A 57,671-nucleotide genomic window follows, 5' to 3' on the forward strand; every position below is an offset into this window, starting at 1 on the left:
TCCGCGATACGGTCGGGATCTCGGCGTCGGTGGGATTCGGCAGTGGCAAACAGATCGCCAAGATCGCTTCCGGACTCGCCAAACCCGATGGGGTGATGGCCATTCCACCCACGCGCGAGCTCGCGTTCCTGCATGCGCTGCCGGTTCGCAAGCTCTGGGGGATCGGGCCGGTGTCGGGTGATCGGCTGCACCGCCTGGGGATCGAGACCATCGGCGACTTCGCGGCGATGTCGGACATCGAGGTCGTCTCCGTGCTGGGTGCCACTCTGGGGCCGGCGCTGCATCGGCTGGCAATGGGCATCGACGATCGGCCGGTCGCCGAGCGTGCCTCCGCCAAGCAGATCAGCGCGGAGTCCACCTTCGCGCGCGATCTGGTCGAACTCGACGAGTTGCGGCCGGCGATCGAGGCCGCGGCCGACGGCGCCCATCGTCGCCTGCTGGCCGACGGTCGCGGCGCGCGGACGGTGGTGCTCAAACTCAAACGTTCGGACATGTCGGTGCTCACGCGATCGATGACGCTGCCCGCCGCGACCACCGAACTCGGCGTCCTGACGTCGGCGGCGCAACGGCTGGCACTCGATCCCCGGAGTATCGGACCCATCCGGCTCGTTGGCGTGGGATTCTCGGGTCTGACTGCGGTGCAACAGTTCTCGCTGTTCGCCGAGCTCGACGAGGAGTGGGCGGACCTGGCGGTGACCGAGGACGGGGAGGACGCCGAGGCCGCGTTCGTCGCGGCCGGGCCGTCTTCCGACGCGGTCGTCGCGGCGGTCGGGCCCGAGGGCGAGACCGGCGTCGCGGCCGGTCACATCGGCGACGCCGGCGACGCCGTGCAGACCTGGGAGACCGGGACCGACGTCACCCATCCCGATCACGGGCACGGATGGGTACAGGGGAGCGGGCACGGTGTGGTGACCGTCCGTTTCGAGACCAGGGCCACCGGGCCCGGGCGGGCCGTGACGTTCGGCGTCGGCGAGCCGACCCTGCGGCGGGCCGATCCACTCGACAGCCTGGCGTGGCCGGACCTGCGCACGACCGAGGCGCCAGATCCCGGCTGAGATCGACAGCTGAGACCTGCCGGTGCCGTCCGGTTCAGTCCGGCCCGACGGTGCGGAAGAACTCCCGGACCTCGTCGGCGGTCGCACCCGTCGACAGCAGCGCGAGCAGGGCCATCCGAGCCTGAGGTGCCCGCAGCCAGCGCGACACGATGGCACCCGCCCGTTCCAGATCCACCGCCCCGCCACCACCGCCGTAGGTGGGATCCACCGCGCCGTAGGGGACGCGGGACGTCACCACCACCACGATGCCTGCGCGGACGGCGGCGTTGACCTCGGCGGTGATGTCCGGATGGGTGTTTCCCGAACCGGTCGCGGCCAGGACGATGCCCGACGCCTGCTGGGACACCGCGGCCGCGATGATCCCCGGCGACACGCCCGGATAGAGCGCGAACGTGTCGACCCGGGCCGATCGCACACGCGACAGCGGGTGATCGACACGTCGCCGCGGGAGATCGTCGTGCACATTGTCGAACGCCGCCGCGTGCGTCGTCGATCCCTTGAAGATGCCTCGAGCCGAACGGATCTCGCCGCCGAGTGCCACCAGCACCCCGCGTCCACGATTGGCGGGGTCGGTGGCAGCCACGAACGCCGCCTCGACGTTGGCCGGGCCGTCCGACGCCGGGGTGTCCGCCGGGAACTGGGCCCCGGTGAACACCACCGGGCGGTCGTCGGTGACGAAGAGATCGGCCAGGTACGCACTCTCCTCGAGCGTGTCGGTGCCGTGGGTGATCACCACGCCGTCGACGCCGGGGTCGGCCTGCGCCTCGACGATCGCTGCGACGATCGCGAACTGGTCGGCCACGGTCATCGCGGAGCTGTCCACCGACATCAGGTCGACCGTGTCGACCTCGGCCCGGGTCGAGGCGGGCCGGAGATCGTCGGCGGACAGCCGGGGCACGGCACCGTCGGCGGTGGTCTGCGCCGCGATGGTCCCTCCGGTGGTGATCAGGACGATGCGGATGCCCGACGGCGCGGTCGAGGTCGAACCCGGAGTCATGCGGTCCAGGGTTTCGGGAACCAGGGCCGCGCGTCAACCGTTCGGTCTGGGACGTGCGACGTTTCCCTGCGGATGTTGGGGCAGTCGTCGTCGATTTGGCATAGTGGTGTGAGTTTTGGCGGCCCCGAGGGGGAGAAGCCGGCCAGAATCTGCCAGGACCTGCGGCGGGCGAGACGCCACCGCGGGCAGGACGAACAACAGTGAGGGAGATCGGTGAAGTTTCCGAAGATCGTGACCGCCGCCTTGATCGCGGCATCGGTTGCATCGGTTGCGGCCTGTGGCAGCGATGACAGCGACGTGCCGTCGGTGCCGACCGTGTCGTCGGCCGCCGCCTCGGCGGACAGCTCGGGCGAAGCCGGGGGCGTGACCGACCCGAACCAGCGGCCGTCGGTGGCGACGCTGAACCAGATGCTCAACCAGGCGCTCGATCCGTCGGTGCCGAACTCGGAGAAGACCGAGCTGGTCGAGGGCTCCTCGGCCGACCCGAAGATCTTCGACGAGCTCGTCAAGGCGAAGCAGGACAACCCCGACGTCACCTACGAGATCTTCCCGCCGGTGATCCCGGCCGGGCCCAACAAGGCCACGGTGAAGGTCCAGGTCAAGCTGCCCGACAACCCGCCGACCAAGCTGGATGCGAGCATCGTCTACGTCGATGGCCGCTGGAAGCTGTCGCGGGACACGGTGTGCCCGTTGATCACCGCCAACAACGTCACCACGCCGATGTGCTCGGACTCGGCGGCGTCGACCTCGAAGGCGCCCAACTGATCTGACATCGGTCGACCGGCGGGCCGGTGATGCGGGCAGCAGCTCGCATCACCGGCCCGTCTGTCGTCGTGTGTGAGTCCGTGAGGCCGCAGCTTCTTCCGCTGATCGAGTAGGTCCGAGCTTGCGGGGGTCGCTGTTTGTTTGCTGATCGAGTAGGTCCGAGCTTGCGAGGGCCGTATCGAGATCACCGCCCCTCGCCGACCGGCCGACTCAGCGCCAGGTGACCGAGAACCCGGTCCGCTGGACGAGCGGCCGCGCCGGATCGCTCCCGACGAGTTCCCGTGCGCCACCGACCCGGATGGTTCCGGCGACCGGCAGCCCACGCGTGAGGTCGAGGGTGAGCTGACCGGTACCGGTGTTGCTGAATCGGGCGATGTGCAGGGTCTGGCCGGACCCCGGGATCGCGAACACCGAGTTGACCGGGGTCTCGTCCACCGCGACGTCGACGACCAACCGATTCCCGTCCCGGGATCGCAGGGTCGCGTCGATCTGCTGGGTCACCGTGGCCGCGCTGTTGATGGTGCGTTCGACCCGCCAGCGTGCGCCGACTCCGATCGGTTCGGTCGGCACCGGTACCGAGAGTTGCAACGCCTGCACCAGTGACTGTTCGACAGCAGAACGCGCCTCGGGCCCGGCGCCCTCGGCGGGCAGCAGGCGCAGTGAGATCGGCATCGAGCCCGGTCCGATGGCCAGTCCGGCCTGTGATCCGGCGACCGCCTTGAGTTGGTCGTCGAGCACCATCTCCGGCGAGGTGACGGTGCCCAGCGTCATCTCCAGATCGGTGGAGTCGGTGCAATGGAAGCGGGCATCCATCGGCATCTCGACGGTCTGGGCCTGCTCGTCACCCGCGGAGGCCACCGACGAGGTGGTCACGAGCGTCAGCGACTGTGGTGTGCCGCGCTCCGGGCCGGCCGCGGCGATGCGCTTGTCCCCGGTGCCGGCATCGACGACGGTGACCTTGGCCGGTGCGACCGGCAACAGGTTCACGCCGTCGCGACCGGATGTGGTCTCGTTCGCGCAGCCCGCCTGTGGGGCAGAGGTCGAGGAGGCGTCGGGGCTCTGATCGTCGGAACCGCAACCGGCGAGCCCGATCAGCAGCGCCGTCGCGACGGTGAGTCGGGCGCTGCGGCGAAGAGTGGGGTACACGGCGCCCAGCGTATTGGAGCGCTGATGGATGATGATGGGGTGGATGATGGAGTCATGAGCCAACCGACACCGGGGCCGGTCGACGGGGGTGAACCGACGGACGCCGAGCAAAGGCGACCCTCGGGCACCGACGACACGCACCGGAGGCCGGCCGCGACGGACACGGGGCGCAGGTACAGCGTGGTGTGGACGCTGCTGGCCATCGCGGCGGGCGTCATCGCGCTCGACGTGCTCACCAAGTCGATCGCGGTGGCCAACCTCGACCCGATGCGGCCCGTGCACATCATCGGCGACGTCGTGACCCTGCGGCTGGTCCGCAACAGCGGGGCGGCCTTCTCGGTGGCGTCCGGCTACACGTGGGTGTTGACCATCGTCGCGCTGGTGGTGGTGATCGGCATCGTGCGTTACAGCAGCCGGTTGCGGTCGGCGTGGTGGATTCTCGGTCTGGGCCTGGTGCTCGGCGGTGCGATGGGCAACCTGGCCGACCGGATCTTCCGTTCGCCCGGTCCGCTGCGCGGTCACGTCGTCGACTTCGTGTCGGTCGGGTGGTGGCCGGTCTTCAACGTCGCCGACTCCGCAGTGGTGTGTGGCGCCGTGTTGTTGGTGATCTTGTCCCTGTTGGGATTCGAATACGACGGCTCGCGGACCGGCTGGGCCGCCCGGCACGACCACGACGACCAGCCGGCGTCGGCGGGGGACGCCGATGCGTGAGTCGCGATCCATGCCGGTTCCCGACGGACTCGACGGTATGCGGCTCGACGCCGGGGTGTCGCGCATCCTCGGGCTGTCCCGGACGGTCGTCGCGACGCTTGCAGAGGACGGCGACGTCACCGTGGACGGTGTGGCGGTGGGCAAGTCCCACAAACTGGCCGCGGGCAGCTGGCTGGACGTGACCCTGCCCGAACCGGCGCAACCGCTGCGGGTGGAGCCGACACCGGTCGAGGACCTCGAGGTCATCTACCACGACTCCGACATCATCGTCGTCGACAAGCCGGTCGGCGTGGCCGCGCATCCGTCGCAGGGGTGGACGGGGCCGACCGTCGTGGGAGCCCTGGAGGCGGCGGGCTACCGCATCTCCACGTCGGGGGCCTCGGAGCGGCAGGGCATCGTGTCCCGCCTCGACGTCGGCACGTCCGGCGTCATGGTCCTCGCGGTGTCCGAACGCGCCTACTCGCTGCTGAAGCGGGCCTTCCGGGACCGCGACGTCGACAAGGGCTACCACGCCCTGGTGCAGGGCCACCTCGATCCGCCGTCGGGCACCATCGATGCGCCGATCGGCCGTCACCGAGGCAGCGACTGGAAGTTCGCGGTCACCGCGAACGGCAAGCCCAGCGTCACGCACTACGACACGCTGGAGATGTTCGCCTCCGCGTCATTGCTCGACATCCACCTGGAGACCGGGCGCACCCACCAGATCCGCGTGCATTTCTCCGCGCTGCACCACCCCTGTTGCGGTGATCTGACCTACGGCGCCGATCCGGTGCTGGCCGAACGGCTCGGTCTGGTGCGTCAGTGGCTGCACGCGCGTTCGCTCGCCTTCGCCCATCCGGCAGACGGCCGCCGGGTGGAGTTCACCAGCCCGTATCCGGCCGATCTGCAGCACGCGCTGGACCTGTTGCGCGAGTCCTGACACGCACGGTCCGCGGCCGATCCGACGCGATCGCCGACACGCGTCGCCGACACGCCGACAACTCCCGAAAGCGTCGGTGCGAACCCATAAAGTGATCACGACCGCCGCGACCCGAAAGTGACGCCACTTGCCGATGTCCAACTCGTTCGTTCACCTGCACAACCACACCGAGTACTCCATGCTGGACGGTGCGGCCAAGGTGGCGCCGCTGTTCGCCGAGGCCAAGCGTCTCGAGATGACCGCGATCGGCATGACCGACCACGGCAACATGTTCGGCGCGAGCGAGTTCTACAACACCGCCATCAAGAACGACATCAAGCCGATCATCGGCATCGAGGCCTATATCGCTCCCGGATCGCGGTTCGACACCAAGCGCGTCACGTGGGGTACCCGTGACCAGAAGAGCGACGACGTGTCGGGCAGCGGCGCCTACACGCACATGACGATGGTCGCCGAGAACGCGGCCGGCCTGCGCAACCTGTTCAAGCTGTCGTCGCTCGCCTCCATCGAGGGCCAGCTCGGCAAATGGTCCCGGATGGATGCCGACCTCATCGCGCAGTACGCCGACGGGATCATCGCCACCACGGGCTGCCCGTCGGGTGAGGTGCAGACCCGCCTGCGTCTGGGGCACGAGCGCGAGGCCCTCGAGGCCGCGGCGAAGTGGCAGGAGATCTTCGGCAAGGACAACTTCTACCTCGAGCTGATGGAGCACGGCCTCGAGATCGAGCGGCGGGTGCGCGACGGTCTGCTCGACATCGGCCGCAAGCTCGGCATCAAGCCGATCGTCACCAACGACTGCCACTACGTGACCAAGGACCACGCAGCCAGTCACGAGGCCCTGCTGTGTGTGCAGACGGGCAAGACCCTCTCGGATCCGACGCGCTTCAAGTTCGACGGCGACGGCTACTACCTGAAGTCCGCCGCGGAGATGCGCGAGCAATGGGATTCGATCGTTCCCGGTGCGTGCGACAACACCCTCGAGATCGGCGAACGGGTGCAGAGTTACGCCGACGTCTTCACCCACCACGACCGGATGCCCATCTTCCCGGTGCCCGAGGGGGAGACGCAGCAGACCTGGCTGCGTAAAGAGGTCGCGGGCGGCCTGCAGCGTCGCTTCCCGGACGCACCCGTCCCGGAGGACTATCTGAATCGGGCGAACTACGAGCTCGACGTCATCATCCAGATGGGGTTCCCGGCCTACTTCCTCGTCGTCGGCGACCTGATCCGGCACGCACTGGAGGTCGGCATCCGCGTCGGACCGGGCCGAGGTTCGGCGGCCGGATCGCTGGTGGCGTGGGCCCTCGGTATCACCAATATCGACCCGATCCCGCACGGCCTGCTGTTCGAGCGATTCCTCAACCCCGAGCGTGTGTCGATGCCCGACATCGACATCGACTTCGACGACCGCCGGCGGGGCGACATGGTCCGCTACGCCACCGAACGTTGGGGCAGCGACAAGGTCGCCCAGGTCATCACCTTCGGCACCATCAAGACCAAGGCCGCCATCAAGGACTCGGCCCGCGTGCAGTTCGGCCAACCCGGCTTCGCCATCGCCGACCGGATCACCAAGGCGCTGCCGCCGCCCATCATGGCCAAGGACATCTCGGTGTCCGGTATCACCGATCCGCAGCACGAGCGCTACAACGAGGCCTCCGAGGTCCGTGCACTGATCGAGACCGACCCCGACGTCAAGCGGATCTACGACACCGCCCTCGGTCTCGAGGGCCTGATCCGCAATGCAGGCGTGCACGCCTGTGCGGTGATCATGTCGTCGGAGCCGCTCACCGACGCCATCCCGGTGTGGAAGCGCGCCCAGGACGGCGCCATCATCACCGGTTGGGACTACCCGTCGTGTGAGGCCATCGGCCTGCTGAAGATGGACTTCCTCGGGCTGCGCAACCTGACGGTCATCGGTGACGCGCTGGAGAACATCCAGAGCAACCGCGGCATCGACCTCGACCTCGACACGCTGCCGCTCGAGGACCCGAAGACCTACGAACTCCTCGCGCGCGGCGACACACTCGGTGTGTTCCAGCTCGACGGCGGCGCGATGCGCGAACTGCTGAAGATGATGCAGCCCACCGGCTTCGAGGACATCGTCGCGGTGCTGGCGCTCTACCGGCCGGGTCCGATGGGCGTGAACGCGCACACCGACTACGCCAAACGCAAGAACGGGCTGCAGCAGATCCGACCGATCCATCCCGAGCTCGAGGAGCCGCTCAAGGAGATCCTCTCCGAGACCTACGGCCTGATCGTGTATCAGGAGCAGATCATGCAGATCGCGCAGAAGGTCGCCGGGTACTCGCTCGGTCAGGCCGACCTGCTGCGTCGCGCCATGGGCAAGAAGAAGAAGGAGATCCTCGACGAGGCCTACGACGGGTTCGCCGAGGGGATGCGCACCAACGGGTTCTCACAAGCGGCGATCACAGCGCTGTGGGACACCGTGCTCCCGTTCGCGGGATACGCGTTCAACAAGTCGCACGCCGCCGGCTACGGACTCGTCTCGTTCTGGACCGCCTACCTCAAGGCGAACTATCCCGCCGAGTACATGGCCGGGCTGCTCACGTCCGTGGGCGACGACAAAGACAAGGCCGCGATCTACCTCGCGGACTGCCGCAAGCTGGGGATCACCGTCCTGCCGCCCGACGTCAACGAGTCGCAGCGCAACTTCGCCGCGGTCGGCAAGGACATCCGGTTCGGCCTCGCCGCCATCCGCAACGTGGGCACGGGCGTGGTGTCCTCGATCCTGGCCGCGCGCGAGGAGAAGGGGAAGTTCACCAATTTCTCCGACTACCTCGGCAAGATCGACGTCACCGCCTGCAGCAAGAAGGTCACCGAATCGCTCATCAAGGCCGGTGCCTTCGATTCGTTGAGCCACCCGCGCAAGGGCCTGTTCCTGGTCCACACCGACGCCGTCGAATCCGTCATCGGCACCAAGAAAGCCGAGGCCATCGGCCAGTTCGACCTCTTCGGCGGGGCCGGCGCGGACGATGCGGCCGTGGACAACAGCCTCGCCGATGTGTTCGCGGTCAAGGTGCCGGACGAGGAGTGGGACTCCAAGCACAAGCTGGCGCTCGAGCGCGAGATGCTCGGCCTCTACGTCTCCGATCACCCCCTGGCCGGCGTGGCGCATGCCATCGCGGCCCAGACCGACACGTCGATCACCGCTCTGCTCGAGGGCACGGTGCCCGACGGTGCGCAGATCACCATCGGCGGCATCATCTCGTCGGTGAACCGGCGCGTGAACAAGAAGGGTGAGCCCTACGCGGTCGTCACCCTCGAGGACATGGTCGGTGGCGTCGAGGTCTACTTCTTCCCCCGGTCGTTCCAGGTCTACGGTCTCGACATCGTGGCCGACAACATCGTGCTCATCAAGGCGCGCGTGAACGTCCGGGACGACAGCACGATGATCAGCGCCAACGATCTGGCCGTTCCCGATCTGGCCGTGGTCGGCACCGCGAAACCGGTTGCGCTGACACTGAGCGCGCGATCGTGCACACCCGACCGCGTACAGGCCCTCAAACAGGTCCTCACCCGGCACCCGGGCACCGCGGACGTGCACGTGACCCTCGTCAGCGAGCAGAACTCGACGGTCCTGCGGCTCACCGAGGCGCTGCGCGTCACGCCGAGTTCGGCCCTGATGGGCGACCTGAAAGCGCTGCTCGGGCCCAGCTGTATGTCCGGCTGACCGGCCGCGGGCCGGTGGCGGACGGCAGGTCGACGTGAAAATCGACACAACCGAATCAGAGTGTTCGGTGAGCCGAACAATTTAGTTCAGCGTCGGTTACACTCGACTGCAGTGGGCACGAACCACGCCGTCGACACCGAGGAGCGACCATGACCGCAGCGAACGTATCCGCGCTGGTCGAGGCGCGTCCTGCCGGTGGACGCAGCACCGCTCCGGTCGTGCAGGTCGCCGGCGCCGCGTGGCCGCTCTACAAGGTGCACGCCGTCATCGCCGCGTTGATCGTCGCCGTGGTCGCGCTGGGCCTGACCGGCTCAGGTCAGGCCGTGGCCTGGGCGTCGGCCGCGGCGCTCGTCACCGTCTGGTGGACCGAGCGGCTCTGGCAGACCGCACACCGGCCGTCCTGACCGACCGCAGACTCCCCACCCCACCCCACCCCGACCGCGACCGCCACCGACGTCCCGTCGGCAGCGAGATTCACGGGTGAGCGGCCGTCGCACCCCGATCGAATCCGCCCGGGATCTCGTAGATCCGTCCGTCGAATCCGGCCCGATACAGATGACCCGACGAGAAGCCGCGATCGCCCCGCCCGTAGGACAGCACGCTGGAGAGGCCGAGCCCCGAGGCCAGCACGCAATACCGTCCCGGCGACGTGATCCGGACGATCTGTCCGGCGGCATTGAACGGAACCACCGGACGATCACGCGCATCGAGCGTCAATCCGTCCGGTGTGGCGGTGATGTCCCCGCCCAGATTCAGCAGGCTCTGCACCACGCGCGGGTTGGACGTCGAGATGCGACTCACCCCGGGGTTGGTGAAGGTGCGTGACACGTACAGCCACCGGTCGTCACGACCGAGCACCGCGCCGTTGGCGCTCGGCAGGAATCCCCAGTTCGCCTGCACCGCACCGTTGGGGTACACGCGCCCGATGAGGTTGCCGAAGTCGTTGGTGGCGTAAACGATTCCGTTCGCCGACACGTCCATGCCATTGGCCGCCGACAATCCGCGCACCCAGGGTCGCAGCGCCAGGGTGCCGACGTTGAGCCGCGCGATGCCGGCGTGCCGCAGCGAATCCCCGACGACGACCCGGGCGTCGGCGCCGTACCCGACGAGCAGCGCGCCGTCGCGGGCCCAGGCCAGAGCGCCGGCCCCGCCGTCGGGGACGCGGGCGATCGGCACCGCCCGGGCACCGGGTGCGCCCAGCCGGAACACGCGTCCGGTGAGCAGATCGGTGGTGTAGAGCCGGCCCGCCGCGTCGACGGTCAGCCCTTCGAGCGCCGCTCCCGGGACGGCGCCGACCAGGCGGGGCGCCTGACCCGCGCCGGCGCAGGTGGGCGCGGCGCCGGCGGTCGCAGGTCCGATCGCCGCCAGCAATCCCGCGGTGAGCGCGACGACCGCCGCGCTCACCCCGAGTCGGCGACCGGGTCGGCGGCGCGGTGGTCGAGGGGCGGCTCGCCCGCGGTCGGGGTCGGCCGATGCCGACGAGTGCACGATGGTGTGATCGGGGCTGGTACGTCCGAACATGTCGGCCTCCCGTAGTCGGGGCGCCGTCCGCCGGTGGTCACGCGCACCGATTCCGGATGGACGACTGGTTCGTTGACCTGAACGGAAGTCTAGGCGTGCGACCCGCCGCCCGTCGGCAACTTCGCGACCCCGGCGCCGACGTCCCGCTGCGCCGCGGAGCGGGACGGGTGAGACCATGGACGACGTGAGTACCCAGCAGGCACCGGTTCATCAGCACGGACACACGTTGAGCGGCGACACGATCGCCGCGTCCGTCGCACGAATCGCCGATGCCGTCGCGCGGACCCCGATCGAAGAAGCGCCGCGCCTCTCGGCGGCGGTGGGCGCGCAGGTCTTCCTCAAACGTGAGGACCTGCAAACCGTGCGGTCATACAAGATCCGTGGCGCGTACAACGTGATGGCCCAACTCTCCGAGGAGGAGCTCTCGCGCGGAGTGGTCGCGGCCAGCGCCGGCAACCACGCCCAGGGGGTCGCGTACGCCTGCCGCGCCATGCAGGTGCCCGGCCGGATCTACGTCCCGACCACCACCCCGAAACAGAAGCGCGACCGAATCCGTTGGCATGGGGGCGATTTCGTCGAGCTGATTTCCGTCGGCGAGACCTACGACGCGGCTGCGGCGGCGGCGCAGTCCGATGTCATGCGCACCGGTGCCTCCTGGATCCATGCGTTCGACGACCCGCGCACCGCCGCGGGGCAGGGGACCATCGCCTACGAGATCGTCGAGCAGCTCGGCCGTGTGCCGGACGTGATCGTCGCACCTGTCGGTGGTGGCGGCTGCCTCGCCGGAGTGGCGACGTACCTGCGGTCCCGTTCCGACGATGTCGCGATTGTCGGGGTCGAACCGACCGGCGCCGTGTCGTTGACGGCGGCACTGGCGGCCGGTGGACCGATCACCCTCGAGACGATCGACCCGTTCGTCGACGGCGCGGCCGTGAAACGGATCGGCACCATCGGGTACAGCGTGATGGCCGACTTCGGCGCGACCATCACCGATCATCCCGTGCTGCCCGTCGTCGCACCCGAGCCCGCGGTCGAGGTGTTCCCCGACGGCGTTCGTCACGTGCCGCGCCCGGGCAGCACACACATCACCCACGTCGACGAGGGCGCCATCTGCTCGACGATGCTGGGGCTGTACCAGAACGAGGGCATCATCGCCGAGCCCGCCGGGGCGCTCGCGGTCACCGCGTTGGATTCCCTCGACCTGCCGCCCGACGCGATCGTCGTCTGCCTGATCTCCGGCGGCAACAACGACGTGTCGCGCTATGGGGAGATCATCGAGCGGTCCCTGGTGCATCAGGGACTCAAGCACTACTTCCTGGTGGACTTCCCCCAGGAGCCCGGTGCGCTGCGGCGCTTCCTCGACGAGGTGCTCGGCCCCGACGATGACATCACCCTGTTCGAATACGTCAAGCGCAACAACCGGGAGATCGGTGCGGCACTTGTCGGAGTCGAGCTCGGTGAGCCGGAAGGCCTTGCGGGACTGATGGATCGGATGTCGCACTCCCGGCTGCACTGCGAGCGCCTCGAGCCGGGCACCCCGGCATACGACTACCTGACCTGACCGATCACCACGTCGTGCCCCGGTACGTGTAGCCGACCGTCGTCGGCGGTGGGCTCCGACCACCACAGCACGGGCGACAGGTCGACCGGCACCACCGTGTCCGCCGCGGTGAGGGTGCAGACCACCGCCCAGTTGCCGCGGTACATGGTGAACCAGCCGGCGTCCTCGTCGAACGCCGTACCGACCGAGGCGAAATCGTTGTGGCGGAACTCGTCCTCGGTGCGGCGCAATGCGATCAGGTCCCGGTAGAACGCCAGCATCCGGCGGTGCGTGGGTTCGTCGAGCTCGGTCCAGTCCAGCCGCGAGCTCGTGAAGGTGGCGGGGTCCTGGGGGTCGGGCACCTCGGCCGCGTCCCAGCCGTGCTCGGCGAACTCGCCGCGACGACCGGTGCGCACGGCCTCGCCCAGCTCCGGTTCGGGGTGCGAGGTGAAGAATGCGAACGGGGTGTCGGCGGCCCACTCCTCACCCATGAACAGCATCGGCGTGAACGGCGACAGCAGCACGAGTGCCGCCTTGATGGCGAGTTGACCGCCGGTGAGATTCGCCGACGGTCGGTCGCCGACGGCGCGGTTGCCGATCTGGTCGTGATTGCAGGTGTAGGCGAGCAGGGTATCGGCCGGGACGAGGTCGGTGGGTACCGGGCGACCGTGATGCCTGCGCCGGAACGACGAGTACGTCCCGTCGTGGAAGAAGCCGCCGCGCAACACCTTCGCCAGGGCCCCGAGGCTGCCGAAGTCCGCGTAGTAGCCCTGCCGTTCGCCGGAGACCGCGGTGTGGATCGCGTGATGGATGTCGTCGTCCCACTGGGCGGTCAGGCCGAGGCCACCGCGGTTCCGCGGCAGGATCAGCCGGGGATCGTTGAGGTCGCTCTCTGCGATCAGCGACAGCGGCCGCCCGAGCTCGGCGGCCAGCTCGTCGGTGGCCACCGCCAGCTCCTCGAGCAGATGCACGGCGCGGTGATCGACCAGCGCGTGGACCGCATCCAGGCGCAACCCGTCGACGTGGAAGTCGCGGAACCAGCGCAGCGCATTGCCGATGATGAAGGCACGCACCTCGTCGGAGTCGGGGCCGGAGAGATTGACCGACGATCCCCAGCTGGTGATGCCCTCCGAGAGATACGGCCCGAACCGCGGCAGGTAGTTGCCCGACGGCCCGAGATGGTTGTAGACCACATCGAGCACGACACCGAGCCCGCGGTGATGGCATGCGTCGACAAAACGTGCGAATCCGTCCGGCCCGCCGTACGGCTCGTGCACGGCGTACCACGCGACCCCGTCGTAACCCCACCCGTACGTGCCGTTGAACGCGTTGATCGGCATGACCTCGACGACGTCGACCCCGAGCTCGACCAGGTGGTCGAGCCGCTCGATGGCCGAGTCGAACGTGCCGTCGGGTGTGAACGTCCCGATGTGCAGTTCGTAGAGGACCGCGCCGCGCACGTCGACCCCCGGCCAGTCGCCGTCGGTCCACCGGGATTCGTCGACGCGGTGCAGCGCCGACGCACCGTGCACCCCGTCGGGTAGCCACACCGATCGTGGATCGGGGGTCGGGTCACCGCCGTCGACGATGAATCGGTAGCGCACCTCCGCGGCCGCGGCCGCGGCCGCGTCGGGATGCGGGTCGGCGCCAGGGTGATCGTCCGCCGGAATCCACCACTCGTGGTCCGCGGGGTCACGTCGCATGGGTGTCCGGGCCTCGTCACCGCCGGCCGTCGCGGCGAGGAGCGAGACCGTCTCGGCCGTCGGCGCCCACACGCGGATGTCGTCCAGGGTGGCGGGTGGGTGGAAGGGACGCGCGGAGATCGCAAAGGTGGGGATTTCCCCACCCTGGTCGCTCGTCCCAGTTAAGGTGTCCGCAGCCACCAACTCATCGGTCACAGGCTCATCGGTCACAGAACACAAGGTATGTCGCGCCCGACCTCTCCGCAGATGTCGGTAATGTGACCCCAGACACAGACGGATTGGAGATATCAGATATATTTACCGCCGGGGGTCGGCACACCAGGGGGCCCGCGCGAGCGGGATGGTGGCCGGGTCGGCCGCTTGATCGACAACATTCATTGAGCCCGGGGGTCCGGGCAGCCGACGCGAGGTAGGGGATTGAGTACTGACGCGGTGTCCTCCGAGAGGGAGGGAACACGTGCGGGCTCGGGGGCGATACGCCGTTGGTTCCGTGGTCACGTCATGGCCTCGTTCGACACCTTCGGTCGACAGATGGGCATGTTCGTCGAGGTCTTCAAGGTCCTCGTCGTCGACATCGTCAAACGACGTTTCCCGTTCGGGGAATTCATCCGGCAATGCGCCTTCATGGCCAGCACCTCGGTGTTCCCGACGTTTCTCGTGGCCATCCCGATCGGCGTCATCGTGTCGATCCAGGTGTCCAACATCGCCGGCCAGATCGGCGCGACGTCGTTCTCGGGTGCGGCGACCGGCCTCGGCGTCATCCGCCAGGGCGCACCGCTGGTGACCTCGTTGCTGTTGGCCGGCGCCGTCGGGTCGGCGATCGCGGCCGACCTCGGGTCACGCACGATCCGTGACGAGATCGACGCCATGCGTGTCATGGGCGTGAACCCGGTCCAGCGGCTGATCTCGCCCCGACTGCTCGCCACCATGGTGGTCAGCTTCCTGCTCTGTGGATTCGTGTGCTTCGTCGGCTTCATCACCGGCTATGTGTTCAACGTCTACTTCCAGGGCGGGACGCCCGGCAGTTACACGGGTACCTTTGCGTCCTTTGCCGGGACATCCGATCTGGCCTTCGCCATCATCAAGGCGGTCATCTTCGGTGCCATCGTGGCGGTGGTCGCGTGCGACCGCGGATTGAGTACCAAGGGCGGACCGGCGGGTGTCGCCAACTCGGTGAACGCCGCCGTGGTCAACTCCGTCCTGTTGTTGTTCACGGTGAACGTCGTGCTGACGCAGCTGTTCTCCATACTCGTACCGGCGAAGGTGGTGTGAGATGACCGCATCACGGTATGTGCCTCCCGCCCTCCGGCCGGTCGAGGCGGCCAAGGGGATCTACCGCGGCCCGCGCAATGGGCTGGCCGCGATGGGACACCTCATCACGTTCCTGCTCAAGTCCATCGGTTCGGTGCCGATCACCTTCCGGCACTACAGCAAAGAAGTGTGGCGCCTGCTCTCCGACGTCGCGTGGGGCAACGGCGCGCTCGTGGTCGGGGGCGGCACCGTCGGCGTCATGGTGATCCTGGGCGTGATGGGCGGGGCCACCGTCGGCATCGAGGGTTACACTGCGCTCAACCTGCTCGGCATGGGCCCGGTGACGGGCGGCCTGTCCGCCTTCGCCACCACCCGCGAGATCGCACCGCTGCTGGCGGCCACCGCATTCACCGCGCAGTCCGGCTGCCGGTTCACCGCGCAGCTCGGATCGATGCGGATCGCCGAGGAGATCGACGCACTCGAATCCATCGCCATTCGGCCGCTGCCGTACTTGGTGACCACCCGGATGCTGGCCGCCGTGCTCTCGATCGTGCCGCTGTACGCGGTCTCGCTGGCCGCCAATTACCTGGCGTGCCAACTCATGTATCAGTTGCAGAGCGGCCAGGGTGCCGGCACGTACCTGTACTACTTCAACCAGTTCCTGGTGTCCTCGGACATGGTGTTCTCGTTCATCAAGGTGATCGTGTTCGTCCTGCTCACCACGTTCATCCAGTGCTACTACGGATACTTCGCCTCCGGCGGTCCGGAGGGAGTCGGTGTGGCCGCGGGCCACGCGATTCGCATGGCGATCATCGTGCTCGTCTTCGCGAATCTGGTCATGACGCTGGTGTTCTGGGGCACATCGCCCGGCATCAAGATATCGGGTTAGGGGGAAGCCACATGAACATCGCCACAGACGGCCGCAATCCCTCACTCCTGCAATATGTCCTGCGGGGACTCGCGTTCCTCGTCGCGCTGATGATCCTGTTCGTCCTGCTCTTCTTGCGCTACCAGGGTGCCTTCAGCTCGACGGTGCCGGTGACCGCGAAGCTCACCGACGTGGGCGACGGACTGGTCACCAGCGCCGACGTCCGCTACAACGGGCTGATCGTCGGGTCGGTGAAGTCGATCGAGCTCAGTGACGGCGTGGGGCCGGGCAACCTGCAGTACAAGGACGTCGGTATCGACATCGTCCCGGATCAGGCCGCGGGCATCCCGGCCAACGTCACCGCGCGTACCGTGCCGTCGAACCTGTTCGGCGTCAACTCGGTCGAACTCGTCCGGCCGGCACAGCCGAGCAGTGACGACCTGTCGTCGGGCGCGACGATCCCCGCTGACGAGACACTGCCGACGATCCGATTGCAGGACGCGCAGAACGAACTCCGCACGCTGTTGCAGGCCGTGCCGCCCGAAGAGCTCGCCTCGGTTCTCGGGACCATCTCCGATGCCCTGAAGGGCGGCGGCTCGGTCTTCGCCGCCTTCGTCCCGTTGCTCAACAACTATTGGAAGACCATCAACGCGCAGTTCCCGCCTGGCGCACCGTCCGGGTTCGACAACTTCAACAACGCGGTGCGCGGTCTCTCGCAATCCACGCCGCAGCTGCTGGACACTCTGGGCCGCAGCGTCATCCCGGCGATGACCATCGCCGAGAAGCAGCAGGACCTGACGGCGCTGCTGTCCGCCGGCCAGGGTGTGCTCGACGAGACCCAGGGACTGTTCGCGGCCAACGGCGACCGCGGCAAGCGGGTGGTCGGTGACCTGAACACGATGATCGGCGCGGCCGTGCTCGAACCCGAGGCACTGCCGCAGGCCCTCGCCGCGTTGAACAACCTCGCCGCCAAGGTGCTGACGGTCTTCACCGGGGTCAACGGCCACGCCCAGCTCAACATCGGCGTGAGTCTGGGCGCGTTCGAGCGCTACACGCGGCAGAACTGCCCGGTCTACAACGGCGGGCCGTACGGTCAGGCGCGCGGCCCCGGGTGTGTGGGGCCGGGCACCGGCACGGGACCGACCAGTTCCGGACCGCTGATGATCTACCCGTCCGACGGGATGCGGCGCGACGCCGCACGATTCGGTGCGGTCACCACGTCGTCGGACAACAAGACCCTGGGAGCAGCGCTGAAACGCAAGCCGACCGCTGCGGACACGATCATGCTCGGACCGCTGGTGCAGTCGTCGACGATCGCCCCCGGTGCCCCCGGTGGCCGGCAGGGAGGTGGGCGATGAGTCGCGGGCAGGCCAGTCTCCGGAAACCGCTGATCGGGTTCTCGCTCTTCGCCGTCGTCGCCATCGTGCTGACGTACGTCATCTGGTCGACGCTCGAGCGATCGCTACCGGGCGACACCCATTCCTACAGCACCTATTTCAACGACGCCTCCGGGCTCGCGTCGGGCGACGACGTCCGGATGGCGGGCGTGCGGGTCGGCCGGGTCAGCGACATCTCGCTCGACGACGGTCGCGCGCGGGTCACCTTCGACGTGCAGACCGATCAGCAGGTGTTCACCAACACCCAGGCCGCGATCCGGTATCAGAACCTCATCGGGCAGCGGTACCTGTCGCTGACCCTGGTCAAGGACGCCCAGAGTGCGCCGCTGGCGGCCGGGTCGTCGCTGAAGCAGCCGTCCGAGGACTCGTTCGACGTCACCCGTCTGCTCGCCGGTTTCCAGCCGGTCTTCGAGACCCTCAAGCCCGAGCAGGTCAATGCGCTGTCGGAGGGATTGATCCAGACGTTCCAGGGCAACAAGGTCTCCCTGAGTTACACGGTGGCCGAGGTCGGCACACTGGCCTCCGACATGGCCGATCGCGACGTCGTGATCGGTGCGATCATCAACAACCTGAGCGGCGTGATGCGCGACCTCGCCAAGCAGGGCAACCAGGTCGGCACGGTGATCGACAGCATCGGCAACCTGATCCACAACCTGAACGCCAACTCGGCCGCATTCGGCAAGTCGGTCGCGCAGATCGGGGAGACCGCAAGCGGTTTCGCCGACGTCCTGGCGCAGAGCAGGTCATCACTCGCGGGTGCGGCGACCGATGCGCGGGCGGCGACCAACACACTGATCGCCAACGGCGCCAAGCTCGACCGGCTGGCCGGTCAGCTGCCGGTCTTCCTCGGTCACTTCCCGCTCGTCCTCGGGCAGGGGAACTACCTCAACATCTACGCGTGTGACCTCGACATCGCGATCGGTGACGTGTTGTTCCCGCCCGGACTGATCAACAAGATCGGCGGCACCAAGCACTCGGAGGTGTGTCGATGAGGCGCTGGCGCAACCATTTCGACGGCAATCGACGCTTCTGGTACGGCGTCGCGGGGGCCGTGGTGATCGTTCTCCTGGTGCTCGCGGTGACGGGTCTGGCCCAGGCCCATCTGGGCAAGAAGACCTATGTCGGCAATTTCGCGCAGGCCGGCGGTATCCGTCCCGGCGACAAGGTGCGGGTGGCCGGTATCGATGTCGGCGAGGTCAGCTCCACCGAACTCGACGGCAACCATGTCACCGTCACGATGAAGGTCGACCAGGACGTGGAGGTGACCTCCAACGGGTCCGCCGAGATCAAGATGTCGACACTGCTGGGGCAGCGTTATGTCGATGTGTCGCTCGGGGATTCACCGTCACCGGCGGCCGACGGGGTCATCGCACAGACCGCCGTCCCCTACGACCTGCAGAAGACGATCGAGCAGGGCACCCCGATCATCTCCGGGATCGATGACGAGCAGTTCGCCGACAGCATCCGCACCCTGAATCGGCAGCTCGCCGGTGCGCCGGCCGTGACCAAGCCGACCCTGGACTCATTGACCGCGATGTCGCGGGTCATCACGAATCGTCGCGACCAGATCAACCAGTTGGTCAACGACACCAAGACGGTGACCGCGATCGTCAGTGACAGCCAGAGCCAACTGTCGGTGATCGTCGGGCAGGGACAGCAGCTCGCCGCGAAGATCGCCGCGCGGGAGGCGTTGGTCACCCGCATGCTCGACGGCATCGCACAGCTCACCGAGGAGGCCCGCGCGGTCGCCCGCGAGAACGGCAACCAGTTCGCGCCGATCATGACCAACCTCAACACGATGACCCAGGGTCTGGAGAAGAACCGTGCGAACCTGCGCAAGCTGCTCGAGATCCTCCCGGTCACCGCGCGATTGACCAACAACATCCTGGGCGACGGTCCCTACGCGAACGGCTACCTGCCGTGGGGCATCTTCCCGGACAACTGGTTGTGCACAGCACGGGTGGTGGACGGATGCTGAGCCGCAGCACGCTCCGGCGCTCCCTGACCCTGGCCACCGTGTCCGTCCTCGTGGTCCTGGGGCTCTCCGGGTGTTCGCTCATCCCGGCGAAGTGGACCGCCGCGTTCGGCTCGGCGATCGAGGCGACCGCCTATTTCGACGACGTGTCCGGTCTCTACAAGGGCAACGACGTCGCGGTGCTGGGCATGCCGGTCGGCCAGGTGACCTCGGTCGAGCAGCAGGGCAACCGCGTCAAGGTGACCTTCACCGTGTCCAAGGACGTGCCGGTACCGGCGAATGCGACCGCGGCGATCATCAACACCTCGATCGTGACGACTCGGCACATCGAGCTCTCACCGACGTACTCCGAGGGTGCGAAGCTGACCGACGGTGGCGTGATCGGCGAGACCAAGAGCCCGGTCTCGGTCGGTGAGCTGTTCGACTCCATCGACGGACTGGTGAAGTCGCTGTCCGGTGACGCGCCGGGCGAGGGGCCCATCGCCGACATGATCGACATCACGTCGGGCATCACCTCCGGCAATGGCGAACGCATGCGCATCGCGCTCGACGAACTCGGCAAGGCCGCGTCGGTGGCATCGGGCAACGGCGACGCGCTGGTGGACATCATCCGGACCCTGCAGGGGCTGACCTCGACACTGGTCGCCAACTATCCGAAGATGACCGCGTTCTCCAACTCCATCAACGACGTCGCCCAGATGTTGGGCACACAGTCCCCGGGACTGGAGGCGACGCTGGCCGACCTCAACACCACCCTGCAGAACACGACGGCCTTCCTGCAGAACAACTCCGGCACCATCAGCTCGTCGACCGGTCGGTTGGCCGCGCTGGCCGCCAATCTCAGCGACTACTCCCGCCAGGTGGTCGAGACGATCGACCTCGGACCGTTGCTCTTCCAGAACCTGAGCAACTCGGTCTCGGCGGAACAGGGCGCGTGGCGGGCGCAGGTGCTCCTGGACAAGTCGCTGCTCGACACCGAATTGCTGTCGACCTTCTGTCAGGCGATCAACCTGCAGAAGAACGGATGCCGGACCGGACAGTTGAAGGACTTCGGTCCCGACCTCGGCGTGTTCTCGGCGCTGTTGGAGTTGACGAAATGACACGTGAACCGATCGGCCCGTTCCGGGTCCAGCGCGACGCCGGTCCCGGCAGGCGGAGGCATCGCCGTGGCCTGGTGGCGTTGGCCGTCGGAGCCGTGTTGACGATGTCGGGCTGCGGCGTGGTGCCCGGCCTGACGGTCGAGCAGATACCGTTGCCGGCGCCCGGCGGGATCGGCGATTCCATCCAGCTGACCGCGAAATTCGACAACGCACTCAACCTGCCGACCCGAGCCAAGGTGAAGCTCAACGGCAACGACGTCGGCCAGGTCTCCGACATCGTGGCGGAGAACTACACGGCGATCGTCACGATGGACGTCGGCACGTCGTCGAAACTTCCGGTGGGCACCGGCGCCGAACTGCGGCAGGCGACACCACTCGGCGACGTCTTCGTCGCGCTGTTGCCACCGCCGGGACAGCCGACCGGATACCTCGCGGACGGGGACACCCTGACCGGGCCGACGACGGCGGCCGCCACCGTCGAAGATCTCCTGGTGAGCACGTCCGGTCTGGTCGACAGCGGATCGCTGAGTTCGTTGCAGGTGATCCTCACCGAACTGAGCAATGCCGTCTCGCCGAGCCCCGATGACCTGTCCGGCTCGATCGAGGGCCTCACCACGGCGATCACCAAGTTCAACCAGAACGCCGCCGAGGTCGACGAGTCGATGCGCAACACCCAGGTGCTCACCGGGCAACTCGCCGCCGGCCGCGCCCAGATCATGGCGTCCATCAACAAGTTGGCGCCGGCGGTCAACGCGGTCAACGGTCAGATCGGACAGATCCTGACGACGTTGGACAAGACCAATCAGGTGACCGCGGCGACCAACGACTTCCTGCGCTCCGACGGGGACGACCTCGTCAGCCTCCTCGGCCATCTGGAGACCGCGCTCAACGGTCTCCGCGAGGCGGCGGGCACCCTCGGTCCGCTGTCGGACAACGTCAACGTGCTCACGCCGAAGTGGGTCAAGTCCACCCCGGGCAGCGCCGCCGCCCTGTCGGCCAAGGTCTACTACCTCAACCCGGGTGCGGGCTTCGACTCGGCCAGCCGACTGCCCGAGCTCGGCGACGTCGACGAGGGCTCGAAGGCATTGCAGCAGACGCTCACCCGGCTGTTGGCCCGGCTCACCGGAACCAAGGGGTGCTGCGGATGAGAGCGATATCCGGCCCGTTCTCCTGGGTGCGATCGCATTCGGTCCTCGTGGGCAACATCGGTCTCGTGCTGGTGATGCTGGTGGGCCTGGCCTATCTTTCCTTCGGCGCGTTGCGCTGGGATCCGTTCAAGGGGACCTACCACCTGACCGTGCACTTCCCGATCTCCGGTGGACTCCAGGAGACCTCCGGCGTCACCCTGCGGGGCGCCCGGATCGGTGACGTCGAGAAGATCCGGGTCCAACCCGAGTCCGTCGACGTCACCGTGAGGATCGAGGAAGACGTGAAGATCAACCGCAACGCGGTGGTCGCCGCGCTGGGGTTGTCGGCGGCGGGCGAGCAGTACGTCGATTTCGAACCGCCGTCCGCGGACGGACCGTACTTCGCCGACGGCGACGTCATCGAGGTGAACCAGACGCGCGTCACCGCGCCGTTCCCCGACATGCTGGAGTCGGCCCTCAACGTCGTCGAGCAGATCGACCCGGTGAAACTCCGTTCCGCCGTGGACAACCTGGAGGTGGCGCTCGGTTCGGACGGCTCCGACAAGAACACGCTCCGCGTGTTGTTCGTCTCCGGCGGCACCATCTTCACCGACCTGGCCCGTGTCCTCCCGCAGACCAAGACATTGATCTCCGACACCGGCACCATCCTGAAGACGACGTCGGACATCCAGCCCGATCTCGGCACCACGGTCGGTTCGTTGAGCACGATCGTGAACGCGGCGGTCGCGTCCGACAAGGAGATCCGGACATTGCTGGGCCGTGGCCCGGCGCAACTGACGAGTCTGACCGGGTCCCTCAACCAGATCCGAGACCCGATCACCGATGTGCTGCAGCAGTTCGTGGACGTGGCTCGGCAGGGCGCGCTGCGGGCACCCGCCCTGGCGAATCTGCTGCCATCCATCCGTGACGCTTCGGTCAAGAGCCTCACCATGTTCCACGGTGGCGCGTGGTGGGCGTTCGGGTCGATCTTCCCGCGCCCGCACTGCAACTACGCGGTCACCCCGGTGCGGCCCACCAAGATCCTGGAACTGACCGTGCCGACCAATCTGTACTGTGTCACTGAAGATCCGACGCAGCAGATCCGTGGGTCGGCGAACGCACCCCGGCCACCCGGAGACGACACCGCGGGCCCGCCGCCCGGGTACGACCCGAATGCGCGGACCGTGCCACTCGACAAGTGACGTGAAGACCCGGCGGGCGAACTGCCGGGGATTGTGAGCAGGAATGACCAAGCAGGACAAGACGACCGACACCTCCGACAACGACCGCGAAAGGAACGATCCGGACATCGTGGACGACCGCGCGGGCCAGACAGACCCGGCCGACAGCGACTTGACCGACGGCGACCTGACCGACGGCGATCCGACCGACACCGCGGACGATGCTGCGGACGCACCAGCGGGCGACGTGGATGCCGAGGAGGCGCCGCGACCTCGGACCAAGGCGGCGCGGGTCCGATCCGATCGGCGTGCGTCCACGTCGGCAGACGCGGACAAAGCGGTGGGGGAGAAGGCCGGGGCGGTCGACACCCCGTCGTCGGCCGCGGGCCGGGGACGACAGATCTCGCTCACCGTCACCACCGGTGGTCTGCTGAAGACGCTGGGCGTTCTGGTGGTCGTCGCCGCGTTGGTCGGTGTGGCGTTGCTGGGCTGGGGATATCACCGGCAGAGCGAGGAACTGGCCGCGTTCGACGCGAGCAAGTCCGCATCCGAGCAGTTCGTCACCAAACTGGTCGGCGCGATGACCAAGGATGGTGTGGCGGACATGAAGAACGAGCTCGGCCCGTTGTCGACCGGCGACTTCCGCAAACACCTGGAGCAGCAGCAATCCGACACCGCCCAGGCGGTCACCCAGCTCAATCTGCAGGATGCGGAGTCGGCGGTGAAGTCGGTGTCGGTCGAGCGATTCGACGCCGACAGCGCGCGAACATCGGTGCTGGTGGAGGTGAGCGGCAAGAGTGCTCTCGCACCGGAGGGCGGCAAGAGTCTCATGCTCCTCTGGCTGGATCTGAGCAACCAGGACGGTCAATGGTTGGTGTCGCAGGTCAGTGGTGCGCAGGCGGGTATCGGTCCCGAACAGGGCGGCCAGACCGGCGGACAACCCACCGCCCCCGCCCCGGCAGCTCCCGCCCCGGCCCCGGCCGGCTGACGGGTCCGGCGGCGAACTGGTCGCCTCAGTCCTCCCGGACGAGGATCGACACCGCGGCGTCGTCCGTCAGTGCGGCGAGATCGATTCTGCCGTCATGGATCACATCGGTCAGGGTGCATCGCCATCGGCCCGGGGGCAGTGTCACCGACGTCGCGGACCGGTGGTGCGTGGTCAGGCTGTGGGTGAATCGTGCGGTCAGCACCACCACCCGCGGATCGGGGCCGACACCGCGGGTGAACGCGATCGCATGATCGGAACCCGGCCCGTCGGCATACAGCGGTGTGTAGGTACCGCCCGGCCGGAATGCGGCGGGATGCGCGGCACGCGCGCGCAACGCCGCTCGGATCAACGCGGTCTTCGGGTGATCGGTCGACTGCCCGTAGTCGACCGGCCGCCGGTTGTCCGGGTCGACGAGTGAGTCATCCCACCACTCGGTGCCCTGGTAGATGTCCCCGATCCCCGGCCCGAGCAGCGCGATCGCCTTGCGGGCCAGTGCTTCCGATCGCCAGCTCGGCGCGATCTCGGCGACCAGTCCGGCGATGTCGTCGGCGAGTGGCCCGGAGGTGAGCTGATCGATCCACGAGGACAGCGCGGACTCGAAGTCCTCGTCGACCTCGGTCCAGGTGGTACGAAGACCCGACTCCCGGGACGCCTTCTGGGCGTAGGCCTTGATGCGGTCGCGCAGCGCATCGTCGGCCGGCCGGTCGATCGGCCAGATACCCAGGATGTTCTGCAGCAGGAAGTATCCGGTCAGGTCGTCGGGAGGCGGTGCGGCCGCCCAGATCCGGCCGACGAGCATCGTCCAGCGTTCGGGTACCTGGGTGAGCAGGGAGATCCGGGCCCGGACATCCTCGCCTCGTTTGGTGTCGTGCGTCGATGTCGCGGTCATCGCCCACGGCCAATCATGGGCGCGTCGCCCATTCTGGAAGTGGAAGTCCCGCAACGACATCGCGGGATTGGCCGGGTCGCCGCCCACCTCCTGGGCCGACACCAACCGGGCGGTGCGGTAGAAGAGGCTGTCCTCGACACTCTTCGCGGTGACCGCCCCGCATGTCTGCGCCAGACGCGACGCGGCGGCGCCGGGACTGGCCGTGGACTGCACGATGAGGTCGAGTGCGGGAGCGAGCCGTGGTGCGCGGCGGGCGATCTGGTCCGCGACGTCGAGCAGCCGCGTGCGGAGCGACGGGTAGTCGGCACGATAGACGCCCAGGTCGGCGATCAACTCGGCGGTGGCCTCCGCGATGGCGTCCAGGTCGGCCGAGGGGTCGGAATGGGTGATCGCGCGGACCAGACGGCGGTGTTCGGTGGGGAACTGGTCGCGCAGGGTCGCGAGCTTGCGTTCGCGTTCGGTGCGGTGCAGCCATGCGGCATCGCCGGCGGATCCCGTGACCCGTTCGTGGACCTCGTCGAGTTCGATCACCCCGGTGGGTGCGGTGAACACCGCGTCGATCACCCGTAGCTGCTCGTAGCCGGTCGTTCCCTGGACCGGCAAGGTCGGTTCCAGGCTCTCGTCGGGTGCCAGGATCTTCTCCACGTAGATCAACCGGTCGTCGCCGACATCGGCCCGGAGGGAGCGCAGGTACGCCTGCGGATCCCAGAGTCCGTCCGGATGATCCACGCGCACACCGTCGATCAGGTCCTCGGCGACGAGGTCCTGCAACCACCGATGGGTGGCGGCGTACACCGTGGGGTCCTCCTGGCGGAGTCCGGCGAGTTCGTTGACCGTGAAGAAGCGTCGATAACCGATCAGGCCACTGTCCCACGGCACCAGCCGATAGTGTTGCCGATCGTGCACGTCGATCGGGGTCCCCGACGACGCGCTCCCGGGTGCGGTGGGGAACACGTGATCGTAGTAGCGCAGGTGTCCGTCGTCGACGGCGAGCGGGCTCAGGTCACCGTCCGCGGCGAGCACCGGGAGTGCGATCTTCCCGTCCGCGCCGTTGTCCGTGGAGAAATCCACGTCGAAATAGCCTGCGTAGCGAGATCCGGCCCCGTACCGGAGCAGATCGCCGAACCAGGGGTTCTGCCGGGGATCGGCGACGCCGGTGTGGTTGGGCACGATGTCGATGATCAGGCCCAGGCCGTGTGCGCCTGCGGCTCGACGCAGATCGCGCAGGCCGGAGAGTCCACCCAACGCGGTCGCGACCGCCGGCGGCGGCACCCAGTCGTAGCCATGTGTGGACCCGGCCATCGCCCGCCCGATCGGCGAGAGATAGAGATGACTCACCCCGAGATAGGCGATCTGTGGCAGCACGTCGATCACATCCGCGAACCCGAAGTCCGGAGTCAGTTGAATCCGGTAGGTGGCCAACGGTTCCCGCTGCCCACCCGGGTCGGCGCGGTCGGTCACCACGGACACCGGTTCGGTCACGCCGTCTTGCGCAGCACCAGGACCGACCGGGCGCCGACCGTCAGAGACGTCTCGGCCCCGATGGTCAGGTCGGTCGCGCCGGTGGGATCGGTGGTGTCGAGCTCACCCGCCCATTCGAGTCCCCACGAGGCGGGCGGCAGGTAGAAGTCGATGTCACCGTAGTGCGCGTTGAAGCAGATGATGAAGCTGTCGTCGGTGACCTTCTCGCCACGCTCGTTCTTCTCGCCGATGCCGTCGCCGTTGAGGAACACGGCGAGACTCTTGCCGAAGCCGCTGTCCCAATCCTCCGCGGTCATGGCCTGTCCCGCAGGTGTGAGCCACACGATGTCGAGATCCTGGCCGCCCCACCGAAGTGGTTTGCCGGCAAAGAATCTCCGGCGCCGGAACACCGGATGCCGGGTGCGCAGCGCGATCGCCTTACGCGTGAACTCCAACAGCTCCGAGTGCTTCTCCGCCAGCGACCAGTCCATCCACGCGAGTTGCGAGTCCTGGCAGTAGACGTTGTTGTTGCCCTGCTGGGTGCGGCCGATCTCGTCGCCGTGCGCGAGCATCGGTGTGCCCTGCGACAGGAACAGTGTCGCCAGGATGTTGCGTTGCTGGCGCGCCCGTAACTCGAGGATCTCCGGGTCGTCGGTGGGGCCCTCGACGCCACAGTTCCAGGATCGGTTGTGGCTCTCGCCGTCCCGGTTGTCCTCACCGTTGGCCAGATTGTGCTTCTCGTTGTAGGACACGAGGTCACGGAGCGTGAAGCCGTCGTGGGCGATCACGAAGTTGATGCTGGCGAGCGGACGTCGCCCGGTGGCCTCGTAGAGATCGGACGATCCGGTGAGACGAGATGCGAACTCGCCGAGGGTCGCCGGCTCGCCGCGCCAGTAGTCGCGCATGGTGTCGCGGTACTTGCCGTTCCACTCGGTCCACAGCGGCGGGAAGTTGCCGACCTGATAGCCGCCCTCGCCGACGTCCCATGGCTCGGCGATCAGCTTGACCTGGCTGACCACCGGATCCTGTTGCACCAGATCGAAGAACGCGGACAACCTGTCCACGTCGTGGAGCTCACGGGCCAGGGTCGAGGCGAGGTCGAAGCGGAAGCCGTCCACGTGCATCTCCAGCACCCAGTACCGCAGCGAATCCATGATCAGCTGCAGGGTGTGCGGATGGCGGCCGTTGAGACTGTTGCCCGTCCCGGTGTAGTCCATGTACATGTCCGGGCTGTCGTCGACCAGTCGGTAATACGCCGCATTGTCGATGCCGCGGAACGAGATCGTCGGACCGAGGTGATTGCCCTCGGCGGTGTGGTTGTAGACGACGTCGAGGATGACCTCGATGTCCGCCTGATGGAACGCCCGTACCATTGCCTTGAATTCGGTGACGGCACTGGCGGGTTGGTCGGGTTTGGATGCGTACTCGAGGTGGGGGGCGAGGAATCCGAAGGTGTTGTACCCCCAGTAGTTCCGCAGACCCTGATCGCGCAGGACGAAGTCCTGCATGAACTGGTGGACCGGCATCAACTCGATCGCCGTGACGCCCAAGGCCTTCAGATGGTCGATGATGACCGGATGGCAGAGCCCGGCGTAGGTTCCGCGCAGGTGCTCCGGCACGTCGGGGTGGGTTGCCGTCATGCCCTTGACGTGCGCCTCGTAGATGACCGTCTCGTGATAGGGACGGCGCGGCGACCGGTCGTTCTGCCAGTCGAAGTACGGATTGATGACGACGGAGACCATCGTGTGGCCCAGCGAGTCGAGTTGTGGCATGTCCGCGGGTTGCGTCGATGCCATCGGGACGCTCGGGGTGGCGGTGCCCGTCTCCGCCGGATTCCCGCTCACCCCCGCGCCGTCGTCACCCTCGTCGTCGTCGCCGGCATCGTCGCCCTCCGTGTCACCGCCGGCGTCCGCCGCGACCTCGGATGCAGGGGCGATCTCGTCGACGTCGGCCGCATCGATCTCGTCGGTCTCGTCCGTCGCGTCCGGGTCTCTGTCGTCGGTCTCACCGGTGGCCAGCGCGTACGAGAACAGCGACGGATCGCCGTCGAAATCGCCGTAGAAGGCCTTCCCGTAGGGATCGAGCAGCAGCTTGCTGGGGTCGCAGCGCAGCCCCTGGGACGGCTCGTACGGGCCGTGCACCCGATAGCCGTAGAACTGTCCGGGGCCGACGTTGGGCAGGTAACAGTGCCAGCAGTACCCGTCGACCTCTTCGAGTCGGATGCGCCGCTCGGTGCCGGAGCTGTCGATGAGGCAGAGGTCGACGGCTGTGGCCACCTCCGAGAAGAGCGAGAAGTTCGTTCCCACACCGTCGTACGTGGCGCCGAGTGGGTACTGCTGGCCGGGCCACACGATGAACGGCGGTTCGTCGCCGGCCTGCTCGGTGTGGTCGATCTGGCTGGGGATCTCGAAGACCTCCGCGGGCTGGGCGGGGGTCGAACCTCCGGCGTCGGGGGCCGGTGACTTCGTCACCTCGGCGTTCGGCGATTCCATGAGACGACACTAGCCGCCAACCGTCGTCGGTTCATCTCGGAGAGATCCGGATCGACTGTGCGGTCGACGACGCGGGGTACATCAGGGACCGGGTGGTCCGGTCCAGGGTGCCGCGACGGCCATCTGACGGCCGAGTTCGTCCGCCAGACTGCGCACGTAGGTTGCGCTCAGGTGGTGCCAATCCTTGTAGACGATGATGTTGCCCACGATCGCCGGACACAGTTGTGCATCGCACACCCCGTCGGAGAGGTCGAGTGCGTGGAAGGTGGGACGGGTCGCCTCCAGCGCCAGCGCGGGGTCCTCGGGCGCCAGGGCGACGTCGCGGCGCGTCGCGCAACTCGTCGCCGTGCCGCCGTTGGCCAGACACGTCGGAGTGTCGATCAGCCCCTCCGCGTTCTTCGGCCACGGTGTGTCCCGGATGCCGAAGACCTCGATCCCGGCGGCGATGAAGTCGTCGAAGATCGGTGTGTACGTGGGTGGAACCCAGTCGCCCGGATCGTAATCACGCGGGCGGGTCGAGTTCGTGAACACCGCATCGGGTTTGTCGGCGATCACCTTCTTGGTCACCCGTTGCACCCAGTCGTGACACTGCGGATAGGGCACGCCGTTCTGTTTCGGTACGAGTTCGGTGGACATCGGGCAACCCATCTTCAGGTAGGTGGTCACCTTGAAGTGATTGCGTTGTCCGATCAGGTTGAGTGCACTGATCCACATCTCGGCGTGCGATCCGCCGATCAGCGCGACGGTCTTGGTGGCGTTGGGATCGCCGTACACCCCGACATGGATGTCCGGGTCCTCGAAGTTGCTCATGAAACCGTCGGTGGAGGTCTCGGGGAAGTCCTGGGTGACCATCAACGGTGACGGCTGCGGATCGAGCGCCGGCACCGGCGCGGCGTTCAGCAGGGCCCGTCCACCCGGGTAGAGGCGGGGATCGAGGTTCTTGGTGTCGACCACCATGGTGCTCACGTGCCGGTCCCACAGCTTGATGCCCACACCGGTGACCACGGTGGCGACCACGAGGATCGACGTGACCACCGACGTGTAGGTGAGCCACGGGGCGTGGCCGTCGCGACGTCCACGCGCCGGAGCCGCGCGGCCACCGCCGCGCAGCGGATCCTCGATGTAGCGCTTGGTGAGCCAGGCGAGACCGATCGACACCGTGAGCAGGACGACGCCCTCGAGCACGGAGGCGTGGTCCTTGCCACGCCAGGTGAGGTAGAAGATCAGCAGGGGCCAGTGCCAGAGGTAGAGCGAGTACGCGATGGTGCCCAGCCACACCGGCCACCGGCTGGCCAGCATCCGGTTGACCGGCGGCAACGCCTGGGGTTCGTCGACCCCGGGTCGCGGACGTTCCAGGGCGGTGGCACCGGCCCAGATGATCAGCAGCGTCGAGCCGACCGGTACGAGCGCCCAGGGACCCGGATACGAGTCGACGCCGTCGATCCACCACCCGCAGGTGATGATCAGCGCGAGCGCGACCACGGCGGCGATCGTCCGAACCCAGCGCGGCACACGCCAACTCGGCAGCCAGATGGCGAGCAGGCCGCCCGCGAGCGGTTCCCACAGTCGCGACAGCGTGTCGAAGTAGTTGAACTGCTGGTTCACGCCCATGCGCATGTGGGCCCAGTAGAACGACACCGCGGCCACCGCCAGCACCGCAGCGCCCACGAGGGCCTTGATCACCCGGGGCTCGGCCAGCGGTGCGATCAGGCGGGCAGCCACTTTGATCACCGCGGCGAACGCCAGCGCGACGAGCAGCGTGACGAGGAAGAACTGACCCTGCACCGACATCGACCAGATGTGCTGCAGCGGGCTGTTGGCCGAACTCGCCGCCAGGTAATCCTGGGAGTTCAGTGCCAGATGCCAGTTCTGGTAGTAGAGCGCACTCGCGACCAGTTCGCGTCCGATGCTCACCCACCGGGTCTGCGGGATGATGATCACCGTCAGCACCGCCACCGCGATCAGCACGGTGAACAGGGCGGGCAGTAGCCGGCGCAGCAACCGCTTGAGTCGCGGCCACGGGTTGACGGTGTCGCGGAAGGCGACGTGCGGCGCCTGACTGTGGATCGCGTGGCGCAGCAGGGACCCGATGAAGAAGTACCCCGAGAGCACCAGGAAGACGTCGACACCGCCGGAGACGCGGCCGAACCAGATGTGGAAGCACGCGACCAGGGTGATGGCGATGCCGCGCAGACCGTCGAGGTCTGTGCGGTATGCAGGGACGTTGTCCACCGGGGCCGGTGTCACCGGGACGGTGGTGTGAGTCGGGGCTGCCACTACCTTGGCTGTGTCTTCCTGTCTCGAACGTCGGGGTTCACGGAACGAAACCCGACGGCATGGTCGATGGTGCTGCAGGCTGTTGTGTCCGGAAGCAATCTACATGCCGAAGCTGTGATTCTCGATTCGCGTCAGTCGCGACACTCCGACGGTCGCACCCCTGCTGACCTTTACTTTTCTTTACTTTCGGCGATCTCCGGCACGGGCTGCTTGCCGATGGAGCGCATCCGGGCACCATCCAGGATCACGCTCAGCCCGTCGGTGAACTCGGTGGTGAAGTCTCGTCCGGAGGGGCCGATCACCTGCAGTCTCTCCATCTGCGCGCGTGTCTGCTCCTCGATGGTCAGGCCGATGACCAGCTGGCACACCGCGGTCGCGACGGCCTGTGCGTCGCGGACGCTGAGTCCGCCGTCGCGCGCCGTGTCGGCCAGTTCGATGGCGATCGACTTCGGCGACAACCCGCTCGCCCAGCTCGACGACACCACCTCGGCGCTGTCGGGCACGCCCAGCAGGGCGGCGCGCATACCCGTCGCCAGGAAGGCGAGACGCTCGTCCCAGGACAGTGTGGGAGGCGGCGCGGCCACCTCACCGAGGATGTCGTCGGAGAGCGCGGCCAACAGCGTCTGCTTGTTCGGGAAGTGCCAGTACAACGCGTTGGGACGCACCCCGAGGTCGGTGGCCAGACGGCGCATCGACAGGTCCGCCAGGCTGTGATCGGTGAGGATGTCCCGGGCCGCGCGCAGGACGTCGGCTCGACTGTTGCTCACCCCGACAGCGTAGATGGCCCGGCGACGGCGAAATCCGTCGCCCTGTACAGCGTCCAGGAGACGCCTGTACAGTGTCCAGGACGCAGCAGCCCGCGACACCCGAAGGACAGTCCCCGTGGACGACGCCACCATCAGCCGCATCGATGCCCAGCACGTGTGGCATCCGTATGGCGCGATGCTGCCTGCGTCGGGAGTGGAGTCCGCCGACGGCGATCCGTCGCCCGGGGCGCCGCTGGTGGTGCGCGGGGCGCATGGCGTGCACCTCGAGCTCGGCGACGGCCGAGAGGTCGTCGACGGTATGAGCTCGTGGTGGGCCGCCATCCACGGCTACCGGCATCCTGTTCTCGACGCGGCGATCACCTGCCAGCTGGGATCGATGGCACACGTGATGTTCGGGGGGCTGACCCACGAGCCGGCCGCGCGATTGGCCGAGCTGCTGGTGTCGGTCACCCCGGAACCGCTGCAGAAGGTCTTCTTCTGCGACTCCGGTTCGGTGTCGGTCGAGGTGGCGGTGAAGATGGCTCTGCAGTACTGGCGAAGTCGAGGCCGTCCGGAGAAGACCCGACTGCTGACGTGGCGCGGCGGATATCACGGCGACACCTTCACCCCGATGAGCGTCTGCGATCCCGACGGTGGGATGCACTCGATGTGGACCGACGTGCTGGCCGAGCAGGTCTTCGTCCCGGCTCCGCCGGCACACCACGACGACGAGTACGTGGCCGTTCTCGAAGCGGCGGTCCAGGCGCATCGCGATCGGCTCGCGGCCGTCATCGTCGAACCCGTCGTGCAGGGCGCGGGTGGCATGCGGTTCCACGACCCGCGCTACCTGTCGGAGTTGCGGCGGATCTGTGATCGCGCGGGCGTGCTGTTGATCTTCGACGAGATCGCCACCGGCTTCGGCCGGACCGGTGAACTGTTCGCCGCCGACCACGCGGGGGTCGACCCCGACATCATGTGTCTGGGCAAGGCGCTGACCGGTGGGTACCTGACGCTCGCCGCCACCCTGTGCACCACCGACGTCGCCGAGGTGATCAGCCGGGGAGAGGCCGGGGGACTGGCGCACGGTCCGACGTTCATGGCCAACCCGCTGGCGTGTGCGGTCGCGGTGGCCGCGGTCGAACTACTGCTGGACTTCCCATGGCGTGCCCGGGTGAGCGCCATCGGGGCGCGGTTGCGGTCGGGACTGGCCGAGCTCGCGGGTCGCGACGGTGTCGCCGACGTCCGGGTGCTGGGTGCCATCGGCGTCGTCGAACTGGACCGGCCGGTGGACATGGCCGTGGCCACCGCGGCGGCGGTCGACGCCGGGGTGTGGCTCCGGCCGTTCCGCAACCTCGTCTACGTGATGCCGCCGTTCGTGTGCACCGACGACGACGTCGACGCCATCACCCACGGCATGCGCACCGCGGTCGACGCATGCCTGTCCGCCCAGCTGATCGCCGGAGGCGCCCGATGACCATCACCGAACTGCCGGCGACGACGGCCACCGCACTCGACGACCCCGACGGCGCACTCGCCTGGCTCGCCGACGAGGCGGACCGGCTGCAGCAGGCCGGTCTGCACCGTGAACCGGTTGTCCGACAACAGGGCTCGTCGCTGGTCAACCTGGCCTCCAACGACTACCTCGGCCTCTCGACGCACCCCGCGGTGATCGCCGGCGCACACGCCGCGCTCGACACCTGGGGTGCCGGAGCCACCGCGTCGCGCCTGGTCGTCGGCACCACGGCCCTGCACGTCGAGTTGGAGAACGAGCTCGCCGACTTCCTCGGATTCCCTGCTGCGCTGGCGTTCTCGTCCGGCTACCTCGCCAACGTCGGCGCCATCACGGCGCTGGCCGGCCGCGGCGATCTCATCGTCAGCGACACCGGGACCCACGCCTCGCTGATCGACGGTTGCCGGTTGTCGCGGGCACGGGTCGTGGTGGTCGACCGTGGTGATCACGCCGCGGTCCGTGCCGCCCTGCGGGACCGGACCGAACGGCGTGCGCTCGTCGTCACCGACTCGGTCTACAGCATCGACGGTGCACCGGCGCCGATCGCCGAACTCCATGCAGCGGCCCGCGACAACAGCGCGGCACTGCTCGTCGACGAGGCCCATGCGCTGGGTGTCCGTGGACCCGGCGGTCGTGGCCTGGTCGCCGAACTGGGCCTCTCCGGAGCGCCCGACCTCGTGGTCACGACGGTGCTGTCCAAGTCGCTCGGCGCCCAGGGCGGGGTCGTCCTCGGGTCGGCCGTTCTCCGTGCCCATCTGATCGACCGCGCACGGACCTTCATCTTCGACACCGGACTCAACCCGGCGGCCGTCGGTGCCGCCCGCAGCGCGCTCGGTGTGCTGCGCGCCGACCCGACATTGCCGGATCGGCTCCGCGACAACGCCTCCCGGCTGGCCAGCGCGGTCGGCGCCCCGTCGCCCGCGGCCGCGGTGATCTCGTTGGTCATCGGCGAGCCGCAGCCCGCGGTGGCAGCCGCCGCCCGGTGCCGTGAACTCGGCGTCCTGGTCGGCTGTTTTCGCCCGCCGTCGGTCCCCGCAGGCACGTCGCGGCTGCGGCTGACCGTGCGCGCCGACCTCGACGTCGCCCTGCTCGACCGGGTCGCCGCCGTCGTCGACGACGCCGTTCGTGGGGTGGGGGTCCGATGACCGCCCGTCCCGGCCGCGTCCTGGCGGTGACCGGCACATCGACCGATGTCGGCAAGACGATCGTCACGGCAGCGTTGGTCGCCGCCGTCGCCCACGCGAATCTCCATGCCGCCGTGTGCAAACCCGCCCAGACGGGGGTGGCGACGGGGGAGGCGGGCGACCTGGCCGTCGTCGAGGCGCTGGCCGGGCCGATCGATACCGCCGAGTGTGTCCGCTATCCCGAGCCACTCGCGCCGGACACCGCCGCGCGCCGTGCCGCGATGCCCGCGCTCGACCTCGACACCGTCACCACCGCCGTGCGTGGGTTGGCTGCCGATCACGACGTCACGCTCGTCGAGGGCGCCGGCGGAATCCTCGTCCGGCTGGCCGAGGATCTCACCCTGCTCGATGTCGCGGCTGCCACCGATGCGGCCGTGGTGGTCGTGGTGCCGGCCGGGCTCGGTGCGCTCAACCATGCGGAGCTCACCGTCGCGGCGATCGCGGCTCGCGGTCTGCGGCCGGCCGGACTGATCATCGGATCCTGGCCTGTCGAGCCGGATCTCGCGATGGTCTGCAACCGCACCGACCTCCCGCGACTGACCGGCGTACCCATCGTCGGGACCATCCCGGCGGGTGCCGGTGCCCTCGACCCGGCCGAGTTCCGTCGCCGTGCCCCGTCGTGGATCGACCCCGGGTGGCTGCGCCGGGAGTTCGCGCGCGCCACGCCTACGACCGCAACCGATACCTCGCCGACGGCATCACCGTCGTCGTATGACCGCCCATCCCAGTCCCTCGAAGGAGTTCTCTCGTGACCCAGGCACCAGTCGCACCCGGTACCCAGCAGCAGCACACCGATCAGTCGTCGGGCGACGACATCCTCGCGGTGGCGCGCACGCAGGTCCTCGAGCGTGGTGAGGCACTGAACCGTGATCAGGTCCTCGAGGTTCTCCAGCTCTCCGACGACCGGCTGACCGAGCTGCTCGAGCTCGCCCACGACGTGCGGATGCGGTGGTGCGGGCCCGAGGTCGAGGTCGAGGGCATCATCTCGCTCAAGACCGGCGGCTGCCCGGAGGATTGCCACTTCTGTTCGCAGTCCGGACTTTTCGCGTCCCCGGTACGGAGCGCCTGGATCGACATCCCGTCGCTGGTGGAGGCCGCCAAGCAGACCGCGAAGACCGGCGCGACCGAGTTCTGCATCGTCGCCGCCGTCCGCGGCCCGGACAAGCGACTCCTCAGCCAGGTCGCCGCGGGGATCGAGGCGATCCGTAACGAGGTGGACATCCAGATCGCCTGCAGCCTCGGCATGCTCACCCAGGAGCAGGTCGATCAGCTCAAGGACATGGGCGTGCACCGCTACAACCACAACCTGGAGACCGCACGCAGCCACTTCCCCAACGTGGTGACCACGCACACCTGGGAGGAGCGCTGGGACACCCTGCGGATGGTGCGCGACGCCGGCATGGAGGTCTGCTGCGGCGGCATCCTGGGCATGGGGGAGAGCCTGGAGCAGCGTGCCGAGTTCGCTGCCGATCTCGCCTCGCTCGAGCCCGATGAGGTGCCGCTCAACTTCCTCAACCCGCGCCCCGGCACACCGTTCGGTGACCTCGACGTCCTGCCCGCGTCCGAGGCGCTGAAGTCGGTCGCCGCGTTCCGACTTGCCTTGCCGCGCACCATCCTGCGGTTCGCCGGTGGTCGCGAGATCACCCTCGGTGACCTCGGTGCCAAGCAGGGCATCCTGGGCGGTATCAACGCGGTCATCGTCGGCAACTATCTGACGACGTTGGGACGTCCCGCCGAGGACGACCTCGACCTCTTGTCGGACCTGTCGATGCCCATCAAGGCGCTCAACGACAGCATCTAGGCCTAGGCTCGATCAGGTGATGATCTCGACGACGCCCGCGGACCCCGCGGCGACCCCGACCGCGCAGCCCGACGTTCCCGGACCGCTCGCGCAGCCGGGTCGATACGGCGTGTACACCGGCCTCGAACTGGAGCTGCAGGGCCCCGACGCCATCCCGACGGCGGCGCAGATGGGCCTCGAACCTCCACGATTCTGTGGACAGTGCGGCCGGCGGATGGTGGTCCAGGTACGCCCCGACGGCTGGGGCGCCCGCTGTTCGAGGCACGGGTCGGTGGACTCCTCCGAGCTGGGCCGACGATGACCGACCCCGCGGCGCAGGTCTCCGGACCGGCGCCGGCGGAGGTAGCCGCTCCCGGATCGCCGGTCACGGAACGCGGACCGCACTCGCCGGTCCGACCACTGATCGTTGCCCTGGGCGCAGTCGTCCTGCTCGGTGTCGTCGTCGGGATGATCTGGGCGATGGTGACTCCCGCGATGTCCGGTCGGGTCGTCGGTCCCGAGTCCGCGATCATCCCGGCCGAGCAGTTCCCCGAGGAGTTCGCCGGCGTCGGTGTCTTCGCGTTGATGCAACTCGGATACGGCCTCGCCGCGGTGCTCGTGGTCTGGTTCGCGTGCCGGCGGTGGCGGGGCCCGGCGGGGTTCATGGCGGTCGCCGCGGCGACGGTCATCGGCTCGTTGCTCGGGGCGTGGCTGGGTACCGCGGTGGCCGATTGGCGATTCGACGATCCGCTCACGCTGCCCGTCGGCGCGACCTTCCGCGTCGTACCCGATCTCTGGCTCGACGGCGCGGTCCGTGGCGGACCCGGCGGCGTGTGGGCGCTGTTCATCTGCGCGCCGTTGGCCGCGGCGCTCGTCTACCTCGGCGCCGCGCTCGCATCCAGAACCGCGGACCTCGGGGTCGGCGATCTCGTCGAGGCGCCGGACCACCCAGAGTCCGGGACGGACGGTCAGCCGATCTGAACCGATGCCTCACCGTCGACGACCTCGGCGAGCGCTTCGACCGAGACGTCGAGCACGCGACTGAGCGCGACGACGGTGGCGAACGACGGTGTCAGTAGTCGGCCGCCCTCGATCTTGCGCAAGGTCTCCGGCGAGATCCCAGCGCCCTGCGCGACGTCGAGCACCGTCCGGTCACCTCGGCTCTCGCGCAGCAGCGTGCCCAGCCGGCGTCCCGCGGCGATCTGTTCTGCTGTCAACGGTGCACGGACCATGCCTCCACAGTACTGGGCTGGTATGAAAATACCGCGCCGGTATGAAAATACCGCGTGCATGGGTACGGTGGTATTTAAATACCGAGAAGGAGGATGGTGGTGATCGAACTCAAGTCGGCGGCCGAGGTCGCGTCGATGCGGGTGACCGGTGCGTTCATCGCGGAGTTGCTCGACGATCTGTCCGGACGCGCAAAGGTCGGCGTGAACCTGCTTGACCTCGAGCTTCGCGCCCGCGATCTGATCACCCGGCGCGGCGCGGTCTCGTGCTACTGGGACTATTCTCCGTCCTTCGGTCGCGGCCCGTTCCGCAACGTGATCTGCCTGTCGGTCAACGACGCTGTGCTGCACGGCCTTCCGCACGACCATGTGCTGGCCGACGGTGATGTGCTGAGTATGGACATCGCGGTGTCGATCGACGGGTGGGTCGCCGATTCGGCACGCACGGTGATCGTCGGGACGCCCCGGTCCGAGGACGAGTTCCTCGTCGAGACCACGCGCCTGGCGCTGGCCGCCGGGATCGACGCGGCCAGGGACGGGAACCGCCTCGGTGACATCTCGGCGGCCATCGGCGAGGTGTGCACCTCCCGGGGATACATGGTCAATACCGATTTCGGTGGTCACGGACTCGGTCGGACCATGCACGAGGACCCGCATGTGGCGAACGTCGGCCGGACCGGCCACGGTATGCGACTGCGCCCGGGTCTGACGCTCGCGTTGGAACCGTGGCTGGCGCAAGGGACGTCGCAGATCGTCTACGACCCCGACGGATGGACCATCCGGTCCGCGGACGGGTCGATGACCGCACACAGTGAACACACCATCGCGATCACCGACGGCGACGCCGCCGTCCTCACCGCTCCTGCGTGACCGGTCCTCCTGCGACGCTTCCCGGGCCGCCGGTCGCGCCCGCTGCCTGAACCCTCGCGACCGTCGGCGCTGACGTCCGATGGTCGAGTGGCCGACGAGCCGCCAGGCGAGGAGGTGTATCGAGACCAGGCGCCGCACCGATCACATCGGGGGACGCAGGGTGGCGAATTCGTCGGTGACCCTGATCCGCGTGTCGGCGAAGGCGTACAGCGCGGGCGGGCGGCCGCCGGCGCGGCCGGTCTTGCCGACGGTGCCGGTGGCCACCACGACTGCCCGGCGGCTCAGGATGCGCAGCAGGTTTGTCGTGTCCACCGGGTAACCCAGTGCGGCACAATAGATCTCCGACAGCGCCGACATCGGGAACCGCGCCGGGGCCAATGCGAAGGCGATGTTGGTGTAGGACAGTTTGGCGGCAAGGCGTTGCCGGGCCGCGGCCACGATCTCCCCGTGGTCGACGGCGAGGTCGGGGAGTGCGTCGACCGCGTGCCAGGCGGCCGTGTCCGGCAGATGGGTGGCGATGTCGCTCGGCACGAGGCCGAGATAGGTCGACGCGATCGTGCGGATGCCGGGCACGCGGTGCGGCTCGGAGAACACCGCCAGCTGCTCGAGATGGGCGATCTTGTCGATGTCGACCTTCTCCGCGACCACGCGACGTGCGCTCGCCTTCAGGTTCTCGTCGGCGGCGACACCTCCACCCGGCAACGACCACGCCGCGGCGCCCGGTTCACGCCCCAGCAGAACGCAGAGCGCGGGGGCGTCGTCCGGGCGGATCTCACGCACCTGGAACACCGCGGTCAACACCTCGACCCGCACCTCGGGTGGCGCCCCGTCGCTCGCGGACATGGGCGGGGGTGTCGGCATGGCGTCGATTGTAGGGCGAGCCGCCCCGTGACCTCAGAGGTCGTCGAGCGAGAGGATGCCGTCCTGGATCGCGCGGGCCGCCAGGGCGGCCTTGGTGCGTGCCGTGCGGTCAACCGCCGTGTACTTCGCACGGATGCGGGTGAGATGGGTGTTCACCGTGCCGATGGAGATGCACAGCTCCTGTGCCACCGAGATCTTGGAGTCGGTGAGCAGCCAGGTCGTCAGGACCTGGATCTCGCGCTGGGTGAGGCCGGGACGGGGACGGAGCTCGGTCGACGAACTCACCGCCACCGGAGCCGCCACCGGTGCGACCGCAGGCGCGGGCGCAGGCGGAGGCGGGGTCGTGTCGGCGGCGGGAATGAGCCGGATATGGGGCCGTCTGCTGGTCACGGCCGTGTGCTGGGTCGTCGCCGTCCGTGACGCCGCCGGAACCGGGGGTGGCGGCGTGGCCGGCAGGCCCGGCAGGGGCATCCGCCGGGCGGCCAGGCGTGCGAGCGCTGCCTCGCGTCGCCGGGCCGCCGCCTGCGCACGGGAGTCGACCGGTGGTACCGCGATCGGACTGACCGGGATCGGGGTCGAGGTGAAGCTGTCGGACGGGGAGATGGTCATCGCGCTGCTCACAATCTGGTCAGCGGCCGTGGGGCCGGAAATCGTGTACAGATCGACGCTATGAACTGCGCGTCGTCGGCGAACGCGTAGCGCACTACTCTAATTTTTCGGCGCGCCCGGACGATCTCGCGCGTGACCGCAGGTTTGTCACCGTCGGCCCAGCTCGGCGGCCTCCCGCCGCATCGACGGGAATGACCTCCGTCACGTCGGTGTTACGATGGACAGCGTTTTCGATCATGAGTCGAAAACCGTGTCTCGCGACGCAGCCCCGTGTCCCGAGCATGACCGCAAGAGGAGTGGCAGATGAGCATCACCAGCGACCGCCCGGCAGTCACCACCGAACCGGGCCTGATCGATGCCGAGTGGATCGACGGCCCCGGCGGATATTCCGGAGTGGAACCCACGCAGGAGTGGGCCGACGAGATCCGACGCCTGGCCCGTGCCCGCAATGCGACGCTGCTCGCGCACAACTACGAACTCCCGGCCATCCAGGACGTCGCCGACCATGTGGGCGATTCGCTGGCACTGTCGCGGATCGCGGCCGAGGTCGACTCCGACGAGATCGTGTTCTGTGGCGTGCACTTCATGGCGGAGACGGCCAAGATCCTCAGCCCGGACAAGAGGGTGCTGATCCCCGACGCCCGGGCCGGCTGCTCGCTCGCGGACTCCATCAACGCCGACCAGTTGCGCGAGTGGAAGGCCGAGTTCCCGGACGCCGTCGTGGTGTCGTATGTGAACACCACCGCCGAGGTCAAGGGCCTCACCGACATCTGCTGCACCTCGTCGAACGCGGTCGACGTCGTCGCCTCGATCGACCCCGACCGTGACGTCCTCTTCCTCCCGGACCAGTTCCTGGGCGCGCACGTCAAGCGCGAGACCGGTCGCGACAACATCCACATCTGGGCCGGTGAATGCCACGTGCACGCGGGCATCAACGGTGACGAGCTCACCGAGAAGGCCGCCGCGCACCCCGATGCCGACCTGTTCATCCACCCTGAATGTGGTTGCGCGACATCGGCTCTCTACCTCGCCGGCGAAGGCGCGGTACCCGACAACCGGGTCAAGATCCTGTCCACCGGCGGCATGATCGACGCCGCTCGCGAGACCGGCGCGAAGCAGGTGCTGGTGGCCACCGAGATCGGCATGCTGCACCAGTTGCGCAAGGCGGCACCCGGCATCGACTTCCAGGCCGTCAACGACCGGGCATCCTGCCCGTACATGAAGATGATCACCCCGGCCGCACTGCTGCGGGCGCTGCGGGAGGGACGCGACGAGGTCCACGTCGCGCCCGACGTCGCCGCGCGTGCCCGCACGAGCGTCGAGCGGATGATCGCGATCGGCAACCCCGGCTCCGGTGAGTGAGGCGTTCGTCGGTCAGGTCGCGGCCACAGAGGTGGGCGACCTGGCCGTCACCGAGGAGATCCGCTCGCTGATCCGGACCGCGCTCACCGAGGATCTGCGCTACGGGCCCGACGTCACCACGGCGGCGACGGTTCCCGCCGACGCCGTCACCGACGCGGCGATCGTCAGCCGCGCCGACGGCGTGATCGCCGGGGTACCGGTGGTTCTCGCGGTGTTCGACGAGGTCATCGGTGCGGGCGCCTACACGGTGACGTCGAGCGTCGTCGACGGCTCCCGCGTGGCGCCCGGTGACGTGGTGTTGAGCGTGCACGCACCGACCGCCGGGCTGCTCACCGCTGAGCGCACCGCCCTGAACCTGATCAGCCACCTGTCCGGCATCGCGACCGCGACCGACCGCTGGGTGCAGGCCGTCGAGGGGACCGGCGCCAAGGTGCGCGATTCGCGCAAGACGCTACCCGGCCTGCGGCTGCTGCAGAAGTATGCGGTGCGGGCCGGCGGGGAGTCAACCATCGCATGGGTCTCGGCGATGCGGCCCTGATCAAGGACAACCATGTGGTCGCGGCCGGGTCGGTGAGCGCCGCGCTGGCGGCGGTCCGCGCCGCAGCCCCCGACCTGCCCGTCGAGGTGGAGGTCGATTCACTGGCCCAGCTCGACGAGGTACTCGCGCTCGAACCGCAACTCGTACTGCTGGACAACTTCGCGTTGTGGGAGACACAGATGGCGGTCCAGCGGCGGGACGCACGCTCGCCTCAGACGAAGCTGGAGAGCTCGGGGGGACTGTCGCTCGACATGGCCGAGGACTACGCCCGCACCGGCGTCGACTATCTCGCCGTGGGGGCGCTGACGCACTCGGTCACCGTCCTCGACCTCGGGCTCGACATCCCCACACCCTGATCGGGCGCTTGCCGTCTGCGCCGGATTCCGGCACAAACATCACCCTCGTCTGCCACGGCCTGCACCGCATGTGAAACCCGGTGGCGCCACCCCATATCCTGGACGGGTAATCCCACAGCTCACAGGAGAGACCATGCTCGCCCGAACCGACCTGCGCGGTGCCGCGCCGACGCTCGCCGAACTGCGTCGTGCGCTGCCCCGCGGCGGTACCGACGTCAATGCCGTTCTCGACACGGTGGCGCCGGTGGTCCATGCGGTCGCCGAACGCGGTGCCGACGCGGCGCTCGAGTTCGGGGCGCGGTTCGACGGGGTCCGGCCGGCGTCCGTGCGGGTGCCGGCGGCGGTGATCGCCGATGCGCTCGCCCGACTCGACCCGGCCGTCGTCGACGCGCTGCGCGAATCCATCACCCGCGCCCGCAAGGTGCACGCCGATCAACGCCGCGCGACGACGCGCACCCAGGTGGTCGACGGCGGCGTGGTGAGCGAGAAGTGGATCCCGGTGCGCAGGGTCGGGCTGTACGTCCCCGGTGGCAACGCCGTGTACCCGTCGTCGGTGATCATGAACGTGGTGCCCGCCCAGGAGGCCGGCGTGGGTTCGCTGGTCATCGCGTCACCGCCGCAGAAGGACTTCGCCGGCTGGCCGCACCCGACGATCCTCGCCGCGTGCGCCCTGCTCGACGTCGACGAGGTGTGGGCCGTCGGCGGGGCACAAGGCGTCGCCCTGCTGACCTATGGCGGCGTGGATCTCGACGAGGCGGCCACCGTACTCGATCCCGTCGACCTCATCACCGGGCCCGGCAACATCTACGTGACCGCGGCCAAGCGACTGTGCCGCGGCGTCGTCGGCATCGACTCCGAGGCCGGTCCCACCGAGATCGCGATCCTCGCCGACGATTCCGCCGACCCGGGCATCGTCGCCTCCGACCTCATCAGCCAGGCCGAGCACGACGTGCTCGCGGCGTCGGTGCTCGTCACCGACAGCGCCGACCTCGCCGACGCGGTCGACGCCGCCCTCGAGGTGCAGGTGTCGGCGACCAAGCACCGCGAACGGGTCACCACGGCGCTGACCGGCAAGCAATCGGGGATCGTCCTGGTGGACGACCTCGAGGCCGGACTCGCGGTCGTCGACGCATATGCCGCCGAACACCTCGAGATCCAGACCCGTGACGCGGCCGCGGTCGCCGACCGCGTGCACAACGCGGGCGCGATCTTCGTCGGTCCGTACGCGCCGGTGAGTCTCGGCGACTACTGCGCAGGGTCGAATCACGTTCTCCCCACATCGGGTTCGGCGCGTTTCGCCTCAGGTCTCTCCGTGCAGACCTTCCTCAAGGGCGTGCACGTCATCGACTACGACGAGTCGGCCCTGCGGGACGTCGCGGACCGGGTCGTCACGCTCGCCGACGCCGAGGACCTGCCCGGACACGGAGATGCGGTCAAGCAACGGTTCATCGCGAACGCCGCTGCGGGCGGACCGGATTCGGGGGCGTCGTCATGAGCGCACCCACCGTACCGGGCGGCCTGATCACCGTCGACGATCTGCCGTTGCGGGACAATCTGCGTGGCAAGAGTGCCTACGGCGCACCGCAACTCAAGGTTCCGGTGGTGCTCAACACCAACGAGAACCCGCACCCGCCGTCGGCGGCGCTGATCGACGACGTCGCCGAGTCGGCGCGCGTCGCGGCCGCGGCGCTGCACCGTTACCCGGACCGCGACGCCGTCGCCCTGCGCACCGAACTCGCCGCGTATCTCACCGCGACGACCGGCGTCACGTTGAGCCTCGACAATCTGTGGGCGGCCAACGGCTCCAACGAGATCCTGCAGCAGCTGCTGCAGGCGTTCGGCGGTCCGGGGCGCAGCGCGCTGGGCTTCGTGCCGTCGTACTCGATGCACCCGATCATCTCCGACGGCACCGACACCACCTGGCTGCAGGCGGCGCGGGCGGGTGACTTCTCCCTCGACGTCGACTACGCGGTCGCCGAGGTGACCAATCGTCGACCCGACGTCGTGTTCGTGACGTCGCCGAACAATCCGACCGGCGGTTCGGTGACGCTCGACGACCTCCGTCGAATCCTCGCGGCGGCGCCGGGCATCGTGATCGTCGACGAGGCCTACGGCGAGTTCTCCGAACGCCCCAGCGCCGTCGAGCTGATCGACGAGTTCCCGACGAAGATCGTCGTGAGTCGCACCATGAGCAAGGCGTTCGCCTTCGCCGGTGGGCGGCTCGGCTACCTCGCCGCCGCTCCGGCCATCGTCGAGGCGCTGCTGCTGGTCCGACTGCCCTATCACCTGTCGGTGCTCACGCAGGCGGCCGCTCGAGCCGCGTTGCGCCACAGCGATGAGACCCTCGCCGGTGTGGCCGCGATCGTCGCCGAGCGCAAACGCGTCGTCGCCGAACTGGACGGGGCCGGCTACCGGGCGATCGAGTCGGACGCCAACTTCGTGCTGTTCGGCCGTTTCCACGACGCCCCGGCGAGTTGGCAGCGCTATCTCGACCACGGCGTGTTGATCCGTGACGTCGGGATCCCCGGCCACCTCCGTGTCACCATCGGGCTGTCCGCCGAGAACGACGCGTTCCTCGATGTCAGCCGGAAGCTGGCGTCCACAGATCTGGAGAATGGGTAAGTGACCACACCCGCAGGAACCACACCCGCCGGCCCCGACCAGCGGATCGCGCGTGTCGAGCGCACGACCAGAGAGTCGTCGATCACCGTCGAGCTGAACCTCGACGGCACCGGCGTCACCGACATCTCCACCGGCATCGCGTTCTTCGACCACATGCTCACGGCATTCGGTCAGCACGGCAGCTTCGACCTCACCGTCGAGGCCAAGGGCGACGTCGACGTCGAGGGTCATCACACCATCGAGGACACCGCCATCGTGCTGGGCCAGGCCCTCGGCCAGGCGCTCGGCGACAAGAAGGGCATCCGGCGCTTCGGCGATGCGTGGATCCCGATGGACGAGACCCTCGCCCACGCTGTCGTCGATGTCTCCGGACGTCCGTACTGCGTGCACACCGGTGAGCCCGAACACCTCCTCACCGCGGTCATCGGCGGATATCCGGGGGTGCCGTACTCGACCGTGATCAACCGACACGTCTTCGAGTCCATCGCACTCAACGCCCGCATCGCGCTGCACGTCCGGGTGCTCTATGGACGCGACCAGCACCACATCACCGAGGCCGAGTTCAAGGCCGTCGCCCGGGCGCTGCGTGCCGCGACCGAATCCGATCCCCGCGTCAGCGGTGTGCCGTCGACCAAGGGCGCGCTGTGATGGGGCGCGTCCGATGACGAGCGCACCCGCGGTCACCGTCCTCGACTACGGCTCGGGGAACCTGCGGTCGGCGCAGCGCGCCCTGGAGCGGGCGGGCGCCGACGTCACGGTCACCGACGACCGCGACGCCGCGACGAACTGTGATGGTCTCGTCGTGCCGGGCGTCGGTGCGTTCGCGGCATGCATCGACGGGCTGAAGGCGGTCAGAGGCCACCGGATCATCGACCAGCGACTCGCCGGCGGCCGACCGGTGCTCGGCATCTGTGTGGGCATGCAGATCCTGTTCGAGCGCGGCGTCGAGTTCGGTGTCGAGGCCGATGGGTGTGGCGAATGGCCGGGAACGGTGAGTCAGTTGCAGGCGCCGGTGCTGCCGCATATGGGATGGAACACCGTGCAGGCCCCCGACGACTCGGTCCTCTTCGACGGCCTCGACGACGACACCCGCTTCTACTTCGTGCACTCCTACGCCGCGCAGACCTGGGACATGGACAACGACGGCTCTCCGCTCGAATCGCCGAAGCTGACGTGGGCGACCCACGGCGGGCCGTTCCTGGCGGCGGTGGAGAACGGTGCGCTCGCGGCCACCCAGTTCCATCCGGAGAAATCCGGTGACGCCGGTGCGCACCTGCTCCGCAACTGGGTGAGATCGCTGTCATGACCTTCGGCGACACCCGGTTCTCGTTCGGCAAGCTCGTGCTGTTCGCGCTCGGCGCGGGCGTGCTCGTGCTGCTGGTGTCGATCCCGATCATCCTGCTGATAGCCCGGTGGTCGCCGATCGCAGGCCTGGTCGTCGCACTGATCGCGGTGCTGGCGATGATCGCCGCCATCGGCACCGTGTCGCGCCGCATGATCGCCACCGCCGAGCGTGAGATCCTGGCCGCGCGCGCGGCCGAGGACGCCGCCCGCTCCCACGACCCCCGGCCGCGGGTCATCGATCCCCAGACCGTCGAACCGACAGACAGGAACTCCTCCACCGATGGGTAACACCCTTGAACTCCTCCCGGCCGTCGACGTCGCCGATGGGCAGGCAGTCCGCCTCGTGCAGGGCGCAGCCGGCACCGAGACCTCCTACGGGTCCCCCCGCGAGGCCGCGCTGGCCTGGCAGTCCGACGGTGCCGAGTGGATCCATCTCGTCGACCTCGACGCCGCCTTCGGTCGCGGCAACAATCGCGAACTGCTGGCCGACGTCGTGGGCGAACTCGATGTGAAGGTGGAGCTCTCCGGCGGCATCCGCGACGACGATTCGCTCGCCGCCGCACTCGGCACCGGCTGCACCCGCGTGAATCTCGGTACCGCCGCTCTGGAGAACCCCGACTGGTGTGCGCGGGCGATCGAGCGGTACGGCGATCGCATCGCGGTGGGTCTCGACGTCATCCGGGAGGGCGAGTCCTACCGGTTGCGTGGCCGCGGCTGGGTCACCGACGGCGGCGACCTGTGGGAGGTGCTGACGCGCCTCGACCGCGACGGATGTGCCCGATACGTGGTCACCGACGTGTCCAAGGATGGCACCCTCGGTGGTCCGAATCTCGATCTGCTCGGTGAGGTCGCCGCCGCGACCTCGGCACCGATCGTGGCCTCCGGCGGCGTGTCCGCCCTCGACGACCTGATCGCCATCGCCGGCCTCGCCGACCGCGGGGTGGAGGGCGCGATCGTCGGAAAGGCGCTCTACGCCGGACGTTTCACCCTGCCCGAGGCGCTCTCGGCCGTTGCCGGGACGTGATGGACCACCTCGCACTGCTCGAGACCGCGAGCACCATCCTCGACTCCGTCGTCGACGAGTTCGTCGACGGCCTCGGGGCGCCGAGTGCGGTCGCCAAGGGCGCCACCGATTTCGCCACCCAGGTCGATCTCGACCTCGAGCGCCGGATCAGCGGGGAACTCGCTGATCGCACCCAGATCCCGGTGCACGGCGAGGAGTTCGGCGGCCCGCCCGTCACCGATGGGGCCGTCTGGGTCCTCGACCCCGTGGACGGCACCTACAACTATTCGACCGGCGTGCCGATGTCGGGGATCCTGCTCGGACTCCTCGTCGACGGCGAACCGGTCCTCGGCCTCACCTGGCTGCCGTTGCTCGGGCGCCGCTACGCCGCACACGTCGACGGTCCGCTGTTCTCCGACGGTGCCCCGATGGTGCCGCTGAGCGCGGTGAGTCTGCGATCGTCGGCGATCGCCTACGGCCCGTTCAATGCGGCGGGCGGTGGGCGCTATCCCGGTGCGCGACGTGCCGATGTGATCCGGGCGCTGAGCTCACGGGTCGCACGGCTGCGCATGACGGGCAGCACCGGCGTCGACATGGCCTACACGGCGGCCGGGATCTTCGGCGGCGCAGTCGCTTTCGGCCGGCACGCGTGGGACAACGCGGCCGGCGCGGCACTGGTACGAGCGGCCGGCGGCGTCGCCACCGACCTCGGCGGCGCACCATGGACCGCGACATCGACATCCCTCGTCGCCGCTGCCCCCGGTCTGCACACCGAACTGATGGCGGTCATCGACGAGGTCGTCGGCGACGAATGGGGCGCACAGACCCCGCCGTCGTCGACCCCAGAGAACACCGGAGGTCGATCATGACAGTCGCCGTGCGCGTCATCCCGTGTCTGGACGTGGACGACGGCCGGGTCGTCAAGGGCGTCAACTTCCAGAATCTGCGCGACGCCGGCGATCCCGTCGAACTCGCCTCGCGCTACGACGGTGAGGGCGCCGACGAACTGACCTTCCTCGACGTCACCGCGTCGAGCTCGGGCCGGTCGACGATGATCGAGGTGGTCAAGCGGACCGCCGATCAGATCTTCATCCCGCTCACCGTCGGTGGCGGTATCCGCACCGTCGACGACGTCGACACGATGTTGCGGGCCGGCGCGGACAAGGTCAGCGTCAACACGGCGGCGATCGCCCGCCCCGAGGTACTCGCCGAGATGAGCCGACGATTCGGTTCGCAGTGCATCGTGCTGTCGGTGGACGCGCGCACCGTGCCGGCGGGTTCCGAGCCGACGCCATCGGGCTGGGAGGTCACCACCCACGGCGGCCGGCAGGGCACCGGCATCGACGCGGTCGAATGGGCGCGACGCGGCCAGGACCTCGGTGTGGGGGAGATCCTGCTCAACTCGATGGACGCCGACGGCACCAAGCGCGGCTTCGACCTGCGGATGCTCTCCGCGGTCCGGGCACAGGTCCACGTGCCGGTGATCGCCAGCGGCGGCGCCGGGGCCATCGGTGATTTCGCACCCGCGGTCGCGGCCGGGGCGGATGCGGTGCTCGCCGCATCGGTGTTCCACTTCGGCGAACTGACCATCCCCGACGTCAAGACCGCGATGGCGGCCGAGGGAATCATCGTGCGCTGACGCGGCGTTTGCCCACCGAACGCATGTGCACCAGAACGAGCATGACAGGACGGACACCGATGGCACTCGACCCCGACATCGCCGCTCGGCTCAAACGCAACGACGACGGACTCTTCGCCGCGATCGCGCAGGAGCGCACCACCGGGACCGTCCTGATGATGGCGTGGATGGACGACACCGCACTCGAGCGGACGCTGGCCACCCGGCAGGGCACCTACTACTCACGCTCCCGGCAGCAGTACTGGGTCAAGGGTGAGACCAGTGGTCACACCCAATACGTGCACGACGTCCGCATCGACTGCGACGGCGACACCCTGCTCCTGGTGGTCGACCAGGTCGGGGCCGCCTGCCACACCGGCAACCACAGCTGCTTCGACACCCCGTCGCTTCCGCTCGGAACCGGCGACGGACCCCCGGCCGACGAGGCTCCCGCGGCCGCCGGGGGAGAATGACACCCGACAGTCGAGAAGAAAGGTGGTGACGGCGTAGATGCCATTGATCCAGATCTCGCAGACCCCGGGCCTGTCCGACCGAGTCAAGCGCGAGACCATCGCGGCGGTGACCGAGGCCTATGCGAAGGCGACCGGCAAGAACCCCGATTCGGTCTGGGTGACGATCAACGAGATCCCCCGGCAGCAATGGGGCGTCGGCGGCGAGCCACTGGGATGAGCTCCACCGAAGACTCCGCGGCCACGACGACCCTGGCCGAGTTCCTCGACCTCGCGGCGGACCACCGGGTGGTTCCCGTGACACGCAAGGTGCTGGCCGATTCCGAGACCCCGTTGTCGGCGTATCGGAAGCTCGCCGGCGACCGGGAAGGCACCTTCCTGCTGGAATCCGCCGAGAACGGACGCTCGTGGTCGCGGTGGTCGTTCATCGGCGCACGCTCACCGTCGGCACTGACCGTCGTCGACGGCGAGGCCAGCTGGTGGGGAGAGGTCCCCACCGGCGCACCCGAGGGCGGTGACCCGATCGCCGCCCTGGCGGAGTCGTTGCGCCTGCTGGCCACCGACCCCTTCCCGGACATGCCGCCGCTCACCGGCGGTTTCGTCGGGTTCTTCGCCTACGACATGGTGCGGCGGCTCGAGTGGCTGCCGGAGACGACGGTCGACGACCTCGGTTTGCCGGACATGATGATGCTGCTGGCCACCGACCTGGCCGCAGTCGACCACCACGAGGGCACCATCACCCTGATCGCCAACGCGGTGAACTGGGACGGGTCGTCCGAGCGGGCCGAGGAGGCCTACCACGACGCGGTCAACCGGCTCGACCGCATGACCGACGCGCTGGCCGCACCGGCGCCGTCGACGGTCTCGCACTTCGACCACCCCGATCCGGACTACCGGTCGCAGCGGACCCTGGCCGAGTACAGCGAGATCGTCGTCGACCTGGTCGGCGAGATCGAGGCGGGGGAGGCCTTCCAGGTGGTCCCGTCGCAGCGGTTCGAGATGGACACCGACGCCGACCCGATCGACGTCTACCGGGTGCTGCGGGCCTCCAACCCGAGCCCGTACATGTACCTGCTGCGGATGCCGGGCGGAACGGGTGCACGACAGACTCCGTTCACCATCGTCGGGAGCAGCCCGGAGGCCCTGGTCACCGTCAAATCCGGGGTCGCGACGACCCATCCGATCGCCGGGACGCGCTGGCGCGGTGCCACCGAGGAGGACGATCAGCTCCTCGCGAAGGGACTGGTCGAGGACGAGAAGGAGAACGCCGAGCACCTGATGCTCGTCGACCTCGGCCGTAATGACCTCGGCCGCGTGTGCCGTCCGGGCACGGTCAAGGTCAGCGACTACCGCCACGTCGAGCGCTACAGCCACGTGATGCATCTGGTGTCGACGGTGTCGGGCACGCTGCGCGACGACCAGCACGCCCTCGACGCGGTGACGGCGTGCTTTCCGGCCGGCACTCTGACCGGGGCGCCCAAGGTGCGCGCGATGGAACTCATCGACGAGCACGAACTGACCAGGCGCGGGATCTACGGCGGCATCGTCGGCTACCTCGACTTCGCCGGCGACGCCGACACGGCGATCGCGATCCGGACCGCAGTGATGGCCGACGACAAGGCGTTCGTGCAGGCCGGTGGCGGTGTGGTCGCCGACAGTCAGCCCGAATACGAGTACAACGAGGCGCGCAACAAGGCGAAGGCGGTGCTCAACGCGGTCGCGGCGGCCGGCACGATGACGCGGGTCGGCTCGACCGGGGCCGGTGTCGACACCGGTGCCGATACCGCTGCCGGAGCCGCTACCGAAGCCACTGCGGGGGAGAGTTCGATCCGATGACGGCCAGGACACCGGCAGACACCGACCCCGCGGTCGCCACCAGGGCATTCCTGCGCCGACGTCAGATCTATGCGGCAGTGCTGCTGGCGCTGGCGGCGCTGGCCTTCTGGTCGTCGTCGCGTCTGGTGTGGTGTCGGGTGCTGGCCGCCGACGGACTCGCCCCGGCTCGTGACTTCGACGTGCGGGGCGCCGACTGGAGCCCCTGGCTGACACCGCTGGCCTTGGTCTTGCTGGCCGCGATCCTCGCGGCGTTCTCTGTTCGCGGCTGGGGCCTACGACTGATCGCGATCCTGGTCGCCGCGGCCGGCGTGCTCGCCGCGATCCCGGCGATATCCCTGATCACCGGCGGCGCGGATTCCGACTACGCCTCCGATGCCGCCGACATCCCCGGTCGGTTCCAGGTCCTGCTCATCACCACCAACTCGTGGGCCGCGGTTGTCGTGCTCGTGGGCGCGGTGTGCGCCGTCCTCGCCGGAGTCCTGTTGCTGCGGGTCGCGCGTGGTGCCACGGGCATGTCGTCGAAGTACAAGACTCCCGGGGCGCGTCGCGCGGAGCTCGAGCAGCAGATCTTCGCCGACCACGAGCGCAAGACCGCAGGCGCTGCCGGAGTCGCTGGCGCTGGCGAACCGGGTGGCGACCGCAACGACGGGCCGTCGGCGGACAGCGGATCGGCGCGACCCGGTAACGAAGGACCGCCCGCGAACGAACGCATGATGTGGGATGCGCTCGACACCGGGATCGATCCCACCGACGTCGACGACAGCATCGGCGAGACCAGCCCTGAGCAGCCAACCCGAACACAGGACGATTCGGGTGGCGGTCTACCCTGAGAACACACGAACATCGAAAGGGGGCCAACGATCGTGACTTCGCCGACAGTCCTCGATTCCATCATCGAGGGAGTGAAAGCTGACGTCGCCGCGCGCGAAGCGGTGGTCGACTACGCGGCGATCAAGGCGGCGTCGACGCAGGCTCCCGACCCCAAAGATGCGATGGCGGCATTCCGCCAGCCCGGCATCGGGGTCATCGCGGAAGTGAAGCGCGCCAGCCCGTCGAAGGGTGATCTGGCGGCGATCGCCGATCCCGCCCGGCTCGCCGCCGCCTACGAGGCCGGCGGGGCGCGCATCATCAGCGTGTTGACCGAGCAGCGCCGGTTCCGTGGTTCGCTCGCCGACCTGGACAGTGTGCGCGCGGCCGTGAACATCCCGGTCCTGCGCAAGGACTTCATCGTCGGCCCGTATCAGATCCACGAGGCCCGCGCCCACGGCGCCGACCTCATCCTGCTGATCGTCGCGGCCCTCGAACAGAACGTGCTCGCCTCCCTGCTCGACCGCACCGAGAGCCTCGGGATGACCGCGCTCGTCGAGGTGCACACCGAGGAGGAGGCCAACCGCGCACTCGAGGCGGGAGCCTCGGTGGTCGGTGTCAACGCGCGCAATCTCAAGACCCTCGAGGTCGACCGCGACTGCTTTGCACGGATCGCGCCCGGACTGCCCACGCAGGTGATCCGGATCGCCGAATCAGGTGTGCGCGGCACTGCCGATCTGCTCGCCTATGCCGGTGCCGGCGCCGACGCCGTCCTGGTGGGCGAGGGTCTGGTCACCAGTGGTGACCCGCGTGCCGCGGTGTCCGAACTCGTCACCGCGGGCACCCACCCGTCCTGCCCGAAACCGGTTCGCTGACGGCCTGTTCCGCCCGCCGACCCCGATAGCGACAAGAGACCGTGACCTCGAATCCCGAGACCTCAGCCGTTTCCTACCCGGCGGCCAGCGTCGGCCTGACCACCCGGACGTCGATCGAACCCGACGAGAGCGGACACTTCGGTGTCTATGGCGGGCGGCATGTCCCCGAAGCCCTGATGGCGGTGATCGACGAGGTCACCACGACGTATCAGAAGCTGCGTCGCGACGACGACTACCTGGCCGAGCTGGACCGGTTGCAGCGGCACTACACCGGCCGCCCGTCGCCGCTCTACGAGGCGGCCCGACTGCGTGAATCAGCCAGTGGCGCAAGGATTTTCCTCAAACGCGAGGATCTCAACCACACCGGTTCGCACAAGATCAACAACGTGCTCGGGCAGGCCCTGCTGGCGCAGCGGATGGGTAAGTCGCGAGTGATCGCGGAGACCGGTGCCGGCCAGCACGGGGTGGCCACGGCCACCGCATGCGCATTGCTCGGTCTGGAATGCGTGGTCTACATGGGTCGCGTCGACACCGACCGGCAGGCGCTCAATGTGGCGCGGATGCGACTGCTCGGCGCCGAGGTGATCGCCGTCGACAACGGCTCGGCCACCCTCAAGGACGCCATCAACGAGGCCATGCGCGACTGGGTCACCAACGCGCACAACACCTACTACTGCTTCGGCACCGCGGCGGGCCCGCATCCGTTCCCCACGATGGTGCGCGATCTGCAGCGGGTCGTCGGGCTGGAGGCCCGCGCCCAGATCCTGGAGCAGGCCGGCCGACTGCCGGATGCCGTGGTCGCGTGCGTCGGCGGTGGCTCCAATGCGATCGGCATCTTCCATCCGTTCATCGACGACGACGCGGTCCGGCTCGTCGGCTACGAGGCAGCCGGTGACGGCGTCGAGACAGGTCGGCACGCGGCGACCTTCACCGGCGGCACGCCGGGGGCCTTCCAGGGCGCCTACTCGTACCTGCTGCAGGACGAGGACGGCCAGACGATCGAATCGCATTCGATCTCCGCGGGCCTCGACTACCCGGGTGTCGGTCCCGAGCACGCCTACCTGAAGGACATCGGCCGCGCCGAATACCAGCCGATCAACGACACCGAGGCGATGGACGCGCTCGCACTGCTGAGTCGGCGTGAGGGCATCATCCCGGCCATCGAGTCGGCGCACGCCGTCGCCGGCGCGCTCAAGCTCGGTCAGGTGCTCGGCGACGGGGCGATCATCGTGGTCAGTCTGTCCGGTCGCGGCGACAAGGACGTCGACACCGCAGCCGAATGGTTCCACCTGTTCGACAAGCCGCCGTCACAGGACGAGGCGGCAAGCGGGGGAGAGCAGACAGGGGAACCGGTATGAGCGACGCGAGCGCGACGACGATCACCCACACCGCGCCGTCGAGACTCGCGCCGACGTTCGCCCGGTGCCGCGACGAGGGACGCAGTGCCCTGATCGGCTATCTGCCCGTCGGTTACCCGACGGTCGACCGTTCGGTCGAGTTCTTCCGCACCATGGTGGCGGCGGGCTGCGACATCATCGAGGTGGGCGTCCCGTACTCCGACCCGGTGATGGACGGACCGACCATCCAGGAGGCCGCCGACACCGCGTTGCACAACGGGGTCCGCGTGCGCGATGTCTTCACCGCTGTCCAGGCGATCTCCGATGCCGGTGGACAAGCGGTGGTGATGAGCTACTGGAACCCGGTCCTGCAGTACGGGGTCGACCGATTCGCACGCGATCTGGCCAACGCGGGCGGCGCGGGCGTGATCACGCCCAACCTCATCCCGGAGGAAGGCGCACTCTGGCAGGCGGCGTCCGACGAGCACGACCTCGATCGCATCTACCTCGTCGCCCCGTCGTCGACCAACGAACGACTGGCGATGACCGTCGATGCGTCGCGAGGGTTCATCTACGCCGCCTCGACCATGGGCGTCACCGGTGCCCGCGACGCCGTCTCCGACGCGGCACCCGAACTGTGTGCACGCGTCCGCGCCCATTCCGACATCCCCATCGGTGTCGGGCTCGGGGTGCGCAGTGGCGCGCAGGCGGCCGAGATCGCCGCATACGCCGACGGGGTCATCGTCGGATCCGCGCTGGTGAGCGCGGCCAAGTCCGGAACCGATCACCTTGCGGCCCTGGTGGCGGAGCTGGCCGACGGTGTGCGAGCGGCAACTCCTGCCGTGTCCTGATTTCCGGGATTCGTTCGGCGCCGCGCCGGTGACCGACGGTTGGGTGCGCATCGGTAGGGTGGCAGCGTGACGGCGCCGACATCGACGATCCTGGCCTACATCCCCAGTCCTCCGGAGGGTGTGTGGCACCTCGGTCCGCTGCCGCTGCGCGCCTATGCGCTGTGCATCATCGTCGGCATCATCGTCGCGGTCTGGTGGGGCAACCGGCGCTGGAAGGCGCGTGGCGGCCAAGAGGGTGAGGTCCTCGACGTCGCGATCTGGGCGGTCCCGTTCGGCCTCGTCGGCGGGCGCCTCTATCACGTCGCCACCGACTGGCAGACCTACTTCGGCGACGGACCGAAGGAGCCCATCGATGCGCTGAAGATCTGGGACGGCGGCCTCGGCATCTGGGGCGCCGTGCTGCTCGGCGCGGTGGGCGCCTGGATCGGGGCGCGACGTCACGGGATTCGGCTCCCGCCGTTCGGCGACGCACTCGCACCGCCGATCCTGCTCGCGCAGGCCATCGGTCGGGTGGGCAACTACTTCAACCAGGAACTCTACGGTCGCGAGACGACCGTGCCTTGGGGCCTGAAGATCTACGAGCGGGTGGACTCCGACGGTTTCGCCGACCCCGGGCTGATCACCGGCACCTCGAACGGCCACGTCGTGGCGATCGTGCACCCGACGTTCCTGTACGAGTTGTTGTGGAGTGTGCTGGTCGTCATCCTGCTCGTCATCGTGGACCGGCGTTTCCGCATCGGACACGGCCGGCTGTTCGCCCTGTACGTCGCCGGCTACTGCGTCGGGCGATTCGGCGTCGAGCTCATGCGCTCCGACCCGGCGACCCTCATCTTCGGCACCCGGATCAACGTGTTCACCGCGGTGGTGGTGTTCGCCTGTGCGGCAGCCTACTTCGTGCTCGCCCCGAATGGCCGGGAACGTGGGCTGGAGATCTATCACCCGGAGCGGGCGGAGGAACTCGAAGAACTCGGTGAGACCGGATACGTCGACGATCGGTACGACGACGATCGGTACGGCGACGATCCGGAAGAATACGAGGCCGCGGCCGCCGGCGACACGGGATCGGCCGGCAGTGCAGCCGAGGCCGCACTCGCCGCGGCGATCGCCCGCCACACGCCTCATGGCGACGACGGTGAGCCGATGATCTCGGAGACGACCAGCGACGCCTGGGTCCTGGAATCCGAAGGACCGTCGGACGACAGCAACGTGGATGACGCCGATGGCCCGTCGGAACCCGACGTGAGCACTGTGGAACCTGCCGAGAGCATCGCGGAACCCACCGGCAGCACCCCCGCCGACTCCGAGAGCACCCCCGACGACACCGACAGCGCCGAGTCCGACGCCGCCCAGACGTCCGAGGTCGATGGCGAGGAATCCGCGGAAGGCCCCGACACGGTCACCTCCGACACCGAAGCAGACAGCGACTCCGACACCGACTCCGACACCGACTCTGCCGAGTCCGAAGCCGACATCGACACCGACTCTGCCGAGTCCGACGCCGCCGAGTCCGACGCCGCCGAGTCTGCTGACGGCAGCGACCCCACCGACCAGAAGTAGGCGATCTCTCACACGTCACGCGGATCACATCCGTTCCGACCTCGGTGACCGGCGAGTAGGCGGCACCGCCCGAATCGGTCGGATAGAGTGATGATTCACGGTGCGCGGGATCAGCCCATCTGACTCCGGCACCGACAATTGCTCCACGGGCCAGCGCTGTCCCTGAGGACATCGAGCAGTGCGATTCGTCAGCGAGTCGAGTGGAGGTTCGAGATGTTGTTTTCTGCGCTCCCGGCCAAGCAGGGGTTGTACGACCCCGAGGCCGAGGTCGATTCCTGCGGCGTCGCGATGGTGGCGGATGTCTATGGCCGCCGGTCACATTCGATCGTCGCGGACGGACTTCTGGCGCTGGAGAACCTCGAGCACCGTGGCGCGGCCGGCGCCGAGGCGAACAGTGGCGACGGCGCCGGCATCCTGATTCAGCTCCCCGATGAATTGCTTCGTGCGGTGGTCGATTTCGACCTTCCCGCGCCGACCGCCGACGGCGACAACACCTACGCGGCCGGCACCTGCTTCCTGCCGGCCGACCCGATCCTGCGTCAGCAGGCCGTCGACCGTGTGGAGACGCTGGCGAAGTCGGAGGGTGTCACCATCCTCGGCTGGCGCGAGGTCCCCGTCGACGCCACCCGCGCCGACATCGGCGAGACCGCACTGGGCTGCATGCCGTTCATGATGCAGCTGTTCGTCACCGTCGAGCCGGCGGCAGGTGCGCCCCGGATCGGTGGCGTCGCACTCGATCGCTTCATCTACCCGTTCCGCAAGCAGGCCGAGCGGGTCACCCCGGAGATCGACGAGGCCGGCACCGGGCTGTACTTCCCGTCGCTGTCGAGCCGGACCATCGTCTACAAGGGCATGCTGACCACGATGCAGCTGCCGCTCTACTACGACGACCTGCGCGACGACCGCTGCCACAGCGCGATCGCCATCGTGCACTCCCGGTTCTCCACCAACACGTTTCCGTCGTGGCCGCTGGCGCATCCCTTCCGGTTCGTCGCGCACAACGGGGAGATCAACACGGTCCGCGGCAACCGCAACCGGATGCGCGCCCGCGAGGCCTTGCTGGAGACCGACCTCATCCCCGGGGACCTCAAGCGGGCGTTCCCGATCTGCACCCCCGAGGCGTCCGACTCCGCGTCACTCGACGAGGTCCTCGAGCTGTTGCACCTCGGTGGCCGCAGCGTGCCGCACGCCGTGATGCTGATGGTGCCGGAGGCCTGGGAGAACGTCCCGGACATGGAGCCGAAGCGGCGTGCGT

The 57,671-nt window shown here is 68.4% G+C and carries 52 protein-coding genes and 1 pseudogene (2 of these 53 cut by a window edge); 42 read left to right on the forward strand and 11 right to left on the reverse strand.

The features are described 5' to 3' along the window. On the forward strand, positions 1-1,055 hold the 3' portion of the coding sequence (locus D7316_RS01420; RefSeq protein ID WP_232017111.1) for a DNA polymerase IV. The gene continues 379 nt to the left of window position 1, outside the view; 1,055 of the gene's 1,434 nt are visible here — the last part of the coding sequence; its start codon lies off the left edge, out of view; it ends in the stop codon at positions 1,053-1,055. A 34-nt stretch (positions 1,056-1,089) separates the two neighbouring features. Here the strand turns inward: D7316_RS01420 and D7316_RS01425 are convergent, their stop codons facing one another. Next, positions 1,090-2,052, reverse strand: a complete 963-nt coding sequence (locus tag D7316_RS01425; RefSeq protein WP_124706718.1) for an asparaginase — start codon at positions 2,050-2,052, stop codon at positions 1,090-1,092. 213 nt (positions 2,053-2,265) lie between these two features. Here D7316_RS01425 and D7316_RS01430 point away from each other — a divergent pair, with 213 nt between their 5' ends. Beyond that, positions 2,266-2,817 (forward strand): hypothetical protein, encoded by a 552-nt coding sequence (locus D7316_RS01430; RefSeq protein ID WP_124706719.1) that lies wholly within the window; start codon positions 2,266-2,268, stop codon positions 2,815-2,817. A 210-nt stretch (positions 2,818-3,027) separates the two neighbouring features. On the opposite strand, the gene D7316_RS01435 is transcribed toward D7316_RS01430, so the two are convergent. After that, positions 3,028-3,963 carry a hypothetical protein gene (locus D7316_RS01435; protein ID WP_197718163.1) on the reverse strand — a complete coding sequence of 312 codons (936 nt, stop codon included), beginning with the start codon at positions 3,961-3,963 and terminating at the stop codon, positions 3,028-3,030. 54 nt (positions 3,964-4,017) lie between these two features. Between D7316_RS01435 and lspA the strand changes: the two genes are divergently transcribed. The 4 genes from lspA (at position 4,018) to D7316_RS01455 (ending at position 9,685) form a co-directional block, all read left to right on the forward strand. Next, the gene (gene lspA / locus D7316_RS01440; RefSeq protein ID WP_124706720.1) at positions 4,018-4,674 is read left to right on the forward strand and encodes a signal peptidase II; all 657 of its coding nucleotides are present in this window, start codon (positions 4,018-4,020) and stop codon (positions 4,672-4,674) included. Next, the gene (locus D7316_RS01445) at positions 4,667-5,593 is read left to right on the forward strand and encodes an RluA family pseudouridine synthase (protein WP_124706721.1); all 927 of its coding nucleotides are present in this window, start codon (positions 4,667-4,669) and stop codon (positions 5,591-5,593) included. The genes lspA and D7316_RS01445 overlap by 8 nt, the downstream gene beginning before the upstream one ends. 133 nt (positions 5,594-5,726) lie before the next feature. Next, positions 5,727-9,281, forward strand: a complete 3,555-nt coding sequence (gene dnaE, locus D7316_RS01450) for a DNA polymerase III subunit alpha (protein WP_124706722.1) — start codon at positions 5,727-5,729, stop codon at positions 9,279-9,281. A 149-nt stretch (positions 9,282-9,430) separates the two neighbouring features. Beyond that, positions 9,431-9,685 carry a hypothetical protein gene (locus tag D7316_RS01455; RefSeq protein ID WP_124706723.1) on the forward strand — a complete coding sequence of 85 codons (255 nt, stop codon included), beginning with the start codon at positions 9,431-9,433 and terminating at the stop codon, positions 9,683-9,685. Positions 9,686-9,755: 70 nt separating this feature from the next. On the opposite strand, the gene D7316_RS01460 is transcribed toward D7316_RS01455, so the two are convergent. Continuing rightward, positions 9,756-10,802 carry an SMP-30/gluconolactonase/LRE family protein gene (locus D7316_RS01460; RefSeq protein ID WP_232016718.1) on the reverse strand — a complete coding sequence of 349 codons (1,047 nt, stop codon included), beginning with the start codon at positions 10,800-10,802 and terminating at the stop codon, positions 9,756-9,758. Between the two features lie 175 nt (positions 10,803-10,977). Here D7316_RS01460 and ilvA point away from each other — a divergent pair, with 175 nt between their 5' ends. Continuing rightward, a complete protein-coding gene (ilvA, locus tag D7316_RS01465) occupies positions 10,978-12,363 on the forward strand; it encodes a threonine ammonia-lyase IlvA (protein ID WP_124706724.1) in 1,386 nt (461 codons plus the stop codon). Here ilvA and treZ read toward each other — a convergent pair. Continuing rightward, the gene (treZ, locus tag D7316_RS01470; RefSeq protein WP_408609959.1) at positions 12,351-14,255 is read right to left on the reverse strand and encodes a malto-oligosyltrehalose trehalohydrolase; all 1,905 of its coding nucleotides are present in this window, start codon (positions 14,253-14,255) and stop codon (positions 12,351-12,353) included. The two genes, ilvA and treZ, sit on opposite strands and share 13 nt — an antisense overlap. Positions 14,256-14,462: 207 nt before the next feature. Between treZ and D7316_RS01475 the strand changes: the two genes are divergently transcribed. Genes D7316_RS01475 through D7316_RS01515 form a run of 9 tightly spaced genes read left to right on the forward strand, consistent with a single transcriptional unit; the run spans position 14,463 to position 23,932 of the window. Then, complete coding sequence (locus D7316_RS01475; protein WP_124706725.1) at positions 14,463-15,317, forward strand: MlaE family ABC transporter permease; 855 nt, start codon at positions 14,463-14,465, stop codon at positions 15,315-15,317. A gap of 1 nt (position 15,318) precedes the next feature. Then, on the forward strand, positions 15,319-16,185 hold the full coding sequence (locus D7316_RS01480) for an MlaE family ABC transporter permease (protein WP_124706726.1): 867 nt from the start codon (positions 15,319-15,321) through the stop codon (positions 16,183-16,185). Positions 16,186-16,196: 11 nt separating this feature from the next. Next, on the forward strand, positions 16,197-17,522 hold the full coding sequence (locus D7316_RS01485) for an MlaD family protein (protein ID WP_124706727.1): 1,326 nt from the start codon (positions 16,197-16,199) through the stop codon (positions 17,520-17,522). After that, positions 17,519-18,553, forward strand: a complete 1,035-nt coding sequence (locus D7316_RS01490; RefSeq protein ID WP_124706728.1) for an MCE family protein — start codon at positions 17,519-17,521, stop codon at positions 18,551-18,553. Before D7316_RS01485 ends, D7316_RS01490 begins: the two co-directional genes overlap by 4 nt. Continuing rightward, complete coding sequence (locus tag D7316_RS01495; RefSeq protein WP_124706729.1) at positions 18,550-19,539, forward strand: MCE family protein; 990 nt, start codon at positions 18,550-18,552, stop codon at positions 19,537-19,539. The genes D7316_RS01490 and D7316_RS01495 overlap by 4 nt, the downstream gene beginning before the upstream one ends. Beyond that, positions 19,533-20,636: an MCE family protein gene (locus tag D7316_RS01500; RefSeq protein WP_124706730.1), complete on the forward strand. Its 1,104-nt coding sequence runs from the start codon at positions 19,533-19,535 to the stop codon at positions 20,634-20,636. The genes D7316_RS01495 and D7316_RS01500 overlap by 7 nt, the downstream gene beginning before the upstream one ends. Beyond that, a complete protein-coding gene (locus D7316_RS01505; RefSeq protein WP_124706731.1) occupies positions 20,633-21,784 on the forward strand; it encodes an MlaD family protein in 1,152 nt (383 codons plus the stop codon). The genes D7316_RS01500 and D7316_RS01505 overlap by 4 nt, the downstream gene beginning before the upstream one ends. After that, positions 21,781-22,965 carry an MlaD family protein gene (locus D7316_RS01510; RefSeq protein ID WP_164473709.1) on the forward strand — a complete coding sequence of 395 codons (1,185 nt, stop codon included), beginning with the start codon at positions 21,781-21,783 and terminating at the stop codon, positions 22,963-22,965. The genes D7316_RS01505 and D7316_RS01510 overlap by 4 nt, the downstream gene beginning before the upstream one ends. Positions 22,966-23,008: 43 nt before the next feature. Beyond that, positions 23,009-23,932, forward strand: a complete 924-nt coding sequence (locus D7316_RS01515) for a hypothetical protein (protein WP_124706732.1) — start codon at positions 23,009-23,011, stop codon at positions 23,930-23,932. Between the two features lie 25 nt (positions 23,933-23,957). On the opposite strand, the gene treY is transcribed toward D7316_RS01515, so the two are convergent. The 4 genes from treY to D7316_RS01535 all read right to left on the reverse strand — a co-directional run bounded on the left by treY (position 23,958) and on the right by D7316_RS01535 (position 31,818). Further along, positions 23,958-26,303, reverse strand: coding sequence for a malto-oligosyltrehalose synthase (gene treY / locus D7316_RS01520; RefSeq protein ID WP_232016719.1), 2,346 nt, complete (start codon positions 26,301-26,303; stop codon positions 23,958-23,960). After that, positions 26,300-28,774: a glycogen debranching protein GlgX gene (gene glgX, locus D7316_RS01525; protein WP_124706733.1), complete on the reverse strand. Its 2,475-nt coding sequence runs from the start codon at positions 28,772-28,774 to the stop codon at positions 26,300-26,302. The genes treY and glgX overlap by 4 nt, the downstream gene beginning before the upstream one ends. A gap of 81 nt (positions 28,775-28,855) precedes the next feature. Continuing rightward, positions 28,856-31,051: an acyltransferase family protein gene (locus D7316_RS01530; protein ID WP_124706734.1), complete on the reverse strand. Its 2,196-nt coding sequence runs from the start codon at positions 31,049-31,051 to the stop codon at positions 28,856-28,858. A gap of 170 nt (positions 31,052-31,221) precedes the next feature. Beyond that, positions 31,222-31,818 carry a TetR family transcriptional regulator gene (locus D7316_RS01535; RefSeq protein ID WP_124706735.1) on the reverse strand — a complete coding sequence of 199 codons (597 nt, stop codon included), beginning with the start codon at positions 31,816-31,818 and terminating at the stop codon, positions 31,222-31,224. Between the two features lie 115 nt (positions 31,819-31,933). On the opposite strand from D7316_RS01535, the gene D7316_RS01540 reads away from it, so the two are divergent. From D7316_RS01540 to D7316_RS01565, 6 genes are read left to right on the forward strand one after another with little or no spacing between them, the layout of a single operon-like run. Then, complete coding sequence (locus D7316_RS01540; RefSeq protein WP_124706736.1) at positions 31,934-33,271, forward strand: adenosylmethionine--8-amino-7-oxononanoate transaminase; 1,338 nt, start codon at positions 31,934-31,936, stop codon at positions 33,269-33,271. Continuing rightward, positions 33,268-34,452, forward strand: coding sequence for an 8-amino-7-oxononanoate synthase (locus D7316_RS01545; RefSeq protein ID WP_124706737.1), 1,185 nt, complete (start codon positions 33,268-33,270; stop codon positions 34,450-34,452). The genes D7316_RS01540 and D7316_RS01545 overlap by 4 nt, the downstream gene beginning before the upstream one ends. Then, positions 34,449-35,243, forward strand: coding sequence for a dethiobiotin synthase (gene bioD / locus D7316_RS01550; RefSeq protein WP_124706738.1), 795 nt, complete (start codon positions 34,449-34,451; stop codon positions 35,241-35,243). The genes D7316_RS01545 and bioD overlap by 4 nt, the downstream gene beginning before the upstream one ends. Further along, entirely contained in the window at positions 35,240-36,292 is a 1,053-nt protein-coding gene (bioB, locus tag D7316_RS01555) for a biotin synthase BioB (protein ID WP_124706739.1), read from the forward strand. The genes bioD and bioB overlap by 4 nt, the downstream gene beginning before the upstream one ends. A 19-nt stretch (positions 36,293-36,311) precedes the next feature. After that, on the forward strand, positions 36,312-36,593 hold the full coding sequence (gene bsaP, locus D7316_RS01560) for a biotin synthase auxiliary protein BsaP (RefSeq protein ID WP_124711037.1): 282 nt from the start codon (positions 36,312-36,314) through the stop codon (positions 36,591-36,593). Further along, entirely contained in the window at positions 36,590-37,252 is a 663-nt protein-coding gene (locus D7316_RS01565; RefSeq protein ID WP_124706740.1) for a DUF2567 domain-containing protein, read from the forward strand. The genes bsaP and D7316_RS01565 overlap by 4 nt, the downstream gene beginning before the upstream one ends. On the opposite strand, the gene D7316_RS01570 is transcribed toward D7316_RS01565, so the two are convergent. Beyond that, positions 37,240-37,503 carry a helix-turn-helix domain-containing protein gene (locus D7316_RS01570; RefSeq protein WP_124706741.1) on the reverse strand — a complete coding sequence of 88 codons (264 nt, stop codon included), beginning with the start codon at positions 37,501-37,503 and terminating at the stop codon, positions 37,240-37,242. The two genes, D7316_RS01565 and D7316_RS01570, sit on opposite strands and share 13 nt — an antisense overlap. 99 nt (positions 37,504-37,602) lie before the next feature. On the opposite strand from D7316_RS01570, the gene map reads away from it, so the two are divergent. Beyond that, complete coding sequence (map, locus tag D7316_RS01575) at positions 37,603-38,370, forward strand: type I methionyl aminopeptidase (protein ID WP_124706742.1); 768 nt, start codon at positions 37,603-37,605, stop codon at positions 38,368-38,370. Positions 38,371-38,511: 141 nt separating this feature from the next. Here map and D7316_RS01580 read toward each other — a convergent pair whose 3' ends face one another. Then, the gene (locus D7316_RS01580; RefSeq protein WP_124706743.1) at positions 38,512-39,231 is read right to left on the reverse strand and encodes an NUDIX hydrolase; all 720 of its coding nucleotides are present in this window, start codon (positions 39,229-39,231) and stop codon (positions 38,512-38,514) included. A 33-nt stretch (positions 39,232-39,264) separates the two neighbouring features. Next, positions 39,265-39,840 (reverse strand): helix-turn-helix transcriptional regulator, encoded by a 576-nt coding sequence (locus D7316_RS01585; RefSeq protein WP_124706744.1) that lies wholly within the window; start codon positions 39,838-39,840, stop codon positions 39,265-39,267. 303 nt (positions 39,841-40,143) lie between these two features. Here D7316_RS01585 and nadA point away from each other — a divergent pair, with 303 nt between their 5' ends. From nadA to gltB, 19 genes and pseudogenes are all read left to right on the forward strand, one after another. Then, positions 40,144-41,202 carry a quinolinate synthase NadA gene (gene nadA / locus D7316_RS01590; RefSeq protein WP_124706745.1) on the forward strand — a complete coding sequence of 353 codons (1,059 nt, stop codon included), beginning with the start codon at positions 40,144-40,146 and terminating at the stop codon, positions 41,200-41,202. Then, a pseudogene (gene nadC / locus D7316_RS01595) lies at positions 41,195-42,096 on the forward strand (carboxylating nicotinate-nucleotide diphosphorylase). Before nadA ends, nadC begins: the two are co-directional and overlap by 8 nt. 133 nt (positions 42,097-42,229) lie before the next feature. Next, positions 42,230-43,591, forward strand: coding sequence for a histidinol dehydrogenase (gene hisD, locus D7316_RS01600; RefSeq protein WP_124706746.1), 1,362 nt, complete (start codon positions 42,230-42,232; stop codon positions 43,589-43,591). After that, positions 43,588-44,718, forward strand: coding sequence for a histidinol-phosphate transaminase (locus tag D7316_RS01605; RefSeq protein ID WP_124706747.1), 1,131 nt, complete (start codon positions 43,588-43,590; stop codon positions 44,716-44,718). The genes hisD and D7316_RS01605 overlap by 4 nt, the downstream gene beginning before the upstream one ends. After that, positions 44,719-45,366, forward strand: coding sequence for an imidazoleglycerol-phosphate dehydratase HisB (gene hisB / locus D7316_RS01610; RefSeq protein WP_124706748.1), 648 nt, complete (start codon positions 44,719-44,721; stop codon positions 45,364-45,366). A 13-nt stretch (positions 45,367-45,379) separates the two neighbouring features. Next, positions 45,380-46,024: an imidazole glycerol phosphate synthase subunit HisH gene (gene hisH / locus D7316_RS01615; protein WP_124706749.1), complete on the forward strand. Its 645-nt coding sequence runs from the start codon at positions 45,380-45,382 to the stop codon at positions 46,022-46,024. Next, on the forward strand, positions 46,021-46,350 hold the full coding sequence (locus D7316_RS01620; RefSeq protein ID WP_232016720.1) for a hypothetical protein: 330 nt from the start codon (positions 46,021-46,023) through the stop codon (positions 46,348-46,350). The genes hisH and D7316_RS01620 overlap by 4 nt, the downstream gene beginning before the upstream one ends. Continuing rightward, positions 46,343-47,086 (forward strand): bifunctional 1-(5-phosphoribosyl)-5-((5-phosphoribosylamino)methylideneamino)imidazole-4-carboxamide isomerase/phosphoribosylanthranilate isomerase PriA, encoded by a 744-nt coding sequence (gene priA / locus D7316_RS01625; protein ID WP_124706750.1) that lies wholly within the window; start codon positions 46,343-46,345, stop codon positions 47,084-47,086. The genes D7316_RS01620 and priA overlap by 8 nt, the downstream gene beginning before the upstream one ends. After that, the gene (locus tag D7316_RS01630) at positions 47,086-47,934 is read left to right on the forward strand and encodes an inositol monophosphatase family protein (RefSeq protein WP_124706751.1); all 849 of its coding nucleotides are present in this window, start codon (positions 47,086-47,088) and stop codon (positions 47,932-47,934) included. Before priA ends, D7316_RS01630 begins: the two co-directional genes overlap by 1 nt. Further along, a complete protein-coding gene (hisF, locus tag D7316_RS01635; RefSeq protein WP_124706752.1) occupies positions 47,931-48,704 on the forward strand; it encodes an imidazole glycerol phosphate synthase subunit HisF in 774 nt (257 codons plus the stop codon). The genes D7316_RS01630 and hisF overlap by 4 nt, the downstream gene beginning before the upstream one ends. A gap of 59 nt (positions 48,705-48,763) precedes the next feature. Next, complete coding sequence (hisI, locus tag D7316_RS01640) at positions 48,764-49,156, forward strand: phosphoribosyl-AMP cyclohydrolase (RefSeq protein WP_124706753.1); 393 nt, start codon at positions 48,764-48,766, stop codon at positions 49,154-49,156. A 37-nt stretch (positions 49,157-49,193) separates the two neighbouring features. Continuing rightward, the gene (locus D7316_RS01645) at positions 49,194-49,373 is read left to right on the forward strand and encodes a tautomerase family protein (RefSeq protein WP_124706754.1); all 180 of its coding nucleotides are present in this window, start codon (positions 49,194-49,196) and stop codon (positions 49,371-49,373) included. Further along, positions 49,370-50,989 carry an anthranilate synthase component I gene (locus D7316_RS01650; protein ID WP_124706755.1) on the forward strand — a complete coding sequence of 540 codons (1,620 nt, stop codon included), beginning with the start codon at positions 49,370-49,372 and terminating at the stop codon, positions 50,987-50,989. Before D7316_RS01645 ends, D7316_RS01650 begins: the two co-directional genes overlap by 4 nt. Next, entirely contained in the window at positions 50,986-51,819 is an 834-nt protein-coding gene (locus tag D7316_RS01655; RefSeq protein WP_124706756.1) for a TIGR02234 family membrane protein, read from the forward strand. The genes D7316_RS01650 and D7316_RS01655 overlap by 4 nt, the downstream gene beginning before the upstream one ends. Positions 51,820-51,852: 33 nt before the next feature. Further along, positions 51,853-52,671 (forward strand): indole-3-glycerol phosphate synthase TrpC, encoded by an 819-nt coding sequence (gene trpC / locus D7316_RS01660; protein ID WP_124706757.1) that lies wholly within the window; start codon positions 51,853-51,855, stop codon positions 52,669-52,671. Positions 52,672-52,712: 41 nt separating this feature from the next. Then, positions 52,713-54,029: a tryptophan synthase subunit beta gene (trpB, locus tag D7316_RS01665; RefSeq protein WP_124706758.1), complete on the forward strand. Its 1,317-nt coding sequence runs from the start codon at positions 52,713-52,715 to the stop codon at positions 54,027-54,029. Continuing rightward, a complete protein-coding gene (gene trpA, locus D7316_RS01670; protein WP_124706759.1) occupies positions 54,026-54,859 on the forward strand; it encodes a tryptophan synthase subunit alpha in 834 nt (277 codons plus the stop codon). Before trpB ends, trpA begins: the two co-directional genes overlap by 4 nt. Positions 54,860-54,925: 66 nt before the next feature. Continuing rightward, positions 54,926-56,416 carry a prolipoprotein diacylglyceryl transferase gene (lgt, locus tag D7316_RS01675; protein WP_164473710.1) on the forward strand — a complete coding sequence of 497 codons (1,491 nt, stop codon included), beginning with the start codon at positions 54,926-54,928 and terminating at the stop codon, positions 56,414-56,416. Between the two features lie 213 nt (positions 56,417-56,629). After that, on the forward strand, positions 56,630-57,671 hold the beginning of the coding sequence (gltB, locus tag D7316_RS01680) for a glutamate synthase large subunit (protein WP_124706760.1). 3,530 nt of this gene lie beyond the right edge of the window; the window shows 1,042 of its 4,572 coding nt (coding positions 1-1,042); its start codon is at positions 56,630-56,632; its stop codon lies beyond the right edge, outside the window.

The organism is Gordonia insulae (assembly GCF_003855095.1).
GTDB classification, from domain to species: domain Bacteria; phylum Actinomycetota; class Actinomycetes; order Mycobacteriales; family Mycobacteriaceae; genus Gordonia; species Gordonia insulae.

What these genes read in the sequence shown, in the direction of transcription:
- D7316_RS01425 (WP_124706718.1), bottom strand. Translation starts at nt 2,052, where the DNA reads ATGACTCCGGGTTCGACCTCGACCGCGCCGTCGGGCATCCGCATCGTC.
- lspA (WP_124706720.1), top strand. Translation starts at nt 4,018, where the DNA reads ATGAGCCAACCGACACCGGGGCCGGTCGACGGGGGTGAACCGACGGAC.
- D7316_RS01445 (WP_124706721.1), top strand. Translation starts at nt 4,667, where the DNA reads ATGCGTGAGTCGCGATCCATGCCGGTTCCCGACGGACTCGACGGTATG.
- dnaE (WP_124706722.1), top strand. Translation starts at nt 5,727, where the DNA reads ATGTCCAACTCGTTCGTTCACCTGCACAACCACACCGAGTACTCCATG.
- D7316_RS01455 (WP_124706723.1), top strand. Translation starts at nt 9,431, where the DNA reads ATGACCGCAGCGAACGTATCCGCGCTGGTCGAGGCGCGTCCTGCCGGT.
- D7316_RS01460 (WP_232016718.1), bottom strand. Translation starts at nt 10,802, where the DNA reads ATGTTCGGACGTACCAGCCCCGATCACACCATCGTGCACTCGTCGGCA.
- ilvA (WP_124706724.1), top strand. Translation starts at nt 10,978, where the DNA reads ATGGACGACGTGAGTACCCAGCAGGCACCGGTTCATCAGCACGGACAC.
- D7316_RS01480 (WP_124706726.1), top strand. Translation starts at nt 15,319, where the DNA reads ATGACCGCATCACGGTATGTGCCTCCCGCCCTCCGGCCGGTCGAGGCG.
- D7316_RS01485 (WP_124706727.1), top strand. Translation starts at nt 16,197, where the DNA reads ATGAACATCGCCACAGACGGCCGCAATCCCTCACTCCTGCAATATGTC.
- D7316_RS01490 (WP_124706728.1), top strand. Translation starts at nt 17,519, where the DNA reads ATGAGTCGCGGGCAGGCCAGTCTCCGGAAACCGCTGATCGGGTTCTCG.
- D7316_RS01495 (WP_124706729.1), top strand. Translation starts at nt 18,550, where the DNA reads ATGAGGCGCTGGCGCAACCATTTCGACGGCAATCGACGCTTCTGGTAC.
- D7316_RS01500 (WP_124706730.1), top strand. Translation starts at nt 19,533, where the DNA reads ATGCTGAGCCGCAGCACGCTCCGGCGCTCCCTGACCCTGGCCACCGTG.
- D7316_RS01505 (WP_124706731.1), top strand. Translation starts at nt 20,633, where the DNA reads ATGACACGTGAACCGATCGGCCCGTTCCGGGTCCAGCGCGACGCCGGT.
- D7316_RS01510 (WP_164473709.1), top strand. Translation starts at nt 21,781, where the DNA reads ATGAGAGCGATATCCGGCCCGTTCTCCTGGGTGCGATCGCATTCGGTC.
- D7316_RS01515 (WP_124706732.1), top strand. Translation starts at nt 23,009, where the DNA reads ATGACCAAGCAGGACAAGACGACCGACACCTCCGACAACGACCGCGAA.
- glgX (WP_124706733.1), bottom strand. Translation starts at nt 28,774, where the DNA reads ATGGAATCGCCGAACGCCGAGGTGACGAAGTCACCGGCCCCCGACGCC.
- D7316_RS01545 (WP_124706737.1), top strand. Translation starts at nt 33,268, where the DNA reads ATGACCATCACCGAACTGCCGGCGACGACGGCCACCGCACTCGACGAC.
- bioD (WP_124706738.1), top strand. Translation starts at nt 34,449, where the DNA reads ATGACCGCCCGTCCCGGCCGCGTCCTGGCGGTGACCGGCACATCGACC.
- bsaP (WP_124711037.1), top strand. Translation starts at nt 36,312, where the DNA reads ATGATCTCGACGACGCCCGCGGACCCCGCGGCGACCCCGACCGCGCAG.
- D7316_RS01565 (WP_124706740.1), top strand. Translation starts at nt 36,590, where the DNA reads ATGACCGACCCCGCGGCGCAGGTCTCCGGACCGGCGCCGGCGGAGGTA.
- D7316_RS01570 (WP_124706741.1), bottom strand. Translation starts at nt 37,503, where the DNA reads ATGGTCCGTGCACCGTTGACAGCAGAACAGATCGCCGCGGGACGCCGG.
- D7316_RS01580 (WP_124706743.1), bottom strand. Translation starts at nt 39,231, where the DNA reads ATGCCGACACCCCCGCCCATGTCCGCGAGCGACGGGGCGCCACCCGAG.
- D7316_RS01585 (WP_124706744.1), bottom strand. Translation starts at nt 39,840, where the DNA reads ATGACCATCTCCCCGTCCGACAGCTTCACCTCGACCCCGATCCCGGTC.
- nadA (WP_124706745.1), top strand. Translation starts at nt 40,144, where the DNA reads ATGAGCATCACCAGCGACCGCCCGGCAGTCACCACCGAACCGGGCCTG.
- hisD (WP_124706746.1), top strand. Translation starts at nt 42,230, where the DNA reads ATGCTCGCCCGAACCGACCTGCGCGGTGCCGCGCCGACGCTCGCCGAA.
- D7316_RS01605 (WP_124706747.1), top strand. Translation starts at nt 43,588, where the DNA reads ATGAGCGCACCCACCGTACCGGGCGGCCTGATCACCGTCGACGATCTG.
- hisH (WP_124706749.1), top strand. Translation starts at nt 45,380, where the DNA reads ATGACGAGCGCACCCGCGGTCACCGTCCTCGACTACGGCTCGGGGAAC.
- D7316_RS01620 (WP_232016720.1), top strand. Translation starts at nt 46,021, where the DNA reads ATGACCTTCGGCGACACCCGGTTCTCGTTCGGCAAGCTCGTGCTGTTC.
- priA (WP_124706750.1), top strand. Translation starts at nt 46,343, where the DNA reads ATGGGTAACACCCTTGAACTCCTCCCGGCCGTCGACGTCGCCGATGGG.
- D7316_RS01630 (WP_124706751.1), top strand. Translation starts at nt 47,086, where the DNA reads ATGGACCACCTCGCACTGCTCGAGACCGCGAGCACCATCCTCGACTCC.
- hisF (WP_124706752.1), top strand. Translation starts at nt 47,931, where the DNA reads ATGACAGTCGCCGTGCGCGTCATCCCGTGTCTGGACGTGGACGACGGC.
- hisI (WP_124706753.1), top strand. Translation starts at nt 48,764, where the DNA reads ATGGCACTCGACCCCGACATCGCCGCTCGGCTCAAACGCAACGACGAC.
- D7316_RS01645 (WP_124706754.1), top strand. Translation starts at nt 49,194, where the DNA reads ATGCCATTGATCCAGATCTCGCAGACCCCGGGCCTGTCCGACCGAGTC.
- D7316_RS01650 (WP_124706755.1), top strand. Translation starts at nt 49,370, where the DNA reads ATGAGCTCCACCGAAGACTCCGCGGCCACGACGACCCTGGCCGAGTTC.
- D7316_RS01655 (WP_124706756.1), top strand. Translation starts at nt 50,986, where the DNA reads ATGACGGCCAGGACACCGGCAGACACCGACCCCGCGGTCGCCACCAGG.
- trpA (WP_124706759.1), top strand. Translation starts at nt 54,026, where the DNA reads ATGAGCGACGCGAGCGCGACGACGATCACCCACACCGCGCCGTCGAGA.